40 protein-coding genes and 1 riboswitch are annotated in these 42,220 nt (G+C 54.1%); of the genes, 18 read left to right on the top strand and 22 right to left on the bottom strand.

Features of this window, described 5'->3' with window-relative positions; genetic code table 11:
* Nucleotides 1-150: 150 nt before the first annotated feature.
* Together murI and btuB are read right to left on the bottom strand one after the other, a co-directional pair.
* Nucleotides 151-1,023 carry a glutamate racemase gene (murI, locus tag Dpoa2040_RS01065; protein WP_168639987.1) on the bottom strand — a complete coding sequence of 291 codons (873 nt, stop codon included), beginning with the start codon at nt 1,021-1,023 and terminating at the stop codon, nt 151-153.
* Entirely contained in the window at nt 968-2,836 is a 1,869-nt protein-coding gene (gene btuB, locus Dpoa2040_RS01060; protein WP_168639986.1) for a TonB-dependent vitamin B12 receptor BtuB, read from the bottom strand. Before btuB ends, murI begins: the two co-directional genes overlap by 56 nt.
* Before the next feature lie 71 nt (nt 2,837-2,907).
* Nucleotides 2,908-3,109, bottom strand: a riboswitch (cobalamin riboswitch).
* 150 nt (nt 3,110-3,259) lie between these two features.
* On the opposite strand from btuB, the gene trmA reads away from it, so the two are divergent.
* Nucleotides 3,260-4,363, top strand: coding sequence for a tRNA (uridine(54)-C5)-methyltransferase TrmA (gene trmA / locus Dpoa2040_RS01055; RefSeq protein WP_168639990.1), 1,104 nt, complete (start codon nt 3,260-3,262; stop codon nt 4,361-4,363).
* A 12-nt stretch (nt 4,364-4,375) separates the two neighbouring features.
* On the opposite strand, the gene Dpoa2040_RS01050 is transcribed toward trmA, so the two are convergent.
* On the bottom strand, nt 4,376-4,747 hold the full coding sequence (locus tag Dpoa2040_RS01050; RefSeq protein ID WP_042867806.1) for a YijD family membrane protein: 372 nt from the start codon (nt 4,745-4,747) through the stop codon (nt 4,376-4,378).
* A gap of 14 nt (nt 4,748-4,761) precedes the next feature.
* The gene (gene fabR, locus Dpoa2040_RS01045) at nt 4,762-5,400 is read right to left on the bottom strand and encodes an HTH-type transcriptional repressor FabR (RefSeq protein WP_042867805.1); all 639 of its coding nucleotides are present in this window, start codon (nt 5,398-5,400) and stop codon (nt 4,762-4,764) included.
* A gap of 207 nt (nt 5,401-5,607) precedes the next feature.
* Here fabR and sthA point away from each other — a divergent pair, with 207 nt between their 5' ends.
* Complete coding sequence (sthA, locus tag Dpoa2040_RS01040) at nt 5,608-7,008, top strand: Si-specific NAD(P)(+) transhydrogenase (RefSeq protein WP_042873715.1); 1,401 nt, start codon at nt 5,608-5,610, stop codon at nt 7,006-7,008.
* A gap of 49 nt (nt 7,009-7,057) precedes the next feature.
* Here the strand turns inward: sthA and oxyR are convergent, their stop codons facing one another.
* The gene (gene oxyR, locus Dpoa2040_RS01035; RefSeq protein ID WP_042867803.1) at nt 7,058-7,975 is read right to left on the bottom strand and encodes a DNA-binding transcriptional regulator OxyR; all 918 of its coding nucleotides are present in this window, start codon (nt 7,973-7,975) and stop codon (nt 7,058-7,060) included.
* 162 nt (nt 7,976-8,137) lie between these two features.
* Between oxyR and Dpoa2040_RS01030 the strand changes: the two genes are divergently transcribed.
* The gene (locus Dpoa2040_RS01030) at nt 8,138-8,869 is read left to right on the top strand and encodes a glutathione peroxidase (RefSeq protein ID WP_168639985.1); all 732 of its coding nucleotides are present in this window, start codon (nt 8,138-8,140) and stop codon (nt 8,867-8,869) included.
* Nucleotides 8,870-8,999: 130 nt separating this feature from the next.
* On the opposite strand, the gene metF is transcribed toward Dpoa2040_RS01030, so the two are convergent.
* From metF to metB, 3 genes are all read right to left on the bottom strand, one after another.
* Nucleotides 9,000-9,896, bottom strand: a complete 897-nt coding sequence (gene metF, locus Dpoa2040_RS01025) for a methylenetetrahydrofolate reductase (protein WP_168639984.1) — start codon at nt 9,894-9,896, stop codon at nt 9,000-9,002.
* Between the two features lie 349 nt (nt 9,897-10,245).
* A complete protein-coding gene (locus tag Dpoa2040_RS01020) occupies nt 10,246-12,681 on the bottom strand; it encodes a bifunctional aspartate kinase/homoserine dehydrogenase II (RefSeq protein ID WP_042867797.1) in 2,436 nt (811 codons plus the stop codon).
* Between the two features lie 2 nt (nt 12,682-12,683).
* Nucleotides 12,684-13,844: a cystathionine gamma-synthase gene (gene metB, locus Dpoa2040_RS01015; protein WP_168639983.1), complete on the bottom strand. Its 1,161-nt coding sequence runs from the start codon at nt 13,842-13,844 to the stop codon at nt 12,684-12,686.
* Between the two features lie 189 nt (nt 13,845-14,033).
* Here metB and metJ point away from each other — a divergent pair, with 189 nt between their 5' ends.
* Nucleotides 14,034-14,351: a met regulon transcriptional regulator MetJ gene (gene metJ, locus Dpoa2040_RS01010; RefSeq protein WP_042867792.1), complete on the top strand. Its 318-nt coding sequence runs from the start codon at nt 14,034-14,036 to the stop codon at nt 14,349-14,351.
* Between the two features lie 116 nt (nt 14,352-14,467).
* Here the strand turns inward: metJ and rpmE are convergent, their stop codons facing one another.
* The gene (rpmE, locus tag Dpoa2040_RS01005; protein ID WP_033569030.1) at nt 14,468-14,683 is read right to left on the bottom strand and encodes a 50S ribosomal protein L31; all 216 of its coding nucleotides are present in this window, start codon (nt 14,681-14,683) and stop codon (nt 14,468-14,470) included.
* Nucleotides 14,684-14,957: 274 nt separating this feature from the next.
* Between rpmE and priA the strand changes: the two genes are divergently transcribed.
* The 7 genes from priA to rraA all read left to right on the top strand — a co-directional run bounded on the left by priA (nt 14,958) and on the right by rraA (nt 23,207).
* Complete coding sequence (gene priA, locus Dpoa2040_RS01000; RefSeq protein WP_168639989.1) at nt 14,958-17,156, top strand: primosomal protein N'; 2,199 nt, start codon at nt 14,958-14,960, stop codon at nt 17,154-17,156.
* 308 nt (nt 17,157-17,464) lie between these two features.
* Nucleotides 17,465-18,535, top strand: a complete 1,071-nt coding sequence (cytR, locus tag Dpoa2040_RS00995; RefSeq protein ID WP_042867787.1) for a DNA-binding transcriptional regulator CytR — start codon at nt 17,465-17,467, stop codon at nt 18,533-18,535.
* Nucleotides 18,536-18,586: 51 nt separating this feature from the next.
* The gene (gene ftsN / locus Dpoa2040_RS00990; protein WP_168639982.1) at nt 18,587-19,522 is read left to right on the top strand and encodes a cell division protein FtsN; all 936 of its coding nucleotides are present in this window, start codon (nt 18,587-18,589) and stop codon (nt 19,520-19,522) included.
* A gap of 87 nt (nt 19,523-19,609) precedes the next feature.
* Complete coding sequence (hslV, locus tag Dpoa2040_RS00985) at nt 19,610-20,140, top strand: ATP-dependent protease subunit HslV (protein ID WP_042873713.1); 531 nt, start codon at nt 19,610-19,612, stop codon at nt 20,138-20,140.
* A gap of 9 nt (nt 20,141-20,149) precedes the next feature.
* Nucleotides 20,150-21,481 (top strand): HslU--HslV peptidase ATPase subunit, encoded by a 1,332-nt coding sequence (gene hslU / locus Dpoa2040_RS00980; RefSeq protein ID WP_168639981.1) that lies wholly within the window; start codon nt 20,150-20,152, stop codon nt 21,479-21,481.
* A gap of 155 nt (nt 21,482-21,636) precedes the next feature.
* Entirely contained in the window at nt 21,637-22,554 is a 918-nt protein-coding gene (locus Dpoa2040_RS00975) for a 1,4-dihydroxy-2-naphthoate polyprenyltransferase (RefSeq protein ID WP_042867780.1), read from the top strand.
* 167 nt (nt 22,555-22,721) lie between these two features.
* Nucleotides 22,722-23,207, top strand: a complete 486-nt coding sequence (rraA, locus tag Dpoa2040_RS00970) for a ribonuclease E activity regulator RraA (protein ID WP_012767894.1) — start codon at nt 22,722-22,724, stop codon at nt 23,205-23,207.
* A gap of 62 nt (nt 23,208-23,269) precedes the next feature.
* Here the strand turns inward: rraA and zapB are convergent, their stop codons facing one another.
* Both zapB and Dpoa2040_RS18455 read right to left on the bottom strand, forming a co-directional pair.
* Entirely contained in the window at nt 23,270-23,512 is a 243-nt protein-coding gene (gene zapB / locus Dpoa2040_RS00965; protein ID WP_042867778.1) for a cell division protein ZapB, read from the bottom strand.
* Nucleotides 23,513-23,648: 136 nt separating this feature from the next.
* Nucleotides 23,649-23,771 (bottom strand): hypothetical protein, encoded by a 123-nt coding sequence (locus Dpoa2040_RS18455; protein WP_256376368.1) that lies wholly within the window; start codon nt 23,769-23,771, stop codon nt 23,649-23,651.
* Between the two features lie 338 nt (nt 23,772-24,109).
* Here Dpoa2040_RS18455 and Dpoa2040_RS00960 point away from each other — a divergent pair, with 338 nt between their 5' ends.
* The 4 genes from Dpoa2040_RS00960 (at nt 24,110) to fpr (ending at nt 28,513) form a co-directional block, all read left to right on the top strand.
* Nucleotides 24,110-24,961, top strand: coding sequence for an MIP/aquaporin family protein (locus tag Dpoa2040_RS00960; protein WP_042867774.1), 852 nt, complete (start codon nt 24,110-24,112; stop codon nt 24,959-24,961).
* A gap of 27 nt (nt 24,962-24,988) precedes the next feature.
* Nucleotides 24,989-26,500 carry a glycerol kinase GlpK gene (glpK, locus tag Dpoa2040_RS00955; protein ID WP_042867772.1) on the top strand — a complete coding sequence of 504 codons (1,512 nt, stop codon included), beginning with the start codon at nt 24,989-24,991 and terminating at the stop codon, nt 26,498-26,500.
* A 132-nt stretch (nt 26,501-26,632) separates the two neighbouring features.
* On the top strand, nt 26,633-27,643 hold the full coding sequence (glpX, locus tag Dpoa2040_RS00950) for a class II fructose-bisphosphatase (RefSeq protein ID WP_168639980.1): 1,011 nt from the start codon (nt 26,633-26,635) through the stop codon (nt 27,641-27,643).
* 123 nt (nt 27,644-27,766) lie between these two features.
* Nucleotides 27,767-28,513 carry a ferredoxin--NADP(+) reductase gene (gene fpr / locus Dpoa2040_RS00945; RefSeq protein WP_168639979.1) on the top strand — a complete coding sequence of 249 codons (747 nt, stop codon included), beginning with the start codon at nt 27,767-27,769 and terminating at the stop codon, nt 28,511-28,513.
* A gap of 42 nt (nt 28,514-28,555) precedes the next feature.
* On the opposite strand, the gene Dpoa2040_RS00940 is transcribed toward fpr, so the two are convergent.
* Nucleotides 28,556-28,981 carry a DUF805 domain-containing protein gene (locus tag Dpoa2040_RS00940; RefSeq protein WP_168639978.1) on the bottom strand — a complete coding sequence of 142 codons (426 nt, stop codon included), beginning with the start codon at nt 28,979-28,981 and terminating at the stop codon, nt 28,556-28,558.
* A gap of 148 nt (nt 28,982-29,129) precedes the next feature.
* On the opposite strand from Dpoa2040_RS00940, the gene Dpoa2040_RS00935 reads away from it, so the two are divergent.
* From Dpoa2040_RS00935 to phoA, 3 genes are all read left to right on the top strand, one after another.
* Nucleotides 29,130-29,723, top strand: coding sequence for a DUF1454 family protein (locus Dpoa2040_RS00935; protein ID WP_128569802.1), 594 nt, complete (start codon nt 29,130-29,132; stop codon nt 29,721-29,723).
* Between the two features lie 141 nt (nt 29,724-29,864).
* Nucleotides 29,865-30,635: a triose-phosphate isomerase gene (gene tpiA, locus Dpoa2040_RS00930; RefSeq protein WP_168639977.1), complete on the top strand. Its 771-nt coding sequence runs from the start codon at nt 29,865-29,867 to the stop codon at nt 30,633-30,635.
* A gap of 157 nt (nt 30,636-30,792) precedes the next feature.
* Nucleotides 30,793-32,196: an alkaline phosphatase gene (phoA, locus tag Dpoa2040_RS00925; protein ID WP_168639976.1), complete on the top strand. Its 1,404-nt coding sequence runs from the start codon at nt 30,793-30,795 to the stop codon at nt 32,194-32,196.
* A 129-nt stretch (nt 32,197-32,325) separates the two neighbouring features.
* On the opposite strand, the gene aguA is transcribed toward phoA, so the two are convergent.
* The 10 genes from aguA to Dpoa2040_RS00875 all read right to left on the bottom strand — a co-directional run.
* On the bottom strand, nt 32,326-33,426 hold the full coding sequence (gene aguA / locus Dpoa2040_RS00920) for an agmatine deiminase (RefSeq protein WP_168639975.1): 1,101 nt from the start codon (nt 33,424-33,426) through the stop codon (nt 32,326-32,328).
* A gap of 4 nt (nt 33,427-33,430) precedes the next feature.
* Nucleotides 33,431-34,315 (bottom strand): N-carbamoylputrescine amidase, encoded by an 885-nt coding sequence (gene aguB / locus Dpoa2040_RS00915; protein ID WP_168639974.1) that lies wholly within the window; start codon nt 34,313-34,315, stop codon nt 33,431-33,433.
* A 312-nt stretch (nt 34,316-34,627) separates the two neighbouring features.
* On the bottom strand, nt 34,628-35,590 hold the full coding sequence (gene pfkA / locus Dpoa2040_RS00910) for a 6-phosphofructokinase (RefSeq protein ID WP_042867755.1): 963 nt from the start codon (nt 35,588-35,590) through the stop codon (nt 34,628-34,630).
* 197 nt (nt 35,591-35,787) lie between these two features.
* Entirely contained in the window at nt 35,788-36,690 is a 903-nt protein-coding gene (gene fieF, locus Dpoa2040_RS00905; RefSeq protein WP_168639973.1) for a CDF family cation-efflux transporter FieF, read from the bottom strand.
* A 266-nt stretch (nt 36,691-36,956) separates the two neighbouring features.
* Nucleotides 36,957-37,352 (bottom strand): tail fiber assembly protein, encoded by a 396-nt coding sequence (locus tag Dpoa2040_RS00900; protein WP_042867746.1) that lies wholly within the window; start codon nt 37,350-37,352, stop codon nt 36,957-36,959.
* Nucleotides 37,349-38,707, bottom strand: a complete 1,359-nt coding sequence (locus Dpoa2040_RS00895; RefSeq protein ID WP_168639972.1) for a phage tail protein — start codon at nt 38,705-38,707, stop codon at nt 37,349-37,351. Before Dpoa2040_RS00895 ends, Dpoa2040_RS00900 begins: the two co-directional genes overlap by 4 nt.
* Before the next feature lie 292 nt (nt 38,708-38,999).
* On the bottom strand, nt 39,000-39,620 hold the full coding sequence (locus Dpoa2040_RS00890; protein ID WP_168639988.1) for a tail fiber assembly protein: 621 nt from the start codon (nt 39,618-39,620) through the stop codon (nt 39,000-39,002).
* On the bottom strand, nt 39,620-40,663 hold the full coding sequence (locus tag Dpoa2040_RS00885) for a phage tail protein (RefSeq protein ID WP_168639971.1): 1,044 nt from the start codon (nt 40,661-40,663) through the stop codon (nt 39,620-39,622). The genes Dpoa2040_RS00890 and Dpoa2040_RS00885 overlap by 1 nt, the downstream gene beginning before the upstream one ends.
* A 282-nt stretch (nt 40,664-40,945) precedes the next feature.
* Nucleotides 40,946-41,380: a tail fiber assembly protein gene (locus Dpoa2040_RS00880; RefSeq protein ID WP_168639970.1), complete on the bottom strand. Its 435-nt coding sequence runs from the start codon at nt 41,378-41,380 to the stop codon at nt 40,946-40,948.
* Nucleotide 41,381: 1 nt separating this feature from the next.
* Nucleotides 41,382-42,220: phage tail protein (locus Dpoa2040_RS00875; RefSeq protein ID WP_168639969.1), on the bottom strand; the 839-nt coding region annotated here is incomplete at its 5' end.

The following is a 42,220-nucleotide window of genomic DNA, read 5'->3' as shown; positions in this document are numbered from 1 at the left end:
TTCCCGACAGGAAGTCAAGCGATACGTGCCTGATTTCCTGCTGAAACTGCGCTGGCGTGTCGCCGTTGCCGTGTCAGTGGAGGCGCATTATAGGGACTTCTCCGTCGCTGACAAGTACTAATTTCAAAAATAATTTTGACCGCTCAATATTCACTCGCCCACTATGTTTAATGACAATTTTTCGAGTGAATGGAAGCCATAACGGCGTAAAACCGGCCAAAGCGCCGCGACTTTAGGCGTGATAGACAAGCAATAAGCCAGATTTTTCTCCGTTGAGCATTTAGGATTGTCTAAATGGTCTATCAACCATGCCGTTCTGCGAGCAATTGCCGAGCCAGAGTCAACCAAACGCGTACCATCAGGCAGTACACGCTGTAACTCTTCAGTCAATAACGGGAAATGCGTACACCCTAATACAACCGTATCCGGAGGTTCAGGCAACTTCAGCCACGGACGCAGAATTTTGCGCAATGTATCCTCAGAAACCGGCTCCCCCTGTAATTTTGCTTCAGCAAACTCTACTAATTCTGCGGAACCCAACAGCAAAATCTGACAGTCATGAGCAAAACGAGAAATAAGTTCATGAGTATAAGAACGCTGGACCGTCGCCCTGGTTGCCAGCAGGCCAACCACGCCATTTCGGGTAAGTTTTGCAGCGGGTTTCACCGCAGGAACTACCCCTACGACAGGGAAATCAAAACGTGCGCGTAATGCGGGTAGCGAAATTGTACTCGCGGTATTACAGGCAATGATCACTAAAGATAGCGGATGCTGCTTTTCCACTGAATCAACAATAGAGACTACTCGTTCAATAATGAATTGCTCAGGCTTTTCACCGTAGGGAAAAGCCTCATTATCAAAAGCGTAGATATAATGTAAGTCCGGCAGTAATTTGCGAACCTCATCATAAACAGACAAACCACCCACCCCGGAATCAAACACAAGGACTGTGGGGCGGGCGGGTAAATCAGAAACTATAGCTTCCGGTAAGATAGTATTCTCGCCCTGCAGTTCGGTAGCCATACGCCGTCTCATAATTCTTATCGAACAGGTTGGCTATTCTAGCACGAACTGTCAGATGTGAGGTGACGGGATATGATGCAGCGATGTCCCACAGACTTACACCGCCTAATCCAATTGTCTGGTAAGTATTATAATCTGTATCATAGCGCTGACCGAGATAATGATATGTCAGAGACCAATCAATATCGACAACCATCCAATCCAACTGATATTTGAATTGCTGTTTGGCACGGCGCAATAACACTTTATTTGTTAGACTGTTGCGCGGATCGAGGTAATCAAAAGAAACCTTATGGTTCAGAGGACCAGTCTCAAAGGATGCGGTTCCTTCGACACCTTTAATTCGCGCTTGCCGAATATTGCTGAAATGGTTTGTTGAGTCATAATCAATAAGATTGTCAATGTCATTGCGATAGCCAGAGAGTCTCCAGTTAACAGGCCCCGTTAGGCCTTCAAAACCACCTTCCCACTGTTTGCTTTCTTCTGGCTTAAGATTGCGATTACCGTATTTTTCACTGTATACCTGATTCAGATTCGGCGCTTTAAAGGCTGTACCATAAGAGGCAAAAACACTGTACCCCTCAACAAATTCCCAGGCGGCGCTGGACTGCCAGGTGTTATGCCAACCAAATTCGTTATTATCATCCCCTCTTACTGAGCCTTCTAACGTCACACTCTGTATTTTTTGTTGGGCAGTGGCATAGATACCGACGTTACGTTGCTCATGTCCAGCAACCACGTAATTGGTGCCCGGTTGTGAAGTTTGTTTTTGCCAGTCAACACCAGAACTGACAGTACCCGTACCAACAGCAACCACATTACCCCACTGGAGATTGTATTGCTGCACATCATCCATCGTTGAGGCAGGGCCGTAACGCCCATTAACAGGGTCAAAATTCAGATCCTTAGTATGGCTATAGCTTGCAATTAATTGGCTGGAATAGATATCCCGGCTAAACCGCAATCCTGCATCCCAAGATTGGCTGTAAAGCTGTCGAATATCCGGTGTCCCTAATAGCACCGTATAATCATCATTATATGCCTGATATCCATCATAATCCGACCTATTATCAAAGCCATAGCCACGTAAGAAGCCGCTAAATTCGTCATTGAAGCGATGCTCAACAGCACCGTAAATGGACTTACTCATAAAGCCATCACGATCAGGCTGACGCGGCGCATCTCCTGCGGCAATATCGAATCCTTTGGTGTAGGTGTAATTGCCCGCCAATGTTGCCGTTGTGCTATCACTCAGTGCTTGCTGGGTTGATGCATCGTAGGATTGATAACCTTTCGATCCCACACCAGCGGTTAATGTCATGCCGTTCTTTTCTCTGGTGGTAATGATATTGACCACACCGCCAATGGAGTCAGAACCATAGACCGCAGAACGCGCACCACGTATGTATTCAACACGTTGCACCAGAGATAGAGGAATTTGGCTAAGATCTGATGAACCACTCACACCTGCTTGGTTCAAACGAACACCATCAATCAATAACAACACATGGCTAGAGTTCGTCCCACGAATAAATAGCGAACTCTGTTGCCCCAACCCACCATTCTGCCCAATATCCACCCCCGGCAATCGCCGCATTACGTCAACCAAACTTTTTGACTGCCAGCGATCAATATCATCACGCGTCACCACGGTCGTGGGTGCCAGTACGGAAGAAATGGGCTGGGGAAAACGGTTGGCGGTGACGACCATCGCGTCATTACTATTTTGCTGTGCATTTTCGCTACCCTGCGCCCATCCTGAAAAAGCCGTGGCTATCATCGCCGCCAGCATCGTTATTTTTTTATTAAGCATAGTTAAGAAGCATCCAAACTGAATTGGCAGGATGCCGCACCCTCATGATCGATAGCACGCGATGACCATGAAATATTGCGACGTATTCCGGCAGGTCTTCGGGCTTGGGTGCTGCCAACATCACTGGCTCGGCAACGATGACTTCCCATCCGTCAGGACAGTGTCTGCATCATGCTATCGTTGCCCGTTCCCCTTACCGCTGCGCGTCAGCTCCAGATTCGCACTGGATTCCCTTTTCACTTGCGAGGCAAGACCGGATACCCATGCTACGATCGAGGCAGGTGGATGTCTAGACTTCCATTTTGGATAAGCGAATCCGTGCAGCAAGGCTGGACATCCCTTCTGGATACCCTACAATCGCGCCCTGAAAACGATCTATCACTATCGCAACATCATCCCAGCCGCTTTTTAGATGAGACCATCATGACGCCAGAGATTCTGCCCATCGACCAGTATGACGCCCAGCTTGAAGAAAAAACCGGGCGCCTCGGTGCCATGATGGCTCCCTTCGATGCGCCAGCACCAGCCGTATTCCGCTCGCCGGTTAGCCACTACCGGATGCGTGCAGAGTTTAGGATCTGGCATGACGGCGATGACCTGTACCACATTATTTTCGATCAGCAGACCAAACAGCGGATCCGGGTCGATCAGTTTCCGGCGGCCAGCGAGCTAATTAACCGCCTGATGCCGGAGCTGCTTAATGTATTGCGAGCCGAACCGGTGCTGCGGCGCAAGTTGTTTCAGATTGATTATCTCTCCACGCTGAGTGGTGAAATTGCCGTTTCCTTGCTTTACCACAAAGCGCTGGATGACGAGTGGCAGCAGCGTGCCCGCCTGTTGTGTGATCAACTACGCGGTCAGGGTTTTGCTCTACAGTTGATTGGCCGGGCGACTAAAACCAAAATTTGTCTGGACCGGGATTACGTGGATGAATGTCTGCCGGTCGCTGGTCGCCAGATGATTTATCGTCAGGTGGAAAACAGTTTCACCCAGCCTAATGCGATGATGAATATTCAGATGCTGGAGTGGGCGCTGTCAGTAACACAAGGCGCGACAGGCGATTTGCTGGAACTGTACTGCGGCAACGGCAATTTTTCACTGGCGCTGGCGCGCAATTTCGAGCGGGTACTGGCAACCGAAATCGCCAAGCCGTCAGTCGCAGCAGCGCAATACAATATCGCCGCCAACCAGATTGATAACGTGCAGATTATTCGCATGGCGGCGGAAGAGTTTACTCAGGCGATGAACGGGGTGCGCCAGTTCAACCGGCTGCAAGGCATCGATCTGGCTGGCTATCGCTGTGAAACTATCTTCGTCGATCCGCCACGCAGCGGACTGGATGACAGCACAGTAAAACTGGTGCAGGCGTATCCGCGTATTTTGTACATCTCCTGCAATCCGCAAACACTGTGCGCCAACCTGGAAACCTTGAATCAAACACACCGAATCAGTCAGTTAGCACTGTTTGATCAGTTTCCTTATACCCACCACATGGAATGTGGCGTGCTACTGGAAAAACGCCAGTAACCTCACCACCGATTAAGGTGTATTGATATCACTGCCGGGCTTATGAGCCCGCAGTTTTACGACCAACCACAGCGCCAGCGCCACGCAAAGTATCGACGGCACAAAATTAGAGCCGAGCTGTGGGTACTCGGCACGCACAATCGCACTGTAAAGCAACAAGCCGAACAGAAAGCAGCCCGCCGCTAACAGCGGCGTACCTTTAGGCATCGCATGATGCATATAACGCTGATGCAGACAGTAAACCGACAGAACCAATGCAATCAGCGGAAAAATAGAAAACGGTACGACAGAACTGAACATGGCAACAAAGGAACCATTCGCCGACAAACCGGCCACCATCGCCAGCACCAACGTACTTTTCTCTGAATTTATCTGCTCAGTCATGATGTTTCCTCAGATTATCCCTCAGGATAAGTGAACCCCTTACCCTGCTCTTTGCGATACCAGTAATAAGCCCCTTTGGCAATCATGCGCAGTTGCAACACTAACCGCTCTTCCAGTTGACGTCGCTGTTCAAGATCGACATCCAGCGCTTCCGCGCCGGCGCTGAATACAATCGTGACCATCGCTTCGGCCTGCGCTTCTGCAAAACTGCGCGGAATATGATTTTCGACTTCAAGATAGTCGGCCAGTTCAGCGATAAAATGCTGAATTTCACGCGCCACAGCAGCGCGAAACGCAGCCGACGTGCCAGAGCGCTCGCGCAATAGCAACCGAAAGGCGTTGGGGTTGTTGCCGATGAATTCCATGAACGTCGATACCGATGTTCTGATCACACTGCCGCCGCTTTTGACGATACGCTGGCGTGCTTGTCGCATTAGTTGACGCAACATCAGCCCACTGTCATCCACCATCGTCAGCCCCAGCTCATCTACGTCACGGAAATGGCGATAAAATGAAGTCGGGGCGATACCCGCTTCACGGGCTACTTCACGCAAACTCAGGCTGGCAAAACTGCGTTCAGCGCTCAACTGGCTGAAAGCGGCCTCGATCAGGGAACGACGAGTTCGTTCTTTTTGTTGTGCTCTGACACCCATTATCCTGCCTGCAGTCATTGGCTCTCCTTATCGTCAAGGGAAGCACTATAACAAAATTTACTCTCTACATACTGCGCCAAAATTTGTCATAGTAAAAATGTGATCCTGCGTTCCCATACAGATATCAGGGATGATTGGGTTATCATCAGGAGGCTGTTACAATAGCGTTATTAACTTGTATAAAAACAGGTGGTTCCTACCATGTCCATACAACAGCAATACGACTATGATGCCATCGTGATTGGTTCTGGTCCGGGCGGTGAAGGGGCGGCCATGGGGCTTGCCAAGCAAGGCGCGAAAGTTGCCGTGATAGAACGGCATTATAATGTCGGCGGGGGCTGTACCCACTGGGGAACCATCCCTTCCAAAGCTCTGCGACAAGCCGTCAGCCACATCATCGAATTCAACCAAAACCCGCTTTATAGCGACAACACCCGCGTCATCAGTTCTTCATTTTCCGCTATCCTGCGCCACGCCGATAGTGTGATAGGTCAGCAAACCCGTATGCGTCAGGGCTTCTACGAACGTAATCACTGTGAGCTGTTTTCCGGTGAAGCACGATTTATCGATGCGCATACCGTCGCCGTTTACTACCCGGACGACACCCACGACACGCTAACCGCCACGAATATCATTATCGCCAGCGGTTCACGGCCTTATCACCCAGCAGGAGTAGACTTCGATCATCCTCGTATCTACGACAGCGATTCTATTCTTGATTTGGATTATGAACCCAAGCACGTGATCATCTATGGCGCAGGGGTGATCGGCTGTGAATATGCATCGATCTTCCGGGGTTTAAACGTAAAAGTCGATCTGATCAATACCCGTGATCGGCTGCTGGCGTTTCTCGATCAGGAAATGTCCGACGCCCTGTCCTATCACTTCTGGAATAGCGGCATCGTGATTCGCCACAACGAGGAATTCGAACGGATCGAAGGGTTGGATGACGGTGTCATCATTCACCTGAAATCCGGTAAAAAAATGAAGGCAGATTGCCTGCTCTACGCCAATGGCCGTACCGGCAATACCGAAACGCTAAGGCTGGAAAATGTTGGACTGGAAGCAGACGGTCGCGGCCTGCTAAAGGTTAACAGCATGTACCAGACCGCCCAGGCACACATCTACGCCGTGGGTGATGTGATCGGTTATCCCAGTCTGGCATCAGCCGCCTATGATCAGGGCCGCATCGCCGCGCAGGCGATCACCAAAGGCGACGCCAGCGCGCACCTGATCGAAGACATTCCTACCGGCATTTACACTATTCCAGAGATCAGTTCCGTCGGTAAAACCGAACAGGAGCTTACGGCCATGAAAGTGCCGTATGAAGTGGGCCGCGCCCAGTTCAAACATCTGGCGCGAGCACAAATTGTCGGAATGAACGTCGGTAGCCTGAAAATCCTGTTCCACCGCGATACCAAGCAGATTCTGGGTATTCATTGCTTTGGCGAGCGGGCCGCCGAAATCATTCACATCGGTCAGGCCATCATGGAGCAAAAAGGCGAGGGCAACACCATTGAGTACTTTGTGAACACCACATTCAACTACCCGACTATGGCCGAAGCCTATCGGGTAGCAGCACTGAACGGCCTAAACCGGTTATTTTGATAACCGATGGGCTGACCAAGCCAGACACGTAATGATACAAACCGTTTAATTAGGCTGGCTGGTTTGCCAACTGTTCCATGTGGAGTTGCATGTGCTCGCGCACCGACTCGGCCAGCTGTTCATAACGGCCACGCAACGGCGAACCCGGACGATACACCAGCGCGATGGTGCGTTTGGGTTCCGGTTTGTAGCAAGGCAGATAGCACACGCCATCGCGTACCCGTTCCTGCGGCACCGCCAGCGAGGGCAGCAATGTAATACCGCTGCCCGCCGCAACCATATTGCGCAGGGTTTCGAGACTGGTGGCGCGGAAATGGGTATCTTCATCCGCACCAGCCTGAAAACAGAATCCCATTGCCTGATCACGCAGACAGTGCCCGTCCTCCAGCATCAACAGCTTTTCGCCCGACAAGTCGGACATCGCAACCCGCTCCCGATTCGCCCAAGGGTGATCCTGATAAATTGCCAGCTTCATCGGCTCATCAAACAACGGCACTTCGATAAAGGCTTCCGACTCTTTCACCATCGCCAGAATGGCGCAATCCAGCTTACCACTGTCAAGCTGAGCCAGCAGTTGGTGAGTCTGAGCTTCATGCAGATACATTTCCAGCTTCGGGAAAGTACGATGCAACATCGGGATAATCTGGGGCAACAAGTAAGGGCCAACAGTCGGGATCAGGCCGATATGCAGTGGGCCGGACATGGTTTCGCCCTGCTGGCTGGCCATCTCCTTTAGCACTTTCACTTCGCGCAGTACGGTTCTGGCCTGTTCGACCAGCAACAGCCCCGCCTGAGTGAACAACACCTTGCGACTGGTTCTTTCAAGCAGCATAACCCCCAGTTCATCTTCCAATTTTCGGATCTGTCCACTCAGCGTGGGTTGACTGACGTGGCAGGAATCTGCAGCGCGGCGAAAATGGCGATGCTCTGCCAACGCGACCAGATACTCTAAATCCCGAATATTCATGCCCTGATTCCTCTCAAAATGATAGCCCCTAGCGATAGATAGGATAGCAACGAACGATTAGTCCTATCAACTTTTGATGATCAATAATATCCCTAACCAAACGAGTCCTGACCACTGACGGATTCAACCTAACAGAACTTTTCGACCAGTAGGGACTAAATAATGTTTGTAAGCCAAGAAGGCAAAAAAATTCCGTCAGTAACTTTCCATACTCGCCAAGGCGATCAATGGGTTGACGTGACGACTGAAGAACTCTTCAACAACAAGACTGTAGTCGTCTTTTCTTTACCAGGGGCTTTTACTCCAACCTGCTCTTCAAGCCATTTGCCACGCTATAACGAGTTGGCTGCGGTATTCAAGCAATTTGGCGTCAATGCAGTTCTATGTGTATCGGTGAACGATACTTTTGTGATGAATGCCTGGAAAGCGGACCAAAACGCAGAAAATATTACGTTTATTCCCGATGGCAACGGTGAATTCACCCGTGCTATGAACATGCTGGTCGAAAAAGCGGAATTGGGCTTCGGTCCCCGCTCCTGGCGTTACTCGATGTTGGTTCGCCACGGCGTGGTGGAAAAAATATTCGTTGAACCCAACAAACCGGGCGACCCGTTTGAAGTTTCTGACGCCGACACCATGCTGAAGTACCTTGCTCCACACTATAACGTTCAGGAATCTGTTTCGCTGTTTACCAAACCCGGCTGCCCGTTTTGCGCTAAAGCCAAACAGTTGCTGCAGGATCGCGGTATTCAGTATGAAGAAATCATGCTGGGTAAAGATGCCACCACCGTAAGCCTGCGGGCCGTGACCGGACGTAGTACCGTGCCTCAGGTGTTTATCGGCGGTCGCCATATCGGCGGCAGCGAAGAACTTGAAACCTTCCTGACGATATAATTTTTATAAGCCAACGAAACTTTGGCGGGCTTCGGCCCGCCCTTTTTTTATTCCCATTCCTTTAGCTTTAAACACAAACGCCCACCCGGATATCTCCGGACGGGCGTTTGGCCGATAATGGGGCTGGATATCAGCCGTGTGCAACCGGGCGTACACCCAGCGTATGACAAATAGCGTAACTCAGTTCCGCACGGTTCAGGGTATAAAAGTGGAAATCCTTCACCCCTTCCCGACTTAAGATCTTCACCATATCCATAGCGATTGAAGCACCGACCATCTTGCGGGTTTCCGGGTCGTCATCCAGACCTTCAAACATGGCGGTCATCCAGTTGGGTACTCGCACATTGGTCATGGTGGCGAAACGCTGCAACTGCTTGAAGTTCGACACGGGCAAAATACCGGGTACGATTTCCACATCAATACCGGTCGTAACACAACGGTCCCGAAAACGCAGATAGCTCTCCACATCAAAAAAGAACTGCGTGATGGCACGACTGGCACCGGCATCAATCTTACGTTTGAGGTTGATCAGGTCTGCCTGCGCGCTTTTTGCTTCCGGATGCACTTCAGGATAAGCCGCGACTGAAATATCAAAATCGCCCACTTCTTTGAGCAAAGAAACCAGATCAGAGGCGTACATCTCCGGTTTACCACCGCCCGGCGGCAAATCACCGCGCAAAGCGACGATGTGGCGGATACCGCTCTGCCAGTAGTCTTGAGCAATGGCTTTCAGTTCGTCGCGGGATGCATCAATGCAGGTAAGATGCGGCGCGGCTTCCAGACCGGTACGCTCCTTGATGCCTTTGATAATGCTGTGAGTGCGGTCACGCTCGCCGGAGTTGGCGCCATAGGTTACCGACACGAATTTGGGTTTCAGGCTGCTGAGGCGGTCAATCGAGTTCCACAGCGTTTCTTCCATCTCACTGGTGCGCGGTGGGAAAAACTCAAAGGAAACGTTAATCCTGCCCTGTAATTCCGCCAGATTCTGGTTCAGCGCTTCCCGATGGTTCGCGTGGAAAAAACTCATATCCTTACCTCGATTAGCCATTATCATCGTTATCTTCTACAAACGTCTATACGTTTAGACGTCTATATAGAAAATGACCGAATCCGATTAAAGAGTCAACGCTTTTCAACGTGTTCAATGCTGATGTTTGTTCATACAACATGAAGAAAATTCACGGTTATAGACGGTAGGCTAGCCCGACCCCGTCACAGACGAAGCACAGATAACATGTAAGGAATACGTATTCAGTATTGGCAAAAAACGCGCCCCTTGCCACCCGCGTGTCCAGGATATAAAAAAGCCTGCGATTGCAGGCTTCAAAGCAGAATGGGTTAAGACTATCAGGACGCAGATTCGTCGTGCGCCACCATTACAGCAGTTGCGCCAGACGATTGAGATCCGACTGAATCGCCCCTGCGGTCACATCGCGGCCAGCGCCAGGGCCACGGATCACCAACGGGTTATCACGATACCAGCGGCTTTCAATTGCAAACACGTTATCGCACGGTAACAGCGCCGCCAGCGGATGATCCTCCCGCACGGCCTCCACACCTACGCGTGCCTTGCCGTTACTATCGAAACGGGCGACATAGCGCAGCACCAACCCCATCTCCCTGGCGGCTTCCAACCGTTGTAGCATCTGCTCATTCAACGGCTCGCCATCTTCAAAGAACTGATCCACCGAGCTGCTCTCACAACCAGCAGGCACCAACGACTCTACCCGCACCTGAGTGGGTTCTATCTCATAACCTGCTTCACGCGCCAGAATCACCAACTTGCGCATCACGTCTTTACCGGAAAGATCGACACGCGGGTCCGGCTCGGTCAATCCCTGCTGCCAGGCCTGATCCACCAGTTCAGTAAAAGGGACTGTCCCGTCAAACTGCAGGAAGATCCATGACAACGTGCCGGAGAATATGCCGCTGATAGCCAAAATACTGTCGCCGCTTTCACGCAGATCTCTTACGGCATAGTTCACCGGCAACCCGGCGCCAACGGTCGCGTTATACAGCCAATGGCGCCCGGTTTTGGCGAATGCGTCGCGGATCTGGCGGTAATTATCGCCGCCGGACGCCCCCGCCAGTTTGTTGGCGCTAATCACATGGAAACCATAGCTGGCGAAATCCAGATAGAGATCGGCAACCGACTGACTGGCGGTAACATCCAGCACCACCAGATCGTCGTACGGGTGAGCACGCATCCACAGGAACAATTCATCATCGTCACGTTCCTGCGCTTCGTCGCCAAAGAAAGCCAGCACACGGCTGGCATCCAACCCTTCGTAACTCAGCAGACTACGGGAACTGTCCACCACGCCCGCCAGCGTAAATTCAAAACCGGTACGTGCCGAAATCAGGCTCTGCTCACGGGCGAACAGCTCCAGCCAGCGTGAACCGATGTTGCCTTTGCCGAACAGCACCAGCCCGATGCGTTTTTCCGCCCGGAACAACGAATGATGCAGGCCACGCACCAGATGCTCGGTTGGCCCGACACGCAGCACCGCCACCAGGCTGATATCATCTTCCGCCTGCCAGACAAACTCGATCGGCTGGTCACGCAGTTGCTGGTAAAAACGGTGGCTATGCAACGGATTACGACAAACGCCAGCCCCCACCAACGCCACCAGCGCCAGTCCATCGCGCAAATGGAGCGACACCGGCAACGCCGCCAACTCCAGAACCTGCCAGGCGCTACGCACCACTTCCGAGGTGTAGCACAGTTGCAGCAGATTACGGTCCTGATGCACACCCAACGCCAGTGGCCGGATTTGAGCTTTTTGCAGCAACTGTTCGACGTCTTTGTGCATACGAGCAAAATCATGGTCTGCCGGTACGCCTATCTCTATCAGGCAAACATCATCATGACTGGTGACTATCTTGGCACCGGTGCCGGAGGCTAGCACACGCTCAATACGGGTAGACCCTTGTTCAGGCTGGTAACTGCATCGCAATTGCAGGTCGATATCACTGCCGGAAACCGGCTGAAGGGTTCGGGCGTGTAATACCGGCGCAGCCAGACGCGCCAGTTCACTGGCTTCATCCAACCGAAGCAACGGCAACAGGCAGGCGTCTTCAACTTTGCGTGGGTCAGCGCTATAGACGCCGGCCACGTCACTCCAGATGGTGACACGCTCGGCACCCGCCAGCGCGCCAATTTGTGTGGCGGAATAATCACTGCCGTTACGGCCCAGCAGAACGGTTTCACCCGCATTGTTACTGCTGATAAAGCCGGTGATAACCAGCCGTTGCCCGGTATGTTGGGTAAGCAGCTGTTGCAGCAACGGCCAGGAGCAGCCTTCATCGACTTGCGGCTGCGCGGCGCGCTCGGCACGCAGGAAAGTACGCGCATCCAGCCAGGTTGCCGGCAGGTTTTTCTGATTCAGGACCGCCGCCATCAGCCGTGCAGACCAGATTTCGCCGTGGCCGACCACTTCGGCATAAGCTGCATCGGTGATCTTGCCATCCAGCAACGCGGCCAGACGTTCCAGATCACGAATCAATTCATTAATCAGCGGTGCTGCCGTTTCGGCTGGCAGCAAACCAGAAATCAGCTCGCTTTGATAACGGCGCAACGATTGTTGTACCTGATGAGCGGAAATCCGGTCTGACTGGCTAAGGTTCAACCAGTTAATTAACTGATTCGTGGTGCTGCCTGCCGCCGATACCACCATCAAATCGCCAGCCTGGCTGTAATCAGCCATAATGCCGGCGACGCGCTGATAACATTTCACATCCGCCAGGCTGCTGCCGCCGAATTTGTGCAGTTGCCGTCCCTTCACGGCTACTGCTATTCCTAACGCACTCATTGTTACCTCTTGGCTGCTGCCTGAAATGCTCTGTCCAGGTCGGCGACCAAATCATCACCATCTTCAATCCCGACAGAAATACGCAATAACGTCTCCGAGATACCAGCAGCGGCGCGTGCCTGCGGCGACATACCAGCGTGAGTCATGGTAGCGGCATGAGAAATCAGGCTTTCCACGCCACCCAGCGACTCTGCCAGCGTGAACAACTCCAGTGGAGCCAGAAAACGACGCAGGGTGTCTTCATCGCCATCCAGCTCAAAACTCAGCATCGCGCCAAAACCAGACTGCTGCCGACAGGCAACCTCATGACCGGCATTCCCAAGTAAAGAAGGATGATACAACGCCTTCACCAGCGGCTGATGCCGCAAATACTCGACAATTTGTAGCGCATTCTTCTGCGCCATCGCCATACGCGGTGCCAGTGTGCGCAAACCGCGCAGCAGCAGGTAGCTGTCGAAAGCCGCGCCGGTTACACCAATATTGTTGGCCCACCAAGCCAGTTCCGTCACTACCTCAGGATCGCGGGCAATCACCGCGCCAGCCACTACGTCCGAGTGACCATTCAGGTATTTGGTGCAGGAATGCACCACCAGATCCGCCCCCAGCTTCAGTGGATTTTGCAAAGCCGGACTCAGGAAGGTGTTATCCACCACGCTCACCGCCCCCACTTCACGCGCAGCCTGGCAGATAGCCGCGATATCCACGACTCGTAATAGCGGGTTGCTGGGGCTTTCCACCAGCACCAGCTTCGGATTTTCCGCCAGCGCCGCCTTCAGGTCAGCCTCATTGCCCTGATCGACAAATTTCACCCGATAAGCGCCGCGTTTGCTCAGGCTGTCAAACAAACGATAGCTGCCGCCGTAACAATCGTGTGGCGCGACCAGCAGGTCACCAGGCCGCAGGAATACCGTACACACCAACATAATCGCCGACATACCGCTGCTGGTCATCACTGCGCCAGCGCCCCCCTCCAATTCCGCCAGCGCACGCTGAACGACATCACGGGTCGGATTACCGCGCCGGGAATAGTCATGTACTCTAGGTTGATTAAAACCGGTGAAGTTGTAGGTGCTGGAAAGATTGATTGGGGGAACAACGCAACCGAACTGTTCGTCATTGTTCAACCCACTGCGGACTGCGATAGTAGCCTGTTTACGCGTCATCGGTGCTTTTCCTGACTGAAAGACTGAGGTAGAGAAAAGTAGAGAGTAAACCCGGAGAATATAGACGTCAATACATCTGGACTTCTAAACTTCTTTGCGTATAGATTGAGCATCCCTGGAATAATCGTTAGAATTATGGTGTTTTACGCCAGTGACTGTTTTTATCACGATCAATATGTAAGGTATCCCATGGCTAAGTGGAATGGCGAATATGTAAGCCCATACGCTGAACACGGCAAGAAGAGCGAGCAGGTTAAAAAAATTACCGTATCTATCCCTTTGAAGGTATTAAAGATACTGACAGACGAGCGTACCCGTCGTCAGGTCAACAACCTGCGTCACGCAACCAATAGCGAGTTACTGTGCGAAGCGTTTTTGCACGCTTTTACCGGCCAACCCTTACCCAATGATGATGACCTGCGTAAAGAGCGCGGCGATGAAATCCCCGAAGAAGCCAAAGCGATCATGCGTGAAATGGGGATTGACCCGGATACGTGGGAATACTGAGCAGGACGTTCAGCGCGAACGGGAAACGATAACAAAAACAACAAAGGCACCCGCAGGTGCCTTTGTTTTGGCAGAAAAACTGGTTAACCGATTTTCTGCCCCAGCGCAGAAGCCAATTATTTTTTGGCGCCTGGGATGCTGAAACGTTTGTTGAAACGCTCAACACGGCCACCGGTGTCAACCACGCGCTGTTTGCCGGTAAAGAACGGGTGGCAAGCACCGCACACGTCCAGGTTCAGGTCGTGACCAACGGTGGAACGGGTTTTGATGACGTTACCGCAAGAGCAAGTAGCGGTAATTTCAACGTAATTCGGGTGAATACCTTCTTTCATGGGAAACCTCTGTTTAAGGCCGTGTCGCTATCCAGCCTTGTTCCGCCAGACACCACACGAAGTTGAGTGAAATGTTCTTTATACTACAAGGTATAAAGGCGGCGGATCATACAGAAATTAACCCTATGATGCAATCAGAACCACGCAAACACGCATCGCTACCTCAACAAGATGCGGGTAAGATTGCACAACGCACGCGCGCACAGTACCGTGACGGCAGACAAATCCTCATGCATGACCGAAGACCCTCATGACGCATTTGAACCCACAGACCATGTCCGTTGTTCAGGTTGCCTTGCCAGTACCCCTGACGCGAACATTTGATTACCAACTGGCGCCAGGCGTCACACCGCCGGTTCTGGGCGTACGAGTGAGTGTTCCCTTCGGCAACCGCAAGATGATCGGTATCGTTACGGCCCTGAGCGCGGGCAGCCAACTACCGCCTGAACAGCTCAAGCCGCTGCATGACATACTCGACGATACGCCGCTGTTTCCTGACAACCTGTGGCGCATCCTGCTGTGGGCCGCAGAGTATTACCATTACCCGCTGGGCGAAGTGTTGTTTCATGCCCTGCCGATTTTGCTCCGGCAAGGAAAACCGGCACATAGCGCACCGCTCTGGCAATGGTTCGCCACCGAACAAGGGCTCGCCACGCCGCTCAATACACTAAAGCGCGCCCCCAAACAACAGCAGGCGCTGGCGACACTGTTACAGGGCCCCATCTATCGTCATCAGGTGACCGAAACCGCACTGACGGAAACCGCGTTACAGGCGCTACGCGAAAAAGGGCTGAGCGAGTTGCGCTCACAACCAAAGCAGGTGGATGACTGGCGTGATCATTTCAGCCTGACAGGGGAACGCCTGCGTCTCAATACCGAACAGGCTACCGCTGTCGGCGCCATACGCAGCGAAGACAACCATTTTGCCGCCTGGCTGCTGGCGGGCATCACCGGTTCAGGCAAAACCGAGGTCTATCTCAGCGTACTGGAAAATATTCTGGCACAAGGCAAGCAGGCTCTGGTGCTGGTGCCGGAAATCGGCCTGACGCCGCAAACCATCGCCCGCTTTCGTGATCGGTTTAACGCCCCGGTGGAAGCGCTGCACTCCGGGCTGAACGACAGCGAACGGTTGTCGGTATGGCTACGAGCGAGACAGGGCGAATCCGCCATCGTGATTGGCACGCGCTCCGCACTGTTCACCCCTTTTGCCCGGTTGGGCGTGATCGTTATCGACGAAGAGCATGACGGCTCTTACAAGCAACAAGAAGGCTGGCGTTATCACGCCCGCGATCTGGCGGTGTTCCGCGCCCGACAGGAAGACATACCGATAGTGATGGGTTCAGCTACACCGGCGCTGGAAACGCTTTATAACGTGCAGATTGGCAAGTACCGTCAGTTACGTCTGAGCAAACGCGCCGGCAACGCCCGGCTGGCACAGCAGCATTTACTGGACCTGAAAGGATTGCCGCTGACCAGTGGTTTGTCGCAGCCGTTGATCAACCGCATCCACCATCATCTGTCACAGGACAACCAGATCATCCTGTTCCTCAACCGCCGCGGCTTCGCACCGGTCGTGCTGTGCCATGAATGCGGCTGGATAGCCGAATGCCAGCGTTGCGACAGCTACTACACCTTGCACCAGCACCAGCGCATGATGCGATGTCACCACTGTGACAGCCAACGCCCGATACCGCAGCAGTGCCCGCAGTGCGGCTCCACTCATTTGGTGCCGGTTGGCCTTGGCACCGAGCAACTGGAACAGACGCTACCGGCGCTATTTCCAGACACCCCGATAACCCGTATTGATCGCGATACCACCAGCCGCAAAGGCGCGCTGGAACAACAACTGGCGCAGGTCCGTCAGGGCGGCGCTCGTATTCTGATCGGCACTCAGATGCTGGCCAAGGGGCACCATTTTCCTGACGTTACGCTGGTGGCGCTGCTGGATGTCGACAGTTCGCTGTTTTCCGCCGATTTTCGCGCTACCGAACGCTTCGCTCAGCTCTACACCCAGGTGTCTGGGCGCGCTGGGCGCGCAGGCAAGGCCGGCGAGGTCGTGCTGCAGACGCATCACCCGGAGCATCCGCTGTTACAGACGCTGCTGCATCAGGGCTACGACGCTTTCGCCAGCCAGACGCTACAAGAACGCCAGAGCGTATTCCTGCCGCCATTTACCAGCCATGTGCTGTTCCGGGCGGATGATCATGATAATCAGCAGGCCAGCCTGTTCCTGCAGCAGTTGCGTAATTTGCTGGAAGCCAGTCCGCTGCGCGACGATGCATTGTGGCTAATGGGACCGGTACCTGCGCTGCAGCCCAAACGAGCCGGGCGTTTCCGCTGGCAATTACTGCTGCAACACCCATCGCGCACCACACTGCAACGGCTGATTCGCCATTCGATGCTGTTGATTGATACCCTGCCGCAAACACGCAAGGTGAAGTGGGTGATGGATGTCGACCCAACAGACAATTGATCCGATTCTGCGCTGCGGGAATACCTGCTGCCAGCAGTAGCGACATTTTTTGCGAACCAGCCCCAAAAACGGGTAATCCAGGCAGCACAGGCGTAAATTATTCGGTAAATATTGGACGCAATCTGTTAAGCGTGATGACGAAAGCAGTATGCTGATCAGGCAGTTGGCGCGCCACCACCCGGAGCCGACATGTTATAACCGCACTTGCCCGCCCAGCGGGCCAGACATCTTATAAAACGGTGGCCGACCTGTAATAACGGCTCCCTTGACTACAGCGCCAGTAAACGCTGACGCAAGGAGGAACTGCGTTGGAGCAGAAAAAATTTCTCTCACCCGCAACGATGAAAGACGTGGCTGATCAGGCCGGCGTCTCCACTGCAACGGTGTCACGCGCACTGACCAACCCGGAGAAAGTGTCGGCCACTACCCGCAAGAAGGTGGAGCAGGCGGCGTTGGCGGTGGGATACTCTGCACAAAATCTTGCCCGCAACTTGAAACGGCATGAATCAAGAACGATTCTGGCGCTGGTTCCCGATATCTGCGATCCCTTTTTCAGCGAAATGCTGCGCGGTATTGAGGAAACCGCCGCGGAGCATGGTTATTTGGTGCTGATCGGCGATTGCGCCCACCAGCGCAAAACGGAAAAGACCTTTCTGGATCTGATCACCACCCGGCAGATCGACGGCATCCTGCTGCTGGGGTCACAATTACCGTTTGATACCGGCAAGGATGATCGTCGTCATCTTCCTCCGATGGTGATGGCGAATGAATTCGCACCTGAGCTGGATATGCCTACCGTACACATCGATAACCTAACCGCCGCGTTTGAGGCCGTCAGCTATCTCAATCAGTTAGGGCACCAGCGCATCGCCTGTATCGCCGGTCCGCAGCAGATTCCACTCAGCGAATACCGGCTACAGGGTTACATTCAGGCGCTGCGTCGCTGCGGGCTCATTATCGACAACCAGTACATCGTCCATGGGGATTTCAGTTACGACACCGGCTCCCGCGGCCTGATGCAGCTCATGTCGCACCCAACGCCTCCCACCGCCATTTTCTGTCATAGCGACGTGATGGCGCTGGGCGCATTAACCCAGGCGCGCAAAATGGGGCTGGATGTACCACGTGACCTGTCACTGGTAGGGTTTGATGATATCGCTCAAGCCAGCCACTGCTTTCCCGCACTGACCACCGTTTCCCAGCCGCGCTACGAGATTGGCCGCGAGGCGATGCTATTGCTGCTGGCTCAATTGCAGCAACACAAGGTGCCACGAGGCTCACGCTTGATGTCCAGCCAGTTGATGATTCGTGACAGCACGGCGGCTATCACCCCGCGTGTTACAGGCTTTAAGAATTCCGGTGCTGGTCAAATATTTTAGGGTTCAGTAACATGGCGACCTGTTACTTATTTTCTTCGCAACGAAACGATTGTGGCACAACGAGACTATGTCAGCCGAGGGCGTTCTGGAACGCGCCGGAAAAAAACATCCAGCCGTAAACGAGGAGGATCCTCAGGCGTATCCAAAACCATGATGGCACTGGCCGTTGCCGTGCTGGTCGCGTTTGCCGGTGGACTCTATTTTATTGCCCACAATAAGCCGGGCGAATCACCGGTGCTGCCGCACCAGGGTAGCAAAGGCAATGGGTTGCCGCCCAAACCGGAAGAGCGCTGGCGCTATATCAAAGAGCTGGAAAACCGGCAGATTGGCGTTATTTCGCCGACCGAACCCTCGGCTGGCGGAGAAATTCAGTCATCAGGTCAGCTTACCGACGAACAGCGACAACTGCTGGAACAGATGCAGTCGGACATGAAACGCCAGCCAACCACGCTGACGGAAGTACCTTACAACGACCAGAGCCAGATGCCGGCTCGCTCCCTGAGTGCACCCAGACCTCAAACGGTCGTGCCTGTCATCCCCAACGCCAGTACGATGACATTATCGCCGACGCCGCGTACCATTACGCCGCCAACGACAAGCCAGCATCATACGACGCCAGCCGTCACGACACCGACACAAACGGCGCAGAAACCCGCGCAGACGGAACCCCGTAAAGAGGTAGCCAAAACAGAAGCCCCAGCAGCGGCCAAAGAAACCGCCAAAACCGAAAACACCAAACCAGAAAATAAGCCAGAGAAAGAACAACGCTGGATGGTGCAATGCGGTTCGTTCAAAACGGCAGAGCCAGCCGAATCGGTACGAGCAGAACTGGCGTTTGCCGGTGTCGAAAGCCGTATCACCAGTAGCGGCGGTTGGTATCGCATTATGTTAGGCCCGTACAACAGTCGTACCGTGGCCGACAAAATGGCACAAAAGCTCAAAGGCATGGGTCAATCAAACTGTATCCCGTTAGCCAGCGGGGGTTGAAAATACCCCCACGCTCCCCCATGTTTATCGTCAATATGCCCCGCGCTCATGCGCGGGGGTCTTTTTCTTAATAACGGGGATAAACGCGTGACAACAATTGTAAGCGTACGTCGCAACGGTCAGGTTGTGATTGGCGGAGACGGGCAAGCCACCCTGGGCAACACCGTAATGAAAGGCAACGTACGCAAAGTACGTCGTTTATATAACGACCGGGTGATTGCCGGATTCGCCGGCGGTACTGCTGATGCATTTACCCTGTTTGAACTGTTTGAACGCAAGCTGGAACTGCATCAAGGGCATCTGGTGAAAGCCGCGGTGGAGCTGGCCAAAGACTGGCGAACCGACCGTATGCTGCGTCGTCTGGAAGCGCTGCTGGCCGTCGCCGACGAAAATTCGTCGCTTATCATCACCGGCAACGGCGATGTGATCCAGCCGGAAAACGACCTGATCGCTATCGGCTCAGGCGGTCCCTATGCGCAGGCCGCTGCGCGCGCCTTGCTGGAGAACACGGAATTAAACGCCAGGGAGATTGTCGAAAAATCACTGGGTATTGCGGGTGATATTTGTATCTATACCAACCAGTTCCACACGATTGAAGAATTAGCCTCCAAGGCGTAAGGATCTACTATGTCTGAAATGACCCCGCGCGAGATAGTCAGCGAGCTTGATAGCTACATCATCGGACAGCACAAAGCAAAACGCGCTGTAGCCATTGCTTTGCGTAACCGCTGGCGCCGGATGCAGCTCGAAGAAAACCTGCGTCATGAAGTCACCCCGAAAAACATCCTGATGATTGGCCCGACCGGGGTGGGTAAAACCGAGATCGCCCGCCGCCTCGCCAAGCTGGCTAACGCTCCATTCATCAAAGTGGAAGCGACCAAATTCACCGAAGTGGGGTACGTCGGCAAAGAAGTGGATTCCATCATCCGTGATCTGGCGGACGTCGCCATCAAGATGGTGCGCCAACAGTCGATAGAAAAAAACCGTTATCGTGCCGAAGAACTGGCCGAAGAGCGCATTCTGGACGTGCTGATTCCGCCAGCCAAGAACAACTGGGGCCAGACGGAAGAGAACCACGAGCCGTCTGCCGCTCGTCAGGCGTTTCGCAAGAAACTGCGCGAAGGGCAGCTTGATGACAAAGAAATCGAAATCGAGCTGGCGGCCACGCCGGTTGGTGTCGAAATCATGGCCCCGCCTGGTATGGAAGAGATGACCAATCAGTTGCAGTCGATGTTCCAGAATCTGGCGGGGCAGAAACAAAAAAGCCGCAAAATCAAGATTCGAGAAGCCTTTAAGCTATTGGTGGAAGAAGAAGCTGCCAAGCTGGTTAACCCGGAAGAACTCAAGGAACAGGCGATTGAAGCGGTGGAGCAACACGGCATCGTCTTCATCGATGAAATCGACAAGATTTGCAAACGGGGCGACACTTCTGGACCGGACGTGTCACGCGAAGGCGTCCAGCGTGACCTGCTGCCATTAGTGGAAGGCTGTACCGTATCCACCAAACACGGCATGGTGAAAACCGACCATATTCTGTTTATCGCCTCCGGCGCGTTTCAGATAGCCAGCCCGTCAGACCTGATACCTGAACTGCAAGGCCGCCTGCCGATTCGCGTCGAATTGCAGGCGCTGACCACCGAAGACTTCGAACGTATTTTGACCGAACCCAGCGCCTCGCTGACTCGTCAGTATCAGGCGCTGATGGAAACCGAAGGCGTCAGCATCACGTTCCAGCCGGACGGCATTCGCCGTATCGCAGAAGCGGCCTGGCAGGTCAACGAACGTACGGAAAACATCGGCGCTCGTCGTCTGCATACGGTTCTGGAGCGACTGATCGAAGAGGTGTCCTACAGCGCCAGCGAAATGAACGGTCAAACCGTGATGATCGATGCAGATTATGTACGCAGTCACCTTGATGAGTTGGTAGCAGATGAAGATCTGAGCCGATTTATCTTATAATCTGTTCGCGGATCGCACTGATGACTCACCAGTGGGAGGCCAACGCCTCCCACTGCTGTTTTTGTTACCGTCACCAGGCTTTATTTTTCCTGCACTTAACGCGCCACAATCTGGCTAATACCATGGCCCATTGACACCATGCTCTAATTGACACCATGACCCAATCGACACATAGCAGCAAAACTCAAGCCTGGCTGGACAGCCTGCGTCCCAAGACACTGCCGCTGGCCTTTGCCTCCATTGTTACCGGCACTGTCATCGCCTGCTGGCACAGCAACTTCAAGCCGGGCGTAGCGCTATTGACGCTGATTACCGCCGGCCTGTTGCAAATTCTCTCTAATCTGGCCAACGACTATGGCGATGCGGTAAAAGGCAGCGACAAGGAAGATCGTATCGGTCCGTTACGCGGCATCCAGACCGGCGCCATCACACTGGCGGAGTTGCGTAACGCCCTGCTCATCACGGTGGTGCTGACGGCGGTGTCCGGCAGTGCGCTGGTGGCGCTGGCCTGTGAAAAGCCGGTAGATATCGTAGTGTTTCTGGCGCTCGGCCTGTTGGCGATTCTGGCCGCGATTACCTATACCGTCGGCAATAAGCCGTATGGTTACATCGGGCTGGGTGATATCTCAGTGCTGATCTTCTTTGGCTGGCTAAGCGTGGCCGGGTCGTACTACCTGCAAACCGGCCACTTCGACAGCAGTGTGATTCTGCCCGCGACAGCCTGCGGCCTGCTGGCTGTCGCCGTGCTCAATATCAATAACCTGCGTGATATCGACAGCGACCGGGAAAACGGCAAGAACACGCTGGCGGTTCGACTCGGCGCCCATAAAGCCCGCCGCTATCATATGGCGTTGCTGATGACGGCACCGGTTTGTCTGGCGCTATTTGCGATGCTGTATCTGCATACGCTGGCGGGCTGGCTGTTTATTCTGGCGCTGCCGCTGCTGGTAAAACAAGGGCGCTACGTGATGCGGGAAACCACTGCGTTCAGTATGCGCCCGATGCTGGAAAAAACCGTAAAAGGCGCGTTACTCACCAATCTGCTGTTCGCCGTGGGCGTGCTGCTAAGCTAGGTTTAGACAAGCAAACTATTTATACGGTTATACGGTTTTTATACAGGTTGGTAAAATCACGACCGATTACTGATGCGGGTCAACGCAGCGGTTGATGATTTTGCCAACAACAAACAGAAAGGGATATACTCACTCCCACACTCCCAGCGGCAATAGACGTTAATCCTATGAAATACGATACTTCCGAACTGTGTGATATCTATCATGAAGAGGTCAATGTGGTTGAACCTCTTTTCTCCAATTTTGGCGGGCGTAGTTCATTCGGCGGCAAAATTATCACGGTAAAATGCTTTGAGGATAACGGCTTACTGTTCGACGTGCTGGAAGAAAACGGCAGCGGACGCGTATTGCTGGTCGATGGCGGCGGTTCGGTACGCCGGGCACTGGTTGATGCCGAACTGGCTCGTCTGGCGACGCAAAACGAGTGGGAAGGTATCGTGGTGTACGGCGCGGTACGTCAGGTGGACGACTTATCGGAACTGGACATCGGCATCCAGGCCATGGCGGCAACACCAGCAGGTGCGGCCAGTGAAGGCATCGGCGAAACCGATATTCGGGTAAACTTCGGCGGCGTTACGTTCTTCTCCGGCGATCATCTCTATGCCGACAATACCGGTATTATCCTGTCCGAAGACCCGCTCGATCTGGAATAACCGCCAATCCCCAAGGGCGTCACCAGACGCCCTGTGTACATTCGTCAGTCTGACTTCAGCGATTACTGAACTTCTTCCATTTTACCCAGTAGCGCACGCAGACGCTCCTGCCATACCTGTTGTTCCTGCTTGAGTTGCTCGTTCTCGCGCATCAGCGCATCACGGTTGCCCGCCATACTCTCTACTTCCTGCGACAACGTATTGTTCTTCTCTTTCAGTTCTTCGATTTCCATCTGCAACAGCGTGATCGTGTCAATCGCCTGCTGAACTTTCGCTTCCAGCTTTTCAAACACTTCAAATGACATAACTTCTAACCCCTTTTGGTCGCACGGCCTAAGCCGGTTAACGCAGATGTATCACGAACAGGTGTGTCACGGACGGTATCCGCGAACAGATGTTTCACAGGCACAGGCTTCACAAATCTCATGCCGCTTTACACGCTTAAACCTGCGCCCCATTAACGGCAACGCCGGATGTCAACGCCAGCCAAATTGTATGTAGCCGGATCAGGCGTGTCCAGCGCACTACCGGTAAAACGGCGACTCTGCCTGCTTTTTCGCTCATCCGCTATCAGTACAGGCTGAAAATCGCCCGAATGACTATTAAGTAATAGTAATGTTAATAAATTCAACACTTCAATTAACATCTCTCCGGCAACTGTATGACTACTTTGCCTCTGATTACCTATGATTACGCGAATGCGCGCATTTTCTTGACGTGTCACACACATTTTAATTTCGATATTTCTCGTTTTCGAGCATTAACGATAAATTCACATCCAAAATACAAAAAGCGTCTGACCGTAAATCCTCCAGGACTGGCGAGACAGACCAAAAACGCGCAGACCATTAAACAGGCTGCGTCAACCACCATGCTGTAGCCTACAAGCAGGAACAAGGATTATGAGTCAATCTGATATTTCTACCCTTAAAGGCCAGTGCGTTGCCGAGTTTCTCGGTACTGGCCTGCTGATCTTCTTTGGCGTTGGCTGTGTAGCGGCTCTAAAACTGGCAGGAGCCAGCCTGGGGCTATGGGAAATCAGTATTATCTGGGGGTTGGGCGCCGCAATGGCAATCTACCTGACCGCCGCGATTTCCGGCGCTCACCTCAATCCGGCAGTGACCATTGCCCTGTGGCGGTTTGCCTGCTTCGATGGTCACAAGGTGTTGCCTTATATCGTCTCACAGGTCGCGGGCGCATTCTGCTCGGCGGCGCTGGTCTACGGCCTTTACCACAACCTGTTCGACAACATCGAACAGACACATAATATGGTGCGCGGCAGTGTGGAAAGCCTCGATCTGGCAGGCGTCTTCTCCACCTACCCTAACCCGCACATTTCGGTGCTGCAGGCATTTCTGGTGGAAACCGTTATCACCGCCATTCTGATGTGCCTGATTCTGGCGCTGACCGATGACGGCAACGGCATTCCGCGCGGACCGCTGGCGCCGTTGCTGATAGGCATTCTTATCGCCGTCATTGGCGCATCCATGGGACCATTGACCGGATTTGCCATGAACCCGGCGCGTGACGTCGGTCCGAAGCTGTTTGCCTACCTCGCGGGTTGGGGCAAGGTAGCACTAACCGGCGGACGTGACATCCCTTATATACTGATACCGATTTTCGGCCCGATAGTCGGGGCCAGTCTGGGCGCATTCGGCTACCGTTCCCTGATTGGCCGCAACCTGCCTTGCGATGTCTGCGCCGCAGACACCGACACCGATACAACAGCTTCCGCTCAAACCCGTAAGGTTTAACCCTATACCGCTAACAGGATTACGTTTATGAACCAGGAAAAGAAATACATCGTCGCGCTCGATCAGGGCACCACCAGTTCACGGGCTGTTGTGCTGGATCATGATGCCAACATCATCAGCGTATCCCAGCGGGAGTTCACCCAGATTTACCCCAAAGCGGGCTGGGTAGAACACGACCCGATGGAGATCTGGGCCTCGCAAAGCTCCACACTGGTGGAAGCGCTGGCGAAAGCCGGCATCAGCAGCGAAGAGGTCGCCGGCATCGGCATTACCAACCAGCGTGAAACCGCGGTGGTATGGGAAAAAGAAACCGGCAAACCGATTTACAACGCCATTGTGTGGCAATGCCGCCGTTCCGCCGATATCTGCGAAAAGCTGAAAAAAGACGGACTGGAAGAGTATATCCGCGCTAACACCGGTCTGGTGGTTGACCCGTATTTCTCCGGCACCAAAGTAAAATGGATACTCGATCATGTGGAAGGCTCGCGTGAACGCGCCCGCCGCGGCGAACTGCTGTTCGGCACCATCGATACCTGGCTTATCTGGAAGATGACGCAGGGCCGTGTTCACGTCACCGATTACACCAACGCCTCACGTACCATGCTGTTCAACATTCATAAGTTGGACTGGGACGAACGCATGTTGGATGTGCTGGATATTCCACGCGCCATGTTGCCGCAGGTACGCCCCTCTTCCGAGATTTACGGCCAGACCAACATTGGCGGCAAAGGCGGCACCCGTATTCCTATCGCCGGTATCGCCGGTGACCAACAAGCGGCGTTGTACGGCCAACTGTGCGTACAACCCGGTATGGCGAAAAACACCTACGGCACCGGTTGCTTCCTGCTGATGAACACCGGCACCGAAGCAGTGCGCTCCAAACACGGCCTGTTGACCACTATCGCCTGCGGTCCACGCGGCGAAGTGAACTATGCGCTGGAAGGCGCGGTATTCATCGGTGGCGCATCTATCCAGTGGCTGCGCGATGAACTGAAACTGATTGGCGACGCGATGGACTCCGAATACTTCGCCACCAAAGTGAAAGATACCAATGGCGTTTATGTGGTGCCGGCGTTTACCGGTCTGGGTGCACCCTACTGGGACCCGTACGCCCGCGGCGCGATTTTCGGTCTGACCCGCGGCGCTAACGCGAATCACATCATCCGCGCCACGCTGGAATCCATCGCCTATCAGACCCGCGACGTACTGGATGCCATGCAGGCCGATGCCAATACGCGCCTGCAAGCACTGCGGGTGGATGGCGGTGCCGTCGCCAACAACTTCCTGATGCAGTTCCAGTCCGACATTCTGGGTACGCGCGTCGAACGCCCGCAAGTGCGTGAGTCCACCGCATTGGGTGCCGCGTTCCTGGCTGGTCTGGCTACCGGTTTCTGGAATGATCTGGACGAAGTGAAGAGTAAGGCCACCATTGAGCGAGAATTCCGCCCCAGCATCGAAACCGTGGAACGCAACTTCCGCTATCGCGGCTGGCAAAAAGCGGTGGAACGTGCGCGAGCGTGGGAAGAACACGACGAATAAAATCACCACTATCCTTGATCGGGCGCGGCTATCGCGCCCTTTTTCTTTCCCGCGCCGTCACCTGTCCTCTGCCATGCCTGTGTTACCATGATGTCCCTAACTATTCCTCTTCCCCGTTCAGGACAGGTATCCATGAAACGTGAATTAGCCATCGAATTCTCTCGCGTTACCGAAGCAGCAGCACTGGCCGGTTACAAATGGCTGGGACGCGGCGATAAGAACGCCGCCGACAACGCCGCCGTGCAGGCAATGCGCATCATGCTCAATCAGGTCGATATCAATGGCCGGATTGTCATCGGCGAAGGTGAAATTGACGAAGCACCGATGCTCTACATCGGCGAACACGTGGGTACCGGCCACGGCGACGCGGTAGACATCGCGGTTGATCCGATTGAAGGCACCCGTATGACCGCCATGGGGCAGGCTAACGCGCTGGCGGTGCTGGCTGTGGGTGAACAGGGCGCCTTCCTGCACGCACCTGACATGTACATGGAAAAGCTGATTGTCGGCCCTCAGGCCAAAGGCGCTATCGATCTTAACCAACCGCTGGAAGAGAACCTGAAACGCGTTGCAGAACGACTGGGCAAGCCGCTTTGTGAATTGACTGTCATCACGCTGGCTAAACCACGTCATGACAAGGTCATCGCCAAGATGCAGCAGTGGGGGGTAAAAGTCTTCGCCATTCCGGATGGCGACGTAGCCGCCTCTATTCTGACCTGTATGCCGGAAAGCGAAGTCGATGTGCTCTACGGCATCGGCGGCGCGCCGGAAGGCGTGATTTCGGCGGCAGTAATCCGCGCACTGGACGGCGACATGCAAGGACGCCTGCTGGCCCGCCATCAGGTGAAGGAAGATAACGCAGAAAACCGCCGGCTGGGCGAGCAGGAACTGGCACGCTGCCGTGAAATGGGGATTGAAGCGGGCAACGTGCTGGCGTTGGACGATATGGCGCGCAACGACAACGTCATATTTTCCGCCACCGGCATCACCAAGGGCGATCTGCTCGATGGCATTTCCCGCCGCGGCAACATCGCCACTACCGAAACGCTGCTGATCCGCGGTAAGTCGCGCACCATTCGCCGCATCAGCTCCACCCATTATCTGGATCGTAAGGATCAGGCGCTGCACGACTTTCTGCTGTAATCACGGCAGGGTATGCGCAACACGGCATGAATTGTTTCACTGTTGTTAATAGATCGCGTATCGTAGGGTCTGGCTGCGTGCAGCCATGTGACACCCGGTAGATCAAAAAAGGAGCAGAGAACCATGGCAGAGTGGGTGACCGGCAAAGTTATTCAGGTTGAACACTGGACGGAAAATTTATTCAGTCTGCGGCTGGAAGCGCCGGTGGCGCCATTTACCGCCGGGCAATTCGCTAAGCTGGCGCTGGAACTGAACGGCGAGCGGGTACAGCGCGCCTATTCTTACGTCAACGCCCCCAACGACTCGCTGCTGGAGTTCTATCTGGTCAACGTGCCGGATGGCAAGCTCAGTCCGCATCTGCACCGTTGCCAGCCGGGCGACAAAGTGCTGGTGACACAGGAAGCCGCCGGTTTTTTCGTACTCGACGAGATTCCGGACTGTGAAACCCTGTGGATGCTGGCAACCGGCACCGCCATCGGTCCGTATTTGTCGATTTTGCAGGAAGGGCGTGGTCTGGAGCGGTTCAAACACATCGTGCTGGTACACGCCGCCCGTTTTGCCAGCGACCTGAGCTATCTGCCGTTAATGCAACAGTTGGAACAGCGCTACAATGGCAAGCTCCGCATCCAGACCGTCGTCAGCCGCGAGGAGCAGCCCGGTTCGCTCACCGGTCGCGTGCCAGCACTGATTGAAAGCGGCGCGCTGGAAGCAGCGGTCGGCCTGCCGATGGATGCGGCGACCAGCCACGTTATGCTCTGCGGCAACCCGCAGATGGTGCGAGATACCCAGCAGTTGCTCAAAGACACGCGGCAGATGAGCAAACACCTGCGCCGTCGCCCTGGGCATATGACCAGCGAGCACTACTGGTAACTGAGGATAACGGGCAATAGCGGGTCAAAAAAAGCACGGTACTCAGGAAGCGCGGAGCCGCAACGGTTCCGCCACCGGTCCGAAACGGTTGGTGCCGATGGTTCCGACGAACGCGCCGCAATCCAGCAACATCATTACGGTAATCAGCGTCGGCAGAAAACGCTCCACTACCCACTGACCAAGCGGCGGCAGTATTGACCAATTGCCGTTGCCCAACATCCAGGCCACCACCAGCAATAACGCCCACCAGCCACTTTTATTGCGATCATGCAATCGCTTGACCAGTATCGCCGTCAACGGCCACATCAACACCACCAGTATAAATGCGGCCTTCTGGGTTTCCAGCCAGCCGGTACCGGCCAATACGAATAATCCCACCATCAACGCCAGCACAATAATCATCCCTAACCAGAAATCCCGGCGGCCAACACGGCCACGAAACGAAAAACACCATTGTTGTATCGTCATCACTTTTCATCCCCGAATCGGTTCTACGGGCACGAGTTTACCTTAAGTTACACCGTGTTTTTTAGCGCGCGTTTTGACAATCGAACCCGAATCCCGCTTTAATCACACAGCACGCCAACGATAAGTGACGATAGTACGTAAAGTGATGATGAAAAATGCCCTGCTAATTGTTTGCTGTCTGTCTGCTGGCCTACTCTGCATTCCATCTGCCAGGAGTGAAAGCCTGTTCCAGCCACAAACCCCAGCTGCCGCGCCTTATCTGCTGCCTGGCTCACCCACGTTCGACATGAACATCGTACAGTTTCGCACCCGCTATAACCTGAGCAACCCCTCATTACCGATTGGCGAATACCGGGTGGTGGATACCGGTGATGATTCGCCCAATCTGACGCGCGCAGCCAGCCGCATCAACGACCATCTGTATTCATCCACCGCGCTGGAAAAAGGCACCGGTAAGATCAAAACCATGCAAATTACCTGGCTGCCCAAACCTAAAGACACCGACCAAAACGGGCGACGCAAACAGGCTATCGGCTACATGGCGGCGCTGATGCGCACCTTTATGCCATCGTTGACCAACGAGCAAAGTCTGAAAAAAATCGAAACATTGCTGGAAAAAGGCAAAGGACAGCACTTTTATCAGCAAACTGAGGGCGCATTACGCTATGTTGTGGCGGATCATGGAGAAAAAGGGCTAACCTTCGCTGTTGAACCGATTAAGCTGGCGCTATCTGATTCGTGATCACATCGAGAATTAGGCACGAAAAACAGAGCCACCGCGCCATTTCAACTTTATACTATCGTCAGTTTTGTATCATCGTCAGAGTGGCTGTCTGACGCAGCCATGTATTGATTAACTGGCAATTCGCCTGGAGGAAACAAGATGCGACACCCCTTAGTCATGGGCAACTGGAAGCTGAATGGCAGCACTAGCATGGTTCACGAACTGATTGCCGGCCTGCGCAACGAACTGAGCGCCGTCACCGGTTGCGACGTAGCCATCGCGCCGCCAGCTATTTATCTGGATCAGGCGAAACACCTGCTGGCAGGCAGCCGTATTGTACTGGGTGCCCAGAACGTGGACGTCAACCTTGCTGGCGCCTTCACCGGTGAAACCTCCGCCGCTATGCTGAAAGATATCGGTGCCAAATACATCATCATCGGCCACTCCGAACGCCGTACCTATCACCATGAAAGCGACGAGTTCATCGCCAAAAAATTCGCCGTGCTGAAAGAAACCGGCCTGATTCCGGTACTGTGCATCGGTGAAACCGAAGCGGAAAACGAAGCCGGCCAGACTGAAGCCGTTTGCGCACGTCAGCTGGATGCCGTGCTGAATACGCTGGGTGCGAAAGCGTTCGAAAACACCGTGATTGCCTACGAGCCAGTCTGGGCCATCGGCACCGGCAAATCCGCTACCCCGGCGCAAGCACAGGCGGTGCACAAATTTATCCGCGACCACATCGCTAAACAGGATGCAGCGGTAGCCGAGCAGGTTATTATTCAGTACGGTGGGTCAGTGAACGCTGCCAACGCCGCCGAGCTATTTACCCAGCCGGACATCGACGGCGCACTGGTTGGCGGCGCGTCGTTGAAAGCCGATGCCTTCGCCGTTATCGTCAAAGCCGCCGCTGAAGCTAAAGGCCAGGCTTGATTCCTGCCCGAACATCACACACGGCTCCAGACTGGAGCCGTTTTTTTATATCTTTTTCCCACCGACTCCGTCTGCATTCATTATTTTGTCATTTTTCCCGTCTAGGTTTTACCAGTCGTGTTTATTTGTTTCTTAATTCAACCAAGAGTGAATAACAATGATCCGTAAAACCCTGCTCTCTTCCCTGATGATGACGCTTATTGCTGGCAGTGCACTGGCCGCCAGCGCCGATTACCAACGTCAGGCACAAGGCGACATCACTCAGCCCGGTGGTGCTCGCCGACTCAGCGCCGACCAGACCGAGATGCTGAAAGCCTCGCTCAATGCGAAAACCGCCAAAAACGTGATTCTGCTGATTGGCGACGGCATGGGCGATTCGGAAATCACTGCCGCACGCAACTATGCGCTGGGCGCAGGCGGGTTCTTCAAAGGTATCGATGCGCTGCCGCTGACGGGTCAGTACACCCACTACGCGCTGGACAAGAAAACCCGCAAACCAGACTACGTCACCGACTCCGCGGCGTCAGCCACCGCGTGGTCCAGCGGCGTCAAAACCTACAACGGCGCACTGGGCGTGGATGTAGACGGCAAAGACCATAAAACACTGATTGAAATTGCCAAAGCGGCGGGCAAAGCCACGGGTAACGTCTCTACCGCCGAACTGGAAGACGCCACACCCGCGGCAATGGTGTCGCACGTCACCTCCCGCAAATGCTACGGCCCGGAAAAAACCAGCCAGCAGTGCCCGACCAACGCACTGGAAAACGGTGGTCGCGGCTCGATTGCTGAACAGTTGCTGGTCACCCGTGCTGATGTCACACTGGGCGGCGGCGCTGCCACTTTCAAAGAACTCGCCAAAGCAGGTAAATATCAGGGGAAAAGCCTGAAAGAACAGGCGCAAGCACTGGGTTACCACATCGTGACGGATCTGGATGGCATGAACGCGGTTAACGCCGCCACACAGAGCAAGCCGGTACTGGGGCTGTTCGCCGACGGCAACATGCCGGTGCGCTGGCAGGGGCCACAAGCCAGCTACCACGGCAACCTGGATAAACCGGTCGTGACCTGTGAGCCGAATGCCAAACGCAGTGCCACCGTACCGACGCTGGCGCAAATGACCGATAAAGCGATCCAGTTGCTGAGCAAGAATAAAAACGGTTTCTTCCTGCAAGTTGAAGGAGCGTCTATCGACAAGCAAGACCACGCCGCCAACCCATGTGGTCAATTCGGCGAAACCGTCGATCTGGACGAAGCAGTGCAAAAAGCGCTGGAATTCGCCCGTCGTGACGGCAACACGCTGGTGATTGTCACCGCCGACCACGCCCACTCCAGCCAGATCATCGAAAACGGCGCCAAAGCACCGGGCCTGACGCAGGCGCTGAACACCAAAGATAACGCAGTGATGACCATCAGCTACGGTAATTCAGAAGAGGAGTCACAAGGCCACACCGGCACGCAGTTGCGCATCGCCGCCTACGGTCCGCACGCCGCTAACGTGGTTGGCCTGACTGACCAAACCGATCTGTTCTACACCATGAAAAACGCGATGGGGCTGAAGTAATTCCAACATCCGACAACGTAACCGTCGATCCGCAGCAACCATCACCACCTCCCAAGGAGGTGGTGATGGGCTGATAATACAAAAGGCAGGTACTAAACCTGCCTTTTACCAAACAAACAATGGGTTAAATTACACCGGTTTCACCGCCGGAATTTGCTGCGTAATACAGTGGATATTGCCGCCGCCCAGCAGGATCTCGCGGGCCGGAACGCCACTTATCAGGTAGTCGGGGAACATCTGTTGCAACAACCCATGGGCCTCGGCGTCAGTGCGCTCATCCAGCAGCGGATAAATAATCTGCTGATTACTGATCAGGAAATTGACGTAAGACCCCGCCAGCCGCGACCCGGCGTTACGCTCAATGGCATTGCCTTCGGTCACGCCCGCTGCTTCTTCCGGCGTGGCATACAACGGACCCGGTGCCGGCAGTTTCCAGATTTTCAGCGCCCGACCTTTGGCATCCTTCACCTGCGACAACACCTGATACGCCGCCTGAGAACGAGCGTACTGCGGGTCGGCTTCATCATCCGTCCAGTGCAACGCCACTTCGCCGGGGCGCACAAAACAGCACATGTTGTCGATGTGACCATCGGTTTCGTCGTTATAGACGCCCTCTTCCAGCCAGATAAAAGCAGAAACACCGAGATAATCCCGCAGTAACTGCTCAATCTGCGCTTTGTTCAGGTGCGGATTGCGGTTCGGGTTCAGCAGGCACTCAGCGGTAGTCAGCAGCGTGCCTTCACCATCAGTATGGATGGAGCCGCCTTCCAGAATCAGCGGAGCGGCGTAACGCGCATCACCATGATACGCCAGCACCTGCGCCGCCACATTCTCATCACGACGCCAGTCTTCATACAAGCCGCCCAGCGTGCCGCCCCAGGCGTTGAACTGCCAGTGTATGCCACGGCGTTCACCGGCGCTGTTCAGCACTACGGTTGGCCCGGTATCACGCACCCAGGCATCATCGCTTTCCATCTCCACCAGCATGACGCCAGCCGGCATCACGCCTTTGGCCAACGCCATCTGGTCACGCGGCACGCCCATGATAACCGGCGTGGTTTGCGCAATCGCGGCAGCGACAGCGGCGAAGGTGCGCTGGGCGGGAATAGCGTCACCTTCGGCACGCCAGTTGTCGCGCCGATACGGCCACAGCATCCACACTGCGTCGTGCGGCGCCCATTCCGCCGGCATGGAGAAACCGTCCTGCAACGGCGTAGTCAGTTCAGACATCAACTTATCTCCAGGTCTTGCCGTCAGAAGTCCCGATTACGCCGTACATATCCGGACGACGATCACGGAACAGCCCCCAGGCCGCGCGCTGAGCGGCAATCGCCTCCAGATCGAACGCGTGTACCAGCACCGTTTCATCGGTCTTATTGGCCTGTGCCACCAGCGCACCAGTTTGATCGGCAATGAACGACGAACCGTAGAAGGTCATTTCCAGACCGTCGATGTACTTGCTGGCTTCGGTGCCGATACGGTTGGACGCGATAACCGGGATCAGGTTGGCGGCGGCATGGCCCTGCTGTACGCGAGTCCAGTGCGGCTGGCTGTCGATGTCCGGGTACGCCGGTTCAGAACCGATAGCGGTCGGGTAGAAAATCAGCTCGGCGCCGTTGAGCGCCAGGCAGCGAGCGGTTTCCGGGAACCACTGATCCCAGCAGATGCCCACACCCACTTTGGCGTAGCGGGTCTGCCACACTTTGAAACCGGTGTCGCCCGGAATAAAGAACTGTTTTTCCTGATAGGCGGGGCCGTTAGGAATATGGGTTTTGCGATACACGTCCAGTACGCTGCCGTCGGCGTCAATCATCACCAGCGAGTTGTAGTAGGCGTTATTGGCGCGTTCGAAGAAGCTCAGCGGCAGCACCACGGCCAGTTCAGCCGCCAGGGCGGAAAAGTGTTGGATAAGCTCGCTGGTTGCCAGTTCCTGCGCCAGCGCATAATGCTCCGGACTCTGGTCAATGCAGAAATAAGGCGCGGCAAACAGTTCCTGAATCAGAATGATTTGTGCCCCTTGAGCATGAGCCTGACGCACCAGCCGTTCGGCGTTTTCGATATTTTTTGGCAAATCCCAGGTGCAGGCCATCTGCGTGGCGGCAACGGTAACTTTTGTCATGCGAAAACCTCAATAATTTCTGTATGGGTGCTCATGCCTGCGCCACCAGCGGCGTGGGAATAGCAAGAGACGGGTAAAAAAGTGTAGATCAACAGCTCACCCTGCGCCCGGCGAACGCCGTCATACGTTACGCCGCAGAGCAGCGACATTATGCCAGCGAATCATGACGGTGAGGATGTGCGTTTCCTTTCGTTACCGACTGCCGGCACACACATCGTTCACCGCTGGATTGGCCGTTTTCTGTTTCCCAATAAGAAATCCCGCCCAAAAGAGCGGGATTTGCTTGTGCGCCCCGGCCACGCCGGGCGTACATCAGAACAGCTTCTTGGCGGTATTCAGCCAGTCGCCTTTGAACGGGCGCTTCATGTTCTCGATAGCGTCAATAATATCATGATGGACCAGTTTTTCATTCTGAATCCCGACGCAACGGCCACCATAGCCTTGCTGCAACAGTTCAATCGAGTACGCGCCCATGCGGGACGCAAGGATACGGTCATAAGCCACCGGCGAACCACCACGCTGAATGTGGCCCAGTACAGTAGCACGGGTTTCGCGCCCGGTTTCTGTCTCAATATAGTGCGCCAGTTCGTCCACATCGCACACCAGTTCGGTAATCGCAACAATAGCGTGTTTCTTCCCTTTGGCGATGCCGGCTTTAATCTCTTCCACCAAATCTTCTTTTTTGAAGTCTACTTCCGGCAACACAATGAACTCGCAACCGCCGGCAATCGCGGCGGCCAGCGTCAGGTCGCCGCAGTGACGCCCCATCACTTCCACGATGGAAATGCGCTGGTGGGAAGACGAGGTATCGCGCAGGCGGTCAATCGCCTCGACCACGGTTTCCAGCGCAGTGAAGTAACCAATGGTGTAATCGGTGCCCGCCACATCATTATCAATGGTGCCCGGCAAACCGATGCAGGGGAAACCCATTTCGGTCAGGCGTTTGGCCCCCATGTAAGAACCATCACCACCGATCACCACCAGCGCATCCAGACCATGCTTTTTCATGTTGTCCACGCACACCTGACGTACCGCTTCTTCGCGGAACGCAGGGAAACGGGCAGAGCCAAGGAACGTGCCGCCGCGGTTGATCACATCCGACACGCTATAGCGGTCCAACTGCTCCATGCGATCTTCATACAAACCCTGATAGCCATCATAGATGCCGTATACGTCCAGGTTTTCCGCTAACGCGGCACGCACTACGCCACGAATAGCCGCATTCATCCCCGGCGCATCGCCACCGCTCGTCAGTACTCCGATTTTTTTAATCATGACAACCTCTGGATTTGTAGATGTAAATTCGCAGATTCTTCTGTCTTCAGGCTCACAAGACAAAGCCTAACCGTTTATCAACATAGTATAACAAATACGCCTAGCTGAATTGATTCAGGTCAGTCTCTCGGTCCACTAAAAATCTACCGTATATCACATTTTTACAACATAGTTATGGCGCAGATAAAGCCTGGCAGCTATAGCTCCCAACGGCCTCGTTGTTCTGGCGGCACCACCGAAACAGGGTCCTGATGGATAATAATGTCTGAACCGGGAAAGCGTTTGAGCAATGCCTGCTCCAGTTCGTCCGCAATCTGGTGTGATTCCACCAGCGGCAGGTTGTCCGCCATTTCCAGATGCAACTGGATAAAGCGAGTCGGGCCAGAGCGGCGGGTTCGCAACTGATGCGCTCCACTGACGCCCGGCCACGAGGACACGATAGTGACGATCTCCTGCCGCTCGTCATCCGGCAGCGCTCTGTCCAGCAGCACCTGAATGGCATCGTAGGCCATACGCAAGGCACTGCCTAAAATATAGACGCCGATCCCCAGAGCAAACACTGCGTCGGCCCAGGTGATGCCTTTCCAGCTCAGCACCAGCGACAGCAGGATCGCACCATTCATCAGGACATCCGACTGGTAGTGCAACATGTCGGCCCGTACCGCCTGACTGTGGGTTTTACGGATAACCCAACGCTGGAAACTCACCAGCAGCCCCGTCGCCACCAGCGCAATAATGGTTATCCATATCCCCAGTTCAGCCCCTTGCAACGGCTGCGGAGTCATCAGATGTTGGGCGCCGGTCAATAATAAAAACAGCGCCGAACCGGAAATGAACATGCTCTGCGCCAGCGCGGCCAGCGACTCGGCTTTGCCATGCCCGAACGTATGCTCCATATCAGCAGGTTGCAGCGAATAGCGAACCACCAGCAGATTGACCAGCGACGCCGCGATATCCACCAACGAATCCACCAACGACGCCAGCAAACTGACCGAACCGCTGTACCACCAGGCGTACACCTTCATGCCAAACAGCGATAATGCCATGGCGGTAGCCAAAAAAGCCGCGGTCGTCACCAAACGTGCGTAATAAGAATTCATACACCACTCCATTCAAGCGAGGGAGCCAGTATACCGAATTCCAGTACGGGAAAGCTGTGACAGTTTATTTCCGGTTTCCCGATAAATGCCAATTGCTGGCATACGTGCGATGTTTGCTGATGACAGGCTTATGGCTTGCGCAGTATTTTCTGCAACCGCTCCTGTTCCCAGCGCGACCAGCGATCAACACGAACTCCTCACCACACAGGATAAGGTCTACCCGGAACAGTTGGTTGAAATGCTGTGGCCGGGCAGAACGTGTCTGGTTACGCCGCAGGAGGAACAGGCCAGGTGATATCGGGTGCGCTCTGTGCATCAATGGCGTCAACTTGTTTCATGTACTCGCGCCAGCGCACTAAACGGCTTTTATCATCATCAGAAATCACGCCCAGCAAGAGATCAGTCTGCCAGTTTGCTATCATTTTTTGTGCTTCTGACAATAGCTGCGTTTTTCGTAGCGTAGCGTCCGCAATATATTCATCCCGGCTTTTTTCAGGTGGCGTAAATACACCGTCAGAATACAGATAACCGACACCGACACGTTCTGATGAAATATCGATTAACGCGCCATTCTGCGGCTTCCAGTCAGCCCCAACATCGCTATCCCAGACTACGGTATTCATCACCACACCGTTTTCGATTACCGCGTATATTTTACTCATGCTGAATACTCCACAATCATAATGACGCCATTACCACCATTACCACCTTTAGTAGCAGGCTCACCTGGCATCTCATACCCACCACTACCACCAGAACCATCGATACCATCGATCCCTGCAATCGAACTATTCGACGTTAGTGGTGGAGCACCGAATGAAAAAACAGAATCGCCGCCTGCACCGGATTCATGACCGCTACTGAAAAAAATCGCAGGCGTACCTGAGCCGCCAAAACCCGCGACAAGATTCCCACCAGATGCATTCCCTCCACCACCATTACCAATCAGAACGGACATACCGATTGCGATTGCAATACCGTTAGCCCCCCTCGCTCCACCGATCGCCGTCATTAACGTTCCAAATTTCGTCGCGCCACCAAACCCCGGCTCATTTACCCCATCTACACCGCCCATGCCGCCAGCACCGACCTCCAGATAGATCAACGCAGGAATATCACCTTTACGGTAAAAAGATCGTGCCCAGCCGCCAGCACCACCGCCGGAACCTGCCGAGTGATAATTCTGTGGGGACGCCGCCGCTGCACCGCCGCCGCCACCCGCACCACAGATGGTGACATCAATAGCAGACACATCATCAGGCCATTGATAATTCTGGCTTGAGGTGATTTTTTTTATGCGCAGGATACGGCCTGCAAAACGATTTTCTAAGCCCAAGTTTTTGACAAATTGAGTCGGTTCCTGAATATCAGCACCGTTCTGATTTTTATCCATTTTTCCTGATAACCCGGCAGCAACAAACGCCGTGGTTGCCAGTTGTGTCGTACTCGTACCTGCCACGGCAGTCGGTGCCGCAGGAGTACCGGTAAATGCCGGGCTTTCAATCGGCGCATACTGCTTATGCGGATTAACGGCGGCGACATGGTCAGCCAGCAAGGTATCGGCATAACGCCGTGTCGCCAGCGCCACCGTTGGGTCAAACTTCAGTGTTATTGCATCGGTGCGGCTGACAATCAGGATCATGCGTACCGTTTGTACCCGGCCCGACCCTTCCTTCAGTTCCGGCTTATAGGTTTCCGGGCAGTTACCGAGCGCAATCAAGTCACCATCCACATCGTACAACCCGATTTCACGCAGCCAGAATCCCCCTTCATTTTCCGGGATCACTTGCTCGGCAATCATCTGATTGGTGTTGTCCGGGTCAACCGTTAGCGAGTTGATAACCCCACGTCGCTTTTCATTGACCAATTTGGTTTGCAGCGGATCGGGGGTGGGGAGTACGCCGTTGCCATCTCCCACCCCCATTTGCACCAGTTCCAGCGATTTTCCCGCTGCTATCGCCGCCGCCAGCTTTTTCTCACCCACCTGGGTGAGCAAGGTAAAATATTTAGTCCCCATCGATTCTCTCATCAGCATGAATGTAAAGGAAAAAGTCAGGCAGCAGCAGAGAAATAAGAACACAGCAAGTGCTCACCGTCCTGTCTGCCTTGTGACAACCATTATGCTGATAGCGAGTCAAATCACCCGCTCATACGGGTGTGGCGGCGATGGCACAACAAGGCTATTGATGCCTGCCAGCAGCACGATAAAAATCCGATAATCAGCAAGGAGATACGTCAGAAGAGATCAATAAAAAAACACCCGTTCGGAATAACAGAACATGGTTATTCCGAACGGGTATAGCCCTAAATCAGTTTGCGGGTATAGTCGGCCAGTCGATATCCGGCGCCAGAGACAGATCAATACGACTTAACTGTACCAGATAGATTTTCCAGCTTTTAAGCGCCTGGGTTTCCTGCTCGGTGGCGATGTCCAGTTCCTGCGCATAGGTCAGCTCACGGATACGCTCATGCGCCGTCTGGCGACGGCTTTCACACTCCTGTCGGGCCGCCTGTAGCAGGCTTTCCCGGTGCGCTGCGGTATCCGTTACCCATTGTGCGCCATCCCAACAGTCAAACTTGCTGGCTGGCGGCAGCAAGGTCAGGCGGGCGGGCAACGCTCCCAGCTCAATCACCACGTGCGGCTGACGCGTCTGCGTGTCGTAAACGGTCTGCCCACGTAAATCCGGCACCCATTCCCACTGCAGGCCATCAGACGAACGCCGTAGCGCCTGCCCTTCCGCCACAGGCTGCGGCGGCTCATCAGCATAGCTGTGCGCGGGAATCCCTGTTCCCGGCATCAGATATTCGTCACTGTAGCCATCGTACTCACGGGTTGCAGCATCCACGTGGTACACCCGCAACCAGCCTGCCTGAGTGGCCAGCCCATCTGCCGCCAGCACTGCGCGCACGTCCTGTGTTGATATCGTCATCATGCCGCCCTCACAATGTAGTTAAAGGCGATGTTGCGGGGGCGAGCCCCTCCAACGAGAAAAGTATTGTATCTGTTCAGAGGGCGGCCAGCGCCTGGGTCAACAGGTTTGTTTGCGCTGTTATTTGAGTAAGCATAATCGTTCCACACGTATGCGTAGCCTTTTAGTGCAGGCCCATAATCAGAGTCACTAATTGTGTCTGTCTGCATTGCGTCATTGAACTCTGCTACCGTTGCTATATTTGGCGTAGAGCCTTCAACCACGAGAAGTTGTGCAGCATCAGGCCCAATGCTAGCGGTGATTAGAGATGGGGACTGTGGTGATAGCAGACCCCTTCCCGCATCTACCGCTCTCCCATCATCCCAACCGCGAATAAACTCACCGCGCAAATCCGGCAACACACCGGACGGATAGACCTGCGCCAGCCGGGGATAGACAGTTTTATCAAACGACTGGCCGTTACATTTCAGCCAGCCCGCCGGGGCGGTCGCCTGCGGCCAGGGTTGCGGAATACCGACAAATTCACTGATCAACAGATACTGCGAATGGGGGTTGGGCTCGGCAAGATGCCCCGCCAGCAGCGTATCCGCATAACGCCGTGTCGCCAGCGCGACTGTCGGGTCAAATTTTAGCGTTACCGCATCGGTACGGCTGACAATCAGGATCATGCGTACCGTCTGTACCCGGCCCGACCCTTCCTTCAGTTCCGGTTTATAGGTTTCCGGGCAATTGGCTACCGCAATCAAATTGCCAGCCGCATCATACAAACCAATTTCACGCAGCCAGAATCCGCCTTCATTTTCCGGGATCACCTGCTCGGCAATAATCTGACCGGGATTATCAGGGTCTACACTCAAGGAATTAATCACCGCCCGGCGCTTTTCATTCACCAATTTGGTCTGCATCGTATCTGGCGTCTGTAATACCCCACCGCCATCCCCAACGCCCATCTCGGTAATTTCCAGTGGCTTTCCGGTTGAGATTGCTTCCGCCAGTTTAACCTCACCGATACGGGTAAGAATCGTAAAGTATTTGGTTCCCATCGTTTCTCTCGTCTGCGTCAATTAAAAAGTTGGTCAGCGGCAGCAAACATGGTGGTTATGCAAATATCCAATGTTCGTTCTGCTTTCTGACAACCATTATGCAAACACCCCGAAAATATTACCTGTTGATGACGTTGTCTCTGCCATGGCACAACAAGCCGGTAAAATAAACCCGCCATTAAGGCGGGAAACGTCAAAAAAAGAGGACACGGTGAATACGGCTTAACTACACCAGATAGAACGAGTGAATTGATACCTCCAGTCTTCCCGGTACTCACCGGGCTACATATTCGGTTTCTCCGGCCAGCTAACATTCGGCGCAGTAGAGATGTCTACTGCCTTCACGGCTTTGATGTATTGCATCCATTCAACCAGCTTCGCTTTATCCCCGTCAGCAATGATGTCCAGTGCAAGTTCTGTTCGCCAGTCGGCAGTCAGGTCATTCGCCGTTGAAAGAAGTAGTTGTCGTCTTGCCTCGGCTTCTCTAATCAGTTGCATCTGCGATGGTGCGGGTTCATCAACCCAGATAAGCCCACCCTCGACGTATCCCAGCATTTTTCCCACTGGCTGATTAACCGGGCTGAACCGCACGGCATCGTCATCGCCGATTTCTATCCCATCTGATGGCCATGTACCTGCACGTTCATAATCAGCATAAAGCTGTGCGGGATAAATAACATTCTGCGAGGGTGAATAAACGCTATTAATTTTTTTCATATCAGTATCCTATAGCCAGATAGCCAACAGTTATCCCCGTCAAAGCATTGCCCGTGACAGAGTCTACAAAGTTGATGTTCGCCGTAGTTCTGTCAAAAACATTCGGTGTAGCAACCCACCGTACCCCTAACGCGTTGTACACAATCCCAATCAGCGCGATGGTCGTTGTAGGGAACGGAATAGGGTAGCTTTTCGTAAATCCCCCCATGCCACTCAATACACCATAATCGAACTGCACAATGTGACCTGTCGGCAATCTGAATGCATTATTGCTGCCGGTTGAAAAACTATGCATATCAGGTAGTTGCCCAACCCCAGTGCCTACGTTTTTTTTCGCCGCGGTTCCTAAACCAAGGTATTCGAGAAGCGCAGCAACGGATTTTCCTGACAATGCAGTCAGCGTGTTGTCCAGCGGCTGTTTGCCCGCCAGTGCGTTCGTGATTGTGGTGGCAAAGTTTGGATCGTTACCCAAAGCGGCTGCCAGTTCATTCAGCGTATCAAGTACTTCTGGAGAAGAGGCAACCAGTGCTTCAATAGCGCCTTTAACAAATGCGGTCGTTGCCAGCTGACTATTGCGGGTTCCTGCAGCCGCCGTTGGCGCAGTCGGCACCCCCGTCAGCGAGGGACTTACCAGCGGTGCATATTGCGGATGGGGGTTACTGGCAGCAAGGTGTTTTGCCATCAGGTCATCGGCATAGGCTTGCACCTCAATCGCCTTGTCATCAACAAACTTACGCGTTGCCAGCACCACTGCCGGGTCAATGCTCAATGACACAGCCTGAGCATGACTGACGACCAAAATCATGCGCACGGTTTGTACACGGCCAGAGCCTTCCTGCA

This window comes from Dickeya sp. CFBP 2040 (genome assembly GCF_012273755.1).
In the GTDB taxonomy this organism is placed as follows: Bacteria; Pseudomonadota; Gammaproteobacteria; order Enterobacterales; family Enterobacteriaceae; genus Dickeya; species Dickeya poaceiphila.
The sequence above is the reverse complement of the archived record's forward strand: the minus strand, read 5'-3'. Positions and strand labels throughout refer to the sequence as shown.

Bases quoted from the DNA above. Each gene is read 5' to 3' on its own strand.
- murI (WP_168639987.1), bottom strand. From the start codon at position 1,023: ATGGCTACCGAACTGCAGGGCGAGAATACTATCTTACCGGAAGCTATA.
- btuB (WP_168639986.1), bottom strand. From the start codon at position 2,836: ATGCTTAATAAAAAAATAACGATGCTGGCGGCGATGATAGCCACGGCT.
- trmA (WP_168639990.1), top strand. From the start codon at position 3,260: ATGACGCCAGAGATTCTGCCCATCGACCAGTATGACGCCCAGCTTGAA.
- Dpoa2040_RS01050 (WP_042867806.1), bottom strand. From the start codon at position 4,747: ATGACTGAGCAGATAAATTCAGAGAAAAGTACGTTGGTGCTGGCGATG.
- fabR (WP_042867805.1), bottom strand. From the start codon at position 5,400: ATGGGTGTCAGAGCACAACAAAAAGAACGAACTCGTCGTTCCCTGATC.
- oxyR (WP_042867803.1), bottom strand. From the start codon at position 7,975: ATGAATATTCGGGATTTAGAGTATCTGGTCGCGTTGGCAGAGCATCGC.
- Dpoa2040_RS01030 (WP_168639985.1), top strand. From the start codon at position 8,138: ATGTTTGTAAGCCAAGAAGGCAAAAAAATTCCGTCAGTAACTTTCCAT.
- metF (WP_168639984.1), bottom strand. From the start codon at position 9,896: ATGAGTTTTTTCCACGCGAACCATCGGGAAGCGCTGAACCAGAATCTG.
- Dpoa2040_RS01020 (WP_042867797.1), bottom strand. From the start codon at position 12,681: ATGAGTGCGTTAGGAATAGCAGTAGCCGTGAAGGGACGGCAACTGCAC.
- metB (WP_168639983.1), bottom strand. From the start codon at position 13,844: ATGACGCGTAAACAGGCTACTATCGCAGTCCGCAGTGGGTTGAACAAT.
- metJ (WP_042867792.1), top strand. From the start codon at position 14,034: ATGGCTAAGTGGAATGGCGAATATGTAAGCCCATACGCTGAACACGGC.
- rpmE (WP_033569030.1), bottom strand. From the start codon at position 14,683: ATGAAAGAAGGTATTCACCCGAATTACGTTGAAATTACCGCTACTTGC.
- priA (WP_168639989.1), top strand. From the start codon at position 14,958: ATGTCCGTTGTTCAGGTTGCCTTGCCAGTACCCCTGACGCGAACATTT.
- hslU (WP_168639981.1), top strand. From the start codon at position 20,150: ATGTCTGAAATGACCCCGCGCGAGATAGTCAGCGAGCTTGATAGCTAC.
- Dpoa2040_RS00975 (WP_042867780.1), top strand. From the start codon at position 21,637: ATGACCCAATCGACACATAGCAGCAAAACTCAAGCCTGGCTGGACAGC.
- rraA (WP_012767894.1), top strand. From the start codon at position 22,722: ATGAAATACGATACTTCCGAACTGTGTGATATCTATCATGAAGAGGTC.
- zapB (WP_042867778.1), bottom strand. From the start codon at position 23,512: ATGTCATTTGAAGTGTTTGAAAAGCTGGAAGCGAAAGTTCAGCAGGCG.
- Dpoa2040_RS18455 (WP_256376368.1), bottom strand. From the start codon at position 23,771: ATGAGCGAAAAAGCAGGCAGAGTCGCCGTTTTACCGGTAGTGCGCTGG.
- Dpoa2040_RS00960 (WP_042867774.1), top strand. From the start codon at position 24,110: ATGAGTCAATCTGATATTTCTACCCTTAAAGGCCAGTGCGTTGCCGAG.
- glpK (WP_042867772.1), top strand. From the start codon at position 24,989: ATGAACCAGGAAAAGAAATACATCGTCGCGCTCGATCAGGGCACCACC.
- glpX (WP_168639980.1), top strand. From the start codon at position 26,633: ATGAAACGTGAATTAGCCATCGAATTCTCTCGCGTTACCGAAGCAGCA.
- fpr (WP_168639979.1), top strand. From the start codon at position 27,767: ATGGCAGAGTGGGTGACCGGCAAAGTTATTCAGGTTGAACACTGGACG.
- Dpoa2040_RS00940 (WP_168639978.1), bottom strand. From the start codon at position 28,981: ATGACGATACAACAATGGTGTTTTTCGTTTCGTGGCCGTGTTGGCCGC.
- Dpoa2040_RS00935 (WP_128569802.1), top strand. From the start codon at position 29,130: ATGAAAAATGCCCTGCTAATTGTTTGCTGTCTGTCTGCTGGCCTACTC.
- tpiA (WP_168639977.1), top strand. From the start codon at position 29,865: ATGCGACACCCCTTAGTCATGGGCAACTGGAAGCTGAATGGCAGCACT.
- phoA (WP_168639976.1), top strand. From the start codon at position 30,793: ATGATCCGTAAAACCCTGCTCTCTTCCCTGATGATGACGCTTATTGCT.
- aguA (WP_168639975.1), bottom strand. From the start codon at position 33,426: ATGTCTGAACTGACTACGCCGTTGCAGGACGGTTTCTCCATGCCGGCG.
- aguB (WP_168639974.1), bottom strand. From the start codon at position 34,315: ATGACAAAAGTTACCGTTGCCGCCACGCAGATGGCCTGCACCTGGGAT.
- pfkA (WP_042867755.1), bottom strand. From the start codon at position 35,590: ATGATTAAAAAAATCGGAGTACTGACGAGCGGTGGCGATGCGCCGGGG.
- fieF (WP_168639973.1), bottom strand. From the start codon at position 36,690: ATGAATTCTTATTACGCACGTTTGGTGACGACCGCGGCTTTTTTGGCT.
- Dpoa2040_RS00900 (WP_042867746.1), bottom strand. From the start codon at position 37,352: ATGAGTAAAATATACGCGGTAATCGAAAACGGTGTGGTGATGAATACC.
- Dpoa2040_RS00895 (WP_168639972.1), bottom strand. From the start codon at position 38,707: ATGGGGACTAAATATTTTACCTTGCTCACCCAGGTGGGTGAGAAAAAG.
- Dpoa2040_RS00890 (WP_168639988.1), bottom strand. From the start codon at position 39,620: ATGACGATATCAACACAGGACGTGCGCGCAGTGCTGGCGGCAGATGGG.
- Dpoa2040_RS00885 (WP_168639971.1), bottom strand. From the start codon at position 40,663: ATGGGAACCAAATACTTTACGATTCTTACCCGTATCGGTGAGGTTAAA.
- Dpoa2040_RS00880 (WP_168639970.1), bottom strand. From the start codon at position 41,380: ATGAAAAAAATTAATAGCGTTTATTCACCCTCGCAGAATGTTATTTAT.